35 protein-coding genes (1 of these 35 only partly in view) are annotated in these 48264 nt (G+C 52.0%); 21 read left to right on the forward strand and 14 right to left on the reverse strand.

Features of this window, described 5'->3' with window-relative positions; all coding sequences use genetic code 11:
* A protein-coding gene (locus CSR04_RS15885; RefSeq protein WP_102797282.1) for an MFS transporter crosses the window boundary here: on the reverse strand, positions 1-592 show its 5' portion. Its footprint begins 680 nt before the window's first position; 592 of the gene's 1272 nt are visible here — the first part of the coding sequence; it begins with the start codon at positions 590-592; its stop codon lies off the left edge, out of view.
* A 138-nt stretch (positions 593-730) separates the two neighbouring features.
* On the opposite strand from CSR04_RS15885, the gene CSR04_RS15890 reads away from it, so the two are divergent.
* From CSR04_RS15890 to CSR04_RS15900, 3 genes are all read left to right on the forward strand, one after another.
* Positions 731-3067: a glycoside hydrolase family 65 protein gene (locus tag CSR04_RS15890; RefSeq protein ID WP_102797283.1), complete on the forward strand. Its 2337-nt coding sequence runs from the start codon at positions 731-733 to the stop codon at positions 3065-3067.
* Positions 3064-3735, forward strand: a complete 672-nt coding sequence (pgmB, locus tag CSR04_RS15895) for a beta-phosphoglucomutase (protein ID WP_102797284.1) — start codon at positions 3064-3066, stop codon at positions 3733-3735. Before CSR04_RS15890 ends, pgmB begins: the two co-directional genes overlap by 4 nt.
* A gap of 105 nt (positions 3736-3840) precedes the next feature.
* Positions 3841-4707, forward strand: coding sequence for a hypothetical protein (locus CSR04_RS15900; RefSeq protein WP_102797285.1), 867 nt, complete (start codon positions 3841-3843; stop codon positions 4705-4707).
* Between the two features lie 56 nt (positions 4708-4763).
* Here the strand turns inward: CSR04_RS15900 and CSR04_RS15905 are convergent, their stop codons facing one another.
* The 3 genes from CSR04_RS15905 to arcB all read right to left on the reverse strand — a co-directional run bounded on the left by CSR04_RS15905 (position 4764) and on the right by arcB (position 10886).
* Positions 4764-5783 (reverse strand): LacI family DNA-binding transcriptional regulator, encoded by a 1020-nt coding sequence (locus tag CSR04_RS15905; RefSeq protein ID WP_102797286.1) that lies wholly within the window; start codon positions 5781-5783, stop codon positions 4764-4766.
* Positions 5784-5893: 110 nt separating this feature from the next.
* A complete protein-coding gene (locus CSR04_RS15910; protein WP_102797287.1) occupies positions 5894-8152 on the reverse strand; it encodes a TonB-dependent receptor in 2259 nt (752 codons plus the stop codon).
* A gap of 391 nt (positions 8153-8543) precedes the next feature.
* The gene (gene arcB, locus CSR04_RS15915; protein WP_102797288.1) at positions 8544-10886 is read right to left on the reverse strand and encodes an aerobic respiration two-component sensor histidine kinase ArcB; all 2343 of its coding nucleotides are present in this window, start codon (positions 10884-10886) and stop codon (positions 8544-8546) included.
* Between the two features lie 694 nt (positions 10887-11580).
* On the opposite strand from arcB, the gene gltB reads away from it, so the two are divergent.
* On the forward strand, positions 11581-16047 hold the full coding sequence (gene gltB, locus CSR04_RS15920) for a glutamate synthase large subunit (RefSeq protein WP_102797289.1): 4467 nt from the start codon (positions 11581-11583) through the stop codon (positions 16045-16047).
* 15 nt (positions 16048-16062) lie between these two features.
* Positions 16063-17478 (forward strand): FAD-dependent oxidoreductase, encoded by a 1416-nt coding sequence (locus CSR04_RS15925; RefSeq protein ID WP_102797290.1) that lies wholly within the window; start codon positions 16063-16065, stop codon positions 17476-17478.
* 406 nt (positions 17479-17884) lie between these two features.
* On the opposite strand, the gene CSR04_RS15930 is transcribed toward CSR04_RS15925, so the two are convergent.
* Positions 17885-20830, reverse strand: a complete 2946-nt coding sequence (locus tag CSR04_RS15930) for a TonB-dependent receptor domain-containing protein (RefSeq protein WP_102797291.1) — start codon at positions 20828-20830, stop codon at positions 17885-17887.
* Positions 20831-21310: 480 nt separating this feature from the next.
* Positions 21311-21754: a CBS domain-containing protein gene (locus CSR04_RS15935; RefSeq protein WP_216362579.1), complete on the reverse strand. Its 444-nt coding sequence runs from the start codon at positions 21752-21754 to the stop codon at positions 21311-21313.
* Between the two features lie 148 nt (positions 21755-21902).
* Between CSR04_RS15935 and CSR04_RS15940 the strand changes: the two genes are divergently transcribed.
* Positions 21903-22208, forward strand: a complete 306-nt coding sequence (locus CSR04_RS15940) for a hypothetical protein (protein ID WP_146027186.1) — start codon at positions 21903-21905, stop codon at positions 22206-22208.
* Between the two features lie 105 nt (positions 22209-22313).
* On the forward strand, positions 22314-22883 hold the full coding sequence (locus CSR04_RS15945) for a DUF2726 domain-containing protein (RefSeq protein WP_102797294.1): 570 nt from the start codon (positions 22314-22316) through the stop codon (positions 22881-22883).
* Positions 22884-22991: 108 nt separating this feature from the next.
* On the opposite strand, the gene CSR04_RS15950 is transcribed toward CSR04_RS15945, so the two are convergent.
* Positions 22992-23357, reverse strand: coding sequence for a VOC family protein (locus CSR04_RS15950; RefSeq protein WP_102797295.1), 366 nt, complete (start codon positions 23355-23357; stop codon positions 22992-22994).
* A gap of 210 nt (positions 23358-23567) precedes the next feature.
* Between CSR04_RS15950 and CSR04_RS15955 the strand changes: the two genes are divergently transcribed.
* Positions 23568-24005, forward strand: a complete 438-nt coding sequence (locus CSR04_RS15955) for a nucleoside deaminase (protein ID WP_102797296.1) — start codon at positions 23568-23570, stop codon at positions 24003-24005.
* A gap of 81 nt (positions 24006-24086) precedes the next feature.
* The gene (locus CSR04_RS15960; protein WP_102797297.1) at positions 24087-24818 is read left to right on the forward strand and encodes a substrate-binding periplasmic protein; all 732 of its coding nucleotides are present in this window, start codon (positions 24087-24089) and stop codon (positions 24816-24818) included.
* Here CSR04_RS15960 and CSR04_RS15965 read toward each other — a convergent pair.
* The 3 genes from CSR04_RS15965 to CSR04_RS15975 are packed head-to-tail and all read right to left on the reverse strand — an operon-like array spanning position 24815 to position 28801.
* Positions 24815-26143, reverse strand: a complete 1329-nt coding sequence (locus tag CSR04_RS15965; protein ID WP_342751406.1) for an aminopeptidase P N-terminal domain-containing protein — start codon at positions 26141-26143, stop codon at positions 24815-24817. The two genes, CSR04_RS15960 and CSR04_RS15965, sit on opposite strands and share 4 nt — an antisense overlap.
* The gene (gene lhpI / locus CSR04_RS15970; RefSeq protein ID WP_102797299.1) at positions 26130-27086 is read right to left on the reverse strand and encodes a bifunctional Delta(1)-pyrroline-2-carboxylate/Delta(1)-piperideine-2-carboxylate reductase; all 957 of its coding nucleotides are present in this window, start codon (positions 27084-27086) and stop codon (positions 26130-26132) included. Before lhpI ends, CSR04_RS15965 begins: the two co-directional genes overlap by 14 nt.
* Entirely contained in the window at positions 27083-28801 is a 1719-nt protein-coding gene (locus tag CSR04_RS15975) for an MFS transporter (protein ID WP_102797300.1), read from the reverse strand. The genes lhpI and CSR04_RS15975 overlap by 4 nt, the downstream gene beginning before the upstream one ends.
* Before the next feature lie 74 nt (positions 28802-28875).
* On the opposite strand from CSR04_RS15975, the gene CSR04_RS15980 reads away from it, so the two are divergent.
* Entirely contained in the window at positions 28876-31335 is a 2460-nt protein-coding gene (locus CSR04_RS15980) for a hypothetical protein (protein ID WP_102797301.1), read from the forward strand.
* Positions 31336-31556: 221 nt separating this feature from the next.
* Positions 31557-34748, forward strand: coding sequence for a DEAD/DEAH box helicase (locus tag CSR04_RS15985; protein ID WP_102797302.1), 3192 nt, complete (start codon positions 31557-31559; stop codon positions 34746-34748).
* Between the two features lie 784 nt (positions 34749-35532).
* On the opposite strand, the gene CSR04_RS15990 is transcribed toward CSR04_RS15985, so the two are convergent.
* On the reverse strand, positions 35533-36501 hold the full coding sequence (locus CSR04_RS15990; protein ID WP_102797303.1) for a nucleoside recognition domain-containing protein: 969 nt from the start codon (positions 36499-36501) through the stop codon (positions 35533-35535).
* A gap of 115 nt (positions 36502-36616) precedes the next feature.
* Between CSR04_RS15990 and CSR04_RS15995 the strand changes: the two genes are divergently transcribed.
* Both CSR04_RS15995 and CSR04_RS16000 read left to right on the forward strand, forming a co-directional pair.
* A complete protein-coding gene (locus CSR04_RS15995; RefSeq protein WP_102797333.1) occupies positions 36617-37081 on the forward strand; it encodes an Lrp/AsnC family transcriptional regulator in 465 nt (154 codons plus the stop codon).
* A gap of 277 nt (positions 37082-37358) precedes the next feature.
* The gene (locus CSR04_RS16000; protein WP_102797304.1) at positions 37359-39698 is read left to right on the forward strand and encodes a TonB-dependent receptor; all 2340 of its coding nucleotides are present in this window, start codon (positions 37359-37361) and stop codon (positions 39696-39698) included.
* 103 nt (positions 39699-39801) lie between these two features.
* On the opposite strand, the gene CSR04_RS16005 is transcribed toward CSR04_RS16000, so the two are convergent.
* The 3 genes from CSR04_RS16005 to CSR04_RS16015 all read right to left on the reverse strand — a co-directional run bounded on the left by CSR04_RS16005 (position 39802) and on the right by CSR04_RS16015 (position 42140).
* On the reverse strand, positions 39802-41007 hold the full coding sequence (locus CSR04_RS16005; RefSeq protein WP_102797305.1) for a serine hydrolase domain-containing protein: 1206 nt from the start codon (positions 41005-41007) through the stop codon (positions 39802-39804).
* A gap of 252 nt (positions 41008-41259) precedes the next feature.
* Positions 41260-41583: a hypothetical protein gene (locus CSR04_RS16010; protein WP_102797306.1), complete on the reverse strand. Its 324-nt coding sequence runs from the start codon at positions 41581-41583 to the stop codon at positions 41260-41262.
* A gap of 140 nt (positions 41584-41723) precedes the next feature.
* Entirely contained in the window at positions 41724-42140 is a 417-nt protein-coding gene (locus tag CSR04_RS16015; protein ID WP_342751407.1) for a GNAT family N-acetyltransferase, read from the reverse strand.
* Positions 42141-42335: 195 nt separating this feature from the next.
* Between CSR04_RS16015 and CSR04_RS16020 the strand changes: the two genes are divergently transcribed.
* The 8 genes from CSR04_RS16020 (at position 42336) to CSR04_RS16055 (ending at position 48226) form a co-directional block, all read left to right on the forward strand.
* The gene (locus CSR04_RS16020; RefSeq protein WP_102797308.1) at positions 42336-43040 is read left to right on the forward strand and encodes a 5'-methylthioadenosine/adenosylhomocysteine nucleosidase; all 705 of its coding nucleotides are present in this window, start codon (positions 42336-42338) and stop codon (positions 43038-43040) included.
* 6 nt (positions 43041-43046) lie between these two features.
* Positions 43047-43997: a cobalamin biosynthesis protein CobD/CbiB gene (locus CSR04_RS16025; protein ID WP_102797309.1), complete on the forward strand. Its 951-nt coding sequence runs from the start codon at positions 43047-43049 to the stop codon at positions 43995-43997.
* Entirely contained in the window at positions 43994-44803 is an 810-nt protein-coding gene (locus tag CSR04_RS16030) for a cobalamin-binding protein (RefSeq protein WP_102797310.1), read from the forward strand. Before CSR04_RS16025 ends, CSR04_RS16030 begins: the two co-directional genes overlap by 4 nt.
* Before the next feature lie 83 nt (positions 44804-44886).
* Entirely contained in the window at positions 44887-46272 is a 1386-nt protein-coding gene (gene ahcY / locus CSR04_RS16035; protein WP_172449389.1) for an adenosylhomocysteinase, read from the forward strand.
* A 186-nt stretch (positions 46273-46458) separates the two neighbouring features.
* On the forward strand, positions 46459-46830 hold the full coding sequence (locus CSR04_RS16040) for a rhodanese-like domain-containing protein (RefSeq protein ID WP_102797311.1): 372 nt from the start codon (positions 46459-46461) through the stop codon (positions 46828-46830).
* Entirely contained in the window at positions 46827-47249 is a 423-nt protein-coding gene (locus tag CSR04_RS16045) for a hypothetical protein (protein ID WP_102797312.1), read from the forward strand. The genes CSR04_RS16040 and CSR04_RS16045 overlap by 4 nt, the downstream gene beginning before the upstream one ends.
* A gap of 12 nt (positions 47250-47261) precedes the next feature.
* On the forward strand, positions 47262-47654 hold the full coding sequence (locus CSR04_RS16050; RefSeq protein ID WP_102797313.1) for a DUF2721 domain-containing protein: 393 nt from the start codon (positions 47262-47264) through the stop codon (positions 47652-47654).
* Positions 47651-48226 carry a GNAT family N-acetyltransferase gene (locus tag CSR04_RS16055; protein ID WP_102797314.1) on the forward strand — a complete coding sequence of 192 codons (576 nt, stop codon included), beginning with the start codon at positions 47651-47653 and terminating at the stop codon, positions 48224-48226. The genes CSR04_RS16050 and CSR04_RS16055 overlap by 4 nt, the downstream gene beginning before the upstream one ends.
* The last annotated feature ends 38 nt before the right edge of the window (positions 48227-48264 follow it).

Below are 48264 nucleotides of genomic sequence, written 5' to 3' on the forward strand. Positions count from 1 at the left end.
TGCTCTGCTGAGGGACAGGGTTGGCAAATGGTGTGCGCCACAGCAACAGGAAATTCAGCCCGCCCAACAAGGCCAGACACCAGTAAACGTTCAGCCAGTTGCTTGAAGCAGGATCATCACCATCGATAAAGGCACCAAACAACCAGTAACCAGACAACACCCCCACCATAAAAATCCCTTCAATGGTATTCATAATGGATGCGTGCTGCTGCTTATCGTCACTGATAAGCCCCACAGTGGAATACAACGACACTTTGACCAACCCAAAGGCACTGCCGACACAGAAAAACAGCACTTTGGTCATCCAGAATACCGGCAGCAGAGGCATTAACAGGCTAACCCCGGTGACCAGCAGGGTCCCCAGCATCATGGCGTTACGATAGCCAAACCTGGGCAAGTAAGCCGCCAGCATAAAAGACACCAGTGCAATTGGCAGATCCTTAAAGCCTTCCAGCACACTGGCAGCCTCTTTACTGACCCCATAACCGTTGATCACCTGCAATATCACAGTGCCCACACTGTTGAGCAAAATAGCAAACAGGAAGTAGGTCAGCATGAGGGAATATTTTACTCTGACACTGTTGCTAATCATCTGTATCTCCGTGCTGATAAAGACAGGCAGTATTGCCCCGACCTATTTGAGTTTACCTAAATTTAACACAATTGCAATCGATTGCAAAAACAGCTAACCTTGTCACTATTGCTCCTCATTCCAAGGTTTATCGCTGCTATGAACGTTTCACCCAAACACCTGCTTTTCACCCCTCAGCCCTGGCAACTTGAAACTGACCGGTTGATACCTGAACAAGCAATGTTGGAAGAAACCTTGTTTGCATTGGCCAATGGTTATCTGGGTACCCGGGGTACTATGGAAGAAGGGCCACAACCAGGCCAGCAAAGCTGCGAAGGCTCCTATTTAAACGGCGTCTACCATAGCGAGAAAATCACCTATGGTGAGGTGGCCTATGGCTATGCCAGCCACAACCAGAAAATGCAGCAGGTCCCCAATGGCAAGATAATGCAGTTAAGGTTGGACAATCAGCTGGTCAATCTGTCTGATGCCACAGCAGGTAAACGCTGGCTGGATTTTAGCTCCGCCAGTTTACACCGGCAAATGCATTGGCAAAGTCCAACAGGCAAGCAAATTCTGCTGACCACCAGCCGTTTCGCGTCACTCAGTCAGCCGAATTTAATCTGTCAGCGCATGGAAATTGTGGCGCAGAATTTCAGTGGTGACGTTGATCTCAGCAGCCTGCTGGATGCCGCTTATCAGTTCAGCCCCAATAAGGATGATCCCAGAGTAGGCGTGCTCAGTCTGGATGACAGTCTGATGCTACACCAGCAACAGAGCACCGATGAACAAGCCTGGATGCTGCATCAGGTAAAAGACGGCCCCTTCCGTATTGCTTCAGCCACCACTGTCAGTGCGTCACAGCCGGTCGACAATATCTCGCACATCAACAGCGATAAACAAGTTGGCCAGCAGTGGCGGTTTAAGCTGGAGCAAGGCGTTAAGCTGATCGTGGATAAATTTATCTGCTACCAACATGACCAGCAAATGGCGTTCGGTGAGCTACTCCTTTCTTGCCAGAATAAGTTGCAACAGGCCAGAACCATGGGCTGGGACCAGATGCTGGCCGAGCATCAGCATCAGGTAGCCGAGTTCTGGCAAAATAGCGATGTGCAGATCAATGGTGACCCGGCATTGCAGCAAGGCATGCGTTTTAATCTACTGCATTTATTTATGTCCATTGGCAAGAACGGCCACTGCAATATGGGGGCAAAAGGGCTGACCGGACACGGTTATGATGGTCATTATTTCTGGGACACCGAAATTTATATTCTGTCGGTGATGACCGCCACTAACCCGGAGCTAACCAAACAGTGCCTGACATTCCGCTATCGCACTTTGGATGCAGCCCGTCAGCGTGCCCGGCAAATGTCCCATTCCCTTGGTGCGCTTTACCCCTGGCGCACCATTGGCGGCGACGAATGTTCGGCCTTTTTCCCGGCAGGCACCGCGCAGTATCACATTAACGCCGCCATTGCCCATGCCATTCGCAGCTATTTTACCGCCACGGCAGACTGGGCCTTTATGCAGGATATGGGCGCAGAAATGTTGTTTGAAACCGCCAGGCTGTGGCTTAGTCTGGGGCATTTTAACCGGCAAAAACAAGGTCGCTTCTGTATCGACGGAGTGACCGGGCCGGATGAATATACCGCCATTGTCAGCAACAACTTCTACACCAATGCTATGGCCCAGGCACATCTGCGCTTTGCGGTACAAATTGCCGCTAAGTTCCAGGACAAAAATCGTCCTGCTTACCAATTGTTATGCAAAAGTATTGGCTTGAATGACGCCGAGATCTCAAGCTGGGCAAAAGCGGCAGACAATATGTATCTGCCTTATGATGCAGAGCTCGGCATCCATGCCCAGGATGACAGCTTTCTGGATAAAAAGCCCTGGGACTTTGCCAACACTCCCGCAGACAAATACCCTTTGCTGCTGCATTACCATCCCCTGGTGATTTATCGCCACCAGGTGTTAAAACAAGCCGATGTGGTGCTGGCCATGTTTTTACTGGATGACGCCTTTGACCAGCAGCAAAAGGCCAGGAATCTGTCGTACTATGAGCCGCTCACTACCCATGATTCCACCTTGTCCAGTTGCATTCATAGCATTGAGTTTGCTGAAACCGGTCAGTATCAGCGCGCCTATGAATTTTTTCATGACAGCGTGCGTATGGACATAGATAACCGTCATGGGAACACTGAGTACGGTATCCATACTGCGTGTATGGCAGGCTCCTGGATGAGCATTGTGCAGGGCTTTGCCGGGCTGAGGATACGCCCGGATGAGCTGGCCTTCACACCGCATTTACCTGCCCACTGGGACAGTTACAGCTTCAATCTGCAATACCAGGGGCGGCACTTACAGGTTTCTGTAGCCAAAGACGGCGTGCGCTATCTTCTCAAGCAAGGTGCAGCGCTCAGCATCCGCCATCACCAGCAGGAACTCACCCTAAGCAGCAACCAAACCCTGCATGTCGCAAAGGTGCAGTTATGAGTATCCAAGCCGTAATTTTTGACCTGGACGGGGTGTTAACCGATACCGCTGAGTACCACTTCCTTGCTTGGTCAGCCCTGGCACACAAGCTTGGTGTGCCCTTTGACCGGCAAGACAACGAACAACTCAAAGGCGTCGACCGTATGGGATCATTACAGTTTATTCTGGATAAAGGTGGCCTGCAGCTCCCCGGCGATGAAAAGGACATGCTGGCAAAAGCAAAGAACACACATTACCAGCAACTGATTGAAAATATCAGCCAAGCCGATTTATTTGACGGTGTTCACCCGCTGTTCAACCGCTTGAAACAGGCGGGAATCGCCATAGGCCTGGCGTCAGCCAGTAAGAATGCTGCCATGGTGCTGAATAAGCTGGGAATCAGCGCAGCATTTGACTACGTAGCCGACGCCGCCGCCATAAGGCAAGGCAAACCCCATCCGGAAATCTTTCTGACCGTGGCTAAGGCGCTTGGTATACCAGCGCAACATTGTGTCGGGGTGGAAGATTCGCTGGCTGGCCTGCAAAGCATTCTCGACGCCGGTATGTACGCTGTGGGCATAGGTGAAAAACAGCTGCTTAAAGACGCCAATCTGGTCTATGCACAGATAGGCCAACTGGATCTCGATGAGGTGTTGATGCTTGGGCGTAAAGCTCCGACTACAGGCTAAGGATAATTGGTCAGGGTCAATTTCAGCACTATATCTGCACAAATATTGTTCTACCAGACTACATAACGTAGAATCCGCGGCCATTTGTTAACCGGGAATAACGCGTTGAAGTTGTGGTGGCTATTTCTGTTGGTGTCTTTTTCGGGCTGGGGGCAAAGCATTACCTGGTTGGCGGATGCCGCACCGGGTTTTGACAAGCAAGTACGACTGGATGAGCAAACCCGCGATCTGATTTTACAGGACTTGCCGGATTTGCAAGTGCGCATCGAAATCAGCAATCCACAGCGGGCCATAAAGCTTCTGGCGCAACGCGATGATATTTGTGTGGGTGACAGAATTTACACGCCAGCCCGCCAGGAATTCAGCGTGGCAACCCAGCTTCCTCAGGTGGTGGTGCTGGGGCTGCGCTTATATGTGCGCGATACTGCCGCACGATTTCCCCAAATTCTGCACAAAGCCACAACTCAAGGGCTATCCATTGTTGATCTGCTGACAGAACAAGGAGCCGCTTTTAAACTGGGTATTGTGGAAGGTCGTTCCTATGGTGGAGCGGTAGACCAGGCACTGCGGCCGTTTCTGACATCTGATTTACTCTATCGGCGGGCGGGCACAGACATGGGCGCCGGTGTCATTGCCATGCTTAGGTCAGAGCGTATTGATGCTTTACTGGAATTCCCCAATATATATCAACTCTATGCCGGGCAATCAGGCCAGACAACAAGCCAAAGTTTCAGCCTGAAGGAAACGCCGGCTTATAATATTGGTTTTATCTTGTGCTCCAACAGTGAAACCGGGCGCTATGCTGCGGGCGTCCTGTCCAAGCGTATTGCCGTTTTGTCTCAGACTTCTGCGTATCTGCAAAGTCATCTGAATTGGTTTGATGTTTCCTTGCATGCAGAGCTTACCCGCTATTACGACAAAGTGTATGGCACAACCTTTTCAAGCCAGCCCTCTGTAAGCTATGCCCGATGAAAGAGCAAGATTCGCAACGGTAAGCATAACTCCAACTGGTTTTGCGCCAATACAGATCAAAGTGCTTTGCGGCTGGATTCACGCACCACAAGCTGCACATCCATGACTTGTGAACGCACGGTTTTACCGGCCAGTTTGTCTAACAATTTACGCACCAGCAATTTGCCCCCTTCCAGCGTCTGCTGCCGGATAGTGGTGAGTGAAGGATGGCAGAACATCGACAAGGCCACATCGTCAAACCCAACCATGGCGATATCTGCAGGGATGTGTCTGCCCGCTTCAATCAGCTTTTTCATTGCACCCAGCGCAATCACATCGCTAACCGCAAAAATACCGTCCACGTCCCCTGCGCCATTTTCCAACAGGCGGGTTGCACTGCGATAACCCGCTTCGCTGGTGAAATCGGTTTCCAGTCTGAGCGATTCATCCACCTGGATACCGGCTTGCTGCAGGGCCAGACAATAGCCCTGCCAGCGCTGCTCCATTTCGCTGTGACTGGTGTCGCCCAGAAAGGCAATACGCCGGCAGCCCTGGTTAAGTAAATGGTTAACGGCCAGAAAGGCGCCCATCTTATTGTCGCTACCAACGGTACAATACTGACTGTCCGGTAACATTGCCCCCCACACCACAAAAGGACAATCCTGTTCGGCCAAACGATCAATGCGCGCATCATGCTCCCCCTGCCCGATGACAATCAGGCCGTCGGCACGTTTGGAATCGAAGTAGTAGTCGCGCCAATCGTCTGAGGCGGTGCGGGTATTAGACAGCAACATGTCGTAACCATGACGAGTCAGTTCATCGGCAATGGCACCCAGCATATCCAACAGCCAGGGATCAGAAATACCCTGTTCGGTGCGCTCTTTGAACAACACCACCACGGCAATCACCATGGTTTTCTGGGTACGCAATGCCCGGGCTTTAGCATTGATCTTAAAATTATGTTCACGGGCCACTTGCTGAATCTTATGCCGGGTTTTTTCGGCAATCAGCGGGTTGTCATTCAGCGCGCGGGAAACGGTGGACTCGGAAACGCCAAGGAGTTTGGCAATATCGGCAATGCTTTTGGCGCGCGTCATGGATCAGCTTATTCAGATGGGTGTTGGGGCAAGGTTATCAAATTGCCCCACCGGTGGAAAAGCGAAAGGTGGCTGCGAGCTGCCACCTTTTGTTATTTCTATCAACGACTTCAGAAGTTGTAGCCGATGCTCAGGTTCATTGACCTTGGCATAATGTAACGGCCATTAGGTGCCGTGGGGTTGCGGGGATCCCCCTCGGTCAGCCCGTCTTTATCGGTCAGGTTGTCCACCGACAGGCGCACATTCAATTGGTCTGTCACCTCCCAGTATGCGCCCAGATCAATCTTGGTATAACCGTCCAACTCGCCTAGATTCTCGTTACTGATCCAGCGGTCATCTACTGACGTCAGAGTACCATACAGCGTCACAAAATTGCCGCCAGCCAGTTCAACATCGTAGCTTGGGGTCAGACGGAACTGCCAGCCAGGCTGACGCTGCGACTCGTTACCCACCAAATCCACATCAGCGCTTTTGGTAATTTCCGTGCTTTGAATCGTGGCGTTTAGATTCAGGTTCAGGCCAAAATCAAAGGTGTAATTACCGTCCAGCTCAATCCCTTTTGCTTCGTTTACCGACAAGGTGGCCGGTTCACCCGGACGGGTTACCGTGCTGCTTTCCACTTCGTTAAAGAAAGCCGTGGCATACAGGCTGTAATTATCAGCGGCCAGCTTATAACCCAGCTCATACTGGGTGACATCGAAGATCAGGTCATTGCCGATTTCATACTGCCCATAGTTGTCACGAAAATCATCGAAGTAAGGCATTTTACTGCCGTCATTGACGCGGGCAAAAATACCGGAATTGTCAGTGAGCATGTAATTGGCCCCAGCCGTCCAGGACGTGGTGTCCTCATCGTATTGCACTGGCTTGTTGATAGTGCCGTCCAGATCTTCATCCACCGAATAGTCAATCTTGTGATTTTCACGGCGAATACCCAAATCCAGGGTCAGATCATCAGTGGCCTTATATTCAAAGGCGGTATAAAACGCTCGGGTGGAGCCGTCACCCGTGGCATTAATATCGTAGTTCCAAGTGCAGCTGTCATCATTATCGTTACAATCTATGCCGGTCAGATTCTCGCCGCCCGGCGCCACCACATGATATGACTGATTACCAATTGACCACCAGTCTTTGGCTTCAAAGTTGGAGGTATACAGGCCGAATGTCACCTTCAGGGCGTCGATTTGTTTGGTCAGCGACAAGTCGTTGGTAAAAGACTCAATCTCTTTCAACACCACCCAGCGGCCAATCTGTTGCACCAAGGTGTTGCCTGCATAGGTTTTGCCGGTCACCGCACCGGTAGCACTTTCACCGTTATCCGCTACCGCAGCCAAAGTAGTGGGTGCACCTTCAGGTACTAAACCATAAGTATTCGCATCGCCCTTGGTAAAATTAAAGCGGTCCGAGAACTGCCAGCCATCGGCAAATTCCAGTTGGATTTTACCGCCGGACACCGAACCGTCCCAGCCCCGACCATTACCAAAGTCAAAGGCCTGGGTGCTACTGCCTTCAGGGCCATATTGAATGCTGGCCTGCCGGTTAAGGGTACCAATTTGGGTATATTGGTTGTCTACCCCATCCACCAGCGGGGTGGGCAAATACCAGACACCATGGTCATCTGTGACCCGGGTGTAGAAGTTCATTTTGCCGTTATCCAGTTCTTTAGTGATATTGATAGTGAACTGATGGCCCTTCTCGGAATTGAATCCGGCATCGCGAATACCCGGCGAACTGGAAACATAACCACCCACCATATAATAAAGACCGTCCGAGATGGCGCCGCTGACCATGGCATCCACACGTTGCAGGTCATAATCTGAGGTGCTGTATTTAAATACCCCTTCGGTAATATCCGAACCTTCTTTCAGCAGGAAGTTGGTGGTCAGGCCGGGCTGGCCGTTTGAGATCACCGGGTTAGTACCACCACGCAGGCCTTCCATATAAGCCACAGTTTCATCCATACGAAACAGCGTGGAGTTTTCCAGGAATGACAGGGTTGGCGGCTGATACAAGGGCGCCCCTTCCATTTGCACGGTCAGAAACGGGGCATCTCCGGTACCAGGGAAACCGCGCACAAACACATTGGCCCCGGATACCCCGCCGGAACTCTCAGACCAGACGCCGGGCACAGCCTTAAATAAGTCTGCGGTACTCTTAGGGGCCAGCTTCTTAATGGCTTCGGCCGACAGGTTGGTTATGGCAAAGCCGGCATCTACTTTACGCACAGCGGTGCCGGTGGGTGTACCTGTTACCACGATTTGCTCAAAATCCTTGGCCTGTTCTTTATTATCAGGTGTTTCCTGCCCCCAGGCATGACCGCTCAGGGCGGTGGAAACGGCTAAAGCCAGGATGAGTTTATTGCTTTTCATTGCTGGTCCCCAGTTATCTTTTTGACTTAGTTAGCTTTTATCTGGTCTGACAGGGAGTTTGTAGCCACCTTGTCAGCCACTGTGTGAGCTGAGATAGCTTAAAAGTAGATCGAATTGCAATCGATTGCAATAATCAAGGCTGAATTTTGTGTAAAAAATGTTAATTTAAGGTTTTCACTGCTGTTTCAGTTACAAATTAGTTACAATAATTGGCAAAATTATCGTCGAACAGGCCGTTTTAGCAGCAAGAATTGCTCCATCAGAATGGAAACGATTGCATTTGGCGTGATCAGCTTAGGAGTAAACAGATTCAATGGCTGCAAAGTGTTGCTTTGGCAACCTTCGTGGTGCAAGAGTTTTCAACCACGAAGGCTAATCGGGATGCTGCAGGCTAGTCGTCAATGGTCTGATCAGACAACCAGTTATGCAGAGATTGCATATCCAGTTTCAGGGCTTCCTGCAGCTCTTCTACCCAGTCATACACATTCTGCCACCAGGCGGGGTGATCGCCCTGCTGAATCTGATTGGCAATTTTCTGCACTCTGGAAAGCCCCACCGAGCCTGCCGCGCCTTTGATCTTATGGGCCTGGGCACAGACCTCATCCTTGTCTTTGGCGCTTAGATTGGTAAGCAGAATTTCCATGTACTGAGGAATACTCTGGTTAAACACATTAACGCTGGTGCTGAGCATTTCCGCGCCGATAGTGTCCACCAGCATCTGCAGCATCTCCAGATCCAGCACGGATTCGCTCTTGGTCTGGCTACTTTCAGGTAAACGAGGCAACTCAGAGGCATCACAGAACAATTGATTAAATACCTCGACCACCCGGCTCTTCTTGATTGGTTTGGAAATAACGTCATCCATGCCCTGGTCCAGATACTCCTGGCGGGTCTTAATCACATTGGCGGTCAAGGCCACGACCGGCGTGCCGGTGACCAGTTCTTCCTCGTGCATTTTGCCCACCACGTCAAAACCTGTCATGTCAGGTAATTGAATATCCAGCAAAATCAGGTCATATTCATTGGCCCGCGCCATATCCAGCGCCTGTCGGCCGGTCATGGCCACTTCCACTGTCTGACCGAGTTTCTCCAGCAGCGCTTTGGCCACCATCACGTTCAGTTCAATATCCTCCACCAGCAGGATTTTAAGACCCGTCACCCTGATTTCGGCCAACTGGGCTGGACGGGTGCTGATAGCCAGAGGTAACTCAACGGTAAAGCAAGTGCCCTTGCCGACTTCACTGCTGACCCGGATATCGCCGTGCATCAGTTCAACCATCTTTTTGCAGATTGCCAGGCCAATCCCGGTGCCAGTTGCGCTTTGGTGATCAGGGTGTTTGACCTGATAATACATGGCGAAGATTTTATGCAGCTCTTCCTCAGGGATCCCCACCCCGGTGTCTGCCACCTTGAACAGCACGTTACAAATACCGTTTTTAGGCGTTTCTGCCGACAACGTAAAACTGACCGAGCCCTGCTGGGTAAACTTCACTGCATTAAACAGCAGATTCCACAGCACCTGGCGTAACCTGGTGCCGTCTGCTTCGACAAAATCTGGCAACGGCTCAAGCATCTGGGTCTGGAAATTCAGATTCTTATCGGCCACCAACAGTTGGATAATACTGGACAATTCACCGAAGAAATCTTTCAGGCTGACAGTTTTCAATGCCAGTTCCAGCTTGTCCCGGCCCAGCTTGTCCAAATCAATAATGTCGTTAAAGATATTCCCCAGGGTGATGGCACTGGCGTAGATGGTACTGACCCAACTGTACTGCTCATCGGTCAGCTTTGTATCGCGCAGCATACGGCTTAAGCCGACAATGCCATTTAAAGGGGTACGCAGTTCGTGGCTAATTGTGGCAATAAAGGCGGTCTTATCCCGGCTGGCTTTTTCCAATGCCACCTGCGAATGTTTACGCTCGGTAATATCCCGGCCAAAGGCCAGCAAACCGAGGCGATTGGCCTCTTTGTCAAAAAACGGCACCTTACGCATTTCGTAGTACCGCTTGCTGCCATCAGCAAAGCGCAGCCATAGCTCTTCGGTGATGCCCATATTGTTTTCCAGCACTTCATGGTCACTTTCCACCACCTGCCGGGCCAGATCTTCGTCATACACTTCATGAGGAGTCAGGCCAATTAGCTCGGCTTCGGTCTTACCCGTCATTTGCTCTGCTACGGTATTGCAACCAGCAAAGCGTCCTTCTTCATTGCGGTAGTAAATTAAATCCGGACTGGCATCAATAATAGAGCGCAATAAGGTGGATAATCGCAGAGCCTGTTGCTCTTTTTCTGACTTTTCATGAATTTCCTGCTCCAGCTCAGCGAAGACCTTCTCTCTGTCTTCCTGCGCCTTACGGCGCTCTTCAATCTCGATATTGAGCTGGCGGATATTATTCTGCAGTTCACGATTCAGCAGCACATCCTCTTCGCGCAGACTTTCTAACTGCGCCACCACATCTTTGAGGTTGTGCCGACTGGTTTCCAGTTGCCTGACCAGTTCACTGAAAAAATACAGCACCCAGGGCGCACTCAGTAGGGTCAGCATAATCGCAGAAATAAAGTCTTCCAGATGCACTTCACCAGTCATATACAAACGGATAAAGTAAGAGCCGGCGATGGTAAACATCAAGGTCAGCAACACAAACAGGATACTGATTCGCAAGGTGCCAAAGCGCCCGACAAACTGGGCAAAACGAATGGCCCAGGACTCATTTTGATTGGAAGCTTGCTGCATGAAGAGAATTTCCGCTGACAATAGTTGTCGGCATCCTAGCAAGAGCATGGCCGATTCCCCAAGCTGAATTTATACCCGTTCTATCAGCCGCAGCTAAATCACCAAGCGCGCAGATTGGAATTTTTATTCACATTTAACGTATATAAATTCAACCAAAGTATTCTTAAAAAAGCCCCTTCTTCAGCCTTCTTGGTCAGCCTATACCACTAGGATTTTTAGTTATATGCTAAAAACCAAAACATCAAATTGGTCAGATGGCGACCGTTTTGGGATTTTTATCCTAACTTTACCTCAAAATAGCTATTCGCATTCCAACCTTATTACTAAGGGGGAATTGATTTGTCGAAGCATTGTGGTATTTTCATTAGCCGCACTTTATGAGTGCATAAAGATTCGTTATTGGTGCAGACAGGCTTGAGGTCGGCCAATATACAAATAGGAATGCGGAACCGGCCTTAGGGCCAAGAGGCGTCGATACTGGATACGTCCGGTGCGATAAGAATAGCGGCGGTAGGGAAAAAACCGCTCTGTTCAGAAAGAAAGACTGGTAACCCCAAATAAAAATAGAACCTGTAACAGGTCATCCTAACGACACAGGCGCATGAGAAAACGGACCAAAAAGAGTCCAGCACATGCCATCCCTGAATAAAAAACATCACCCTGCCCAGTCGAACGGTTGAAGGAGTCATGAGTAATGAGACTATATAACCCGAACGATTCTCGGGATAACTGTGGTTTCGGCCTGATCGCCCATACACAAGGGCAGGCCAGCCACAGTCTGGTAAAGACCGCTATCCATGCGCTGGATCGTATGCAGCACAGGGGCGGCATAGCCGCTGACGGCAAAACGGGTGACGGCTGTGGTTTACTGCTGCAAAAGCCCGATGCATTCTTCCGCGCCATTGGCGAGGAGAATGGCTGGAAGCTGGCCAAGAAATACGGCGTCGGCATGGTATTTCTCAGCCAGGATCCGGTACTGGCCCAGCAGGCTCGCGATATCCTTAATGAAGAGTTGCAAAAAGAAACTCTGGATGTACAGGGCTGGCGCGTGGTGCCGACTAATCCGGCGCTGTTGGGTGAACTGGCATTAACCGGTCTGCCCCAGATTGAGCAGGTGTTTGTCAATGCCCCGCCAGGCTGGCGTAAAAAAGATGTGGAACGCCGTTTGTTTATGGCGCGTCGCCGTGCTGAAAAACGCATGAGCCACGATCCGGACTTTTACATTGCCTGTCTGTCGAATCTGGTCACCATCTATAAAGGCCTGGTGATGCCCAAAGATCTGCCTAATTTCTATCAGGATCTGGCAGACGAACGCATGCAATCGGCTATCTGTGTTTTCCACCAGCGTTTTTCTACTAATACGCTGCCCAGATGGCCGCTGGCCCAGCCATTCAGATTCCTGGCTCACAATGGCGAAATCAACACTATTCGCGGTAACCGCGAGTGGGCTGAAGCTCGTACCTATAAGTTCCGCACGCCGCTGTTGCCCGATTTACATGACGCGGCCCCTTTTGTGAATTTCGAGGGCTCTGATTCCTCGTCACTGGACAATATGCTGGAGCTGTTCCTGGCCGGTGGTATGGATTTATTTCGTGCCATGCGCTTACTGGTGCCACCTGCCTACCAGAATAACCACACTATGGATCCGGATCTTAAGGCGTTCTATGAGTTCAACTCCATGCATATGGAGCCCTGGGACGGCCCGGCCGGCATCGTGATGACCAATGGTCGTCATGTAGCCTGTAACCTGGACAGGAATGGCCTGCGCCCGGCCCGTTATGTGATTACCAAAGATGGCCTGATTACCCTGGCCTCAGAAATTGGTATCTGGGATTACCAGCCAGAAGACGTATTGGAAAAAGGCCGGGTCGGTCCCGGTGAAATGCTGGCGGTGGACACATACACCGGCAAAGTACTGCGCTCCAGTGAAATAGATGAAGATCTGAAAAACCGCCATCCTTACCGGGAATGGCTGGACAAGCATATCAGTCGCTTGCTGCCCATTCAGAAATGCGATGCCAGCCTGATTGGTGTGCGGCTGTTTGACGACGACATGATGAATACCTACTACAAGCAGTTTAATTACAGCTACGAAGAGATTCAGCAAGTCATTAAGGTGCTGGCCAAAGACGGCCAGGAAGCAGTAGGCTCAATGGGTGACGACACCCCCATGGCTGTGTTGTCGAGCAAGCATCGTACCTTGTACGACTACTTCCGCCAGCAGTTTGCCCAGGTCACCAACCCGCCCATTGATCCGCTGCGGGAAAACCATGTGATGTCGCTGGCCACCTGTATTGGCCGCGAACAGAATGTATTCAGCGAAACCTCGGGTTACGCCAATCGCGTGCTGTTTGAATCGCCGATTATGCTCTACACCGACCTGAAACAGTTGCGTGAATTTGACTCCGAGCACTATTACTCGGAAGTCATTGATCTGAACTATCAGCCGGAAGAAGGCTTGAAAGCCGCCATTAAGCGGGTTTGTGATGAGGCCGAATATCTGGTCAGACAAAAAAAGGCCGCCTTTGTGATCCTGTCGGACCGCAAAATCAAGGCTAACCGTCTGCCGATTCCGGCCCCTATGGCTGTCGGCGCCGTACAGCGTCGTCTGGTGGAAAAAGCCTTGCGCTGTGACGCCAATATCGTCATCGAAACCGCCTCAGCCCGCGATCCACACCACTTTGCCGTGCTGCTAGGTCTGGGTGCCACTGCGGTATACCCGTTCCTGGCCTACGAAGTGATTGAGCAAATGGCCGACAAGGGTGAACTGGATATTCCGGTAATGGACGCCGTGCTGAATTACCGTAAGGGCATTAATAAGGGCCTGTTTAAGATTATGTCGAAAATGGGCATCAGCACCGTGGCCAGCTATCGCTGCGCCAAGCTGTTTGAAGCCATAGGTATACACCAGGACGTGATGAAGCTGTGCTTCCAGGGTGTGCCCAGTCGTATCCAGGGTGCCAACTTCGATGATTTTGAGCAGGACATTCAAAACCTTAACCGCATTGCCTGGATCAAGCGCAAAACCATCAGCCATGGCGGCCTGCTTAAATATGTGCACGACGGTGAATACCACGCCTACAACCCCGACGTGGTCAGCACCTTGCAAAAAGCCGTAGTCAGTGGCAACTATGCCGACTACCAGGCCTTTGCCGAGTTAGTTAACCAGCGTCCTGCCGCCCATATCCGCGATCTGTTCAAGCTGAAATTCAGCGACCAGGCCATTGATATCAATGAAGTGGAAGCAGCAGAAACGCTGTACCCACGTTTCGATACGGCAGCCATGAGTATCGGTGCATTAAGCCCTGAGGCACATGAGGCTTTGGCCATTGCCATGAACCGACTGGGCGGTCAATCCAACTCCGGCGAAGGCGGGGAAGATCCGGCCCGCTTCGGTACCGAGAAAAATTCCCGTATCAAACAGGTGGCCTCTGGTCGTTTTGGCGTCACCCCGCACTATCTGGTCAATGCCGACGTGCTGCAGATTAAAGTCGCACAGGGCGCCAAGCCCGGTGAAGGCGGACAGCTACCCGGCGATAAGGTCAACAAATACATTGCTGAGCTGCGCTATTCGGTACCCGGTGTCACCCTGATTTCACCGCCGCCACACCATGATATTTATTCTATCGAGGATTTGGCGCAGTTGATTTTTGATCTTAAGCAGGTCAATCCCAACGCCCTGATCTCGGTCAAACTGGTATCTGAACCTGGTGTCGGCACTGTTGCCACTGGTGTGGCCAAAGCCTATGCCGACCTGATTACCATCTCAGGTTATGACGGCGGTACAGGGGCCAGCCCGCTGACCTCGGTAAAATATGCCGGCAGCCCTTGGGAACTGGGGCTGGCAGAAAGCCAGCAAGCCCTGGTGGAAAACGGCCTGCGTCATAAAGTACGGGTACAAACCGACGGCGGTCTGAAAACCGGCCTGGATGTGATAAAAGCCGCCATCCTGGGGGCGGAAAGCTTTGGCTTTGGCACCGGCCCGATGGTGGCACTGGGTTGTAAATACCTGCGTATCTGCCATTTGAATAATTGCGCCACGGGGGTGGCCACACAGGATAAGAACCTGCGTGACAACTATTTTATCGGTCTGCCAGAAATGGTCATGAACTACTTTAAGTTTATTGCCCAGGAAGTGCGTGAACTGATGGCTGCCCTTGGCGTACGTAAACTGGAAGAGCTGATTGGCCGTACCGAATTGCTGGAAGTGATTGACGGTATCAATGCCCGCCAGCAGCGTTTGGATCTATCGCCGATTCTGGCCAAACCCCAGGCCGGTGAACATACCAGACTGTTCTGTTCTGAGGTGACCAATGCACCAATGGACAAGGGCGAACTGAATCTGCGCATTCTCGACGATGTTAAAACTGCCGTAGAGAACAAGTCAGGCGGTAACTGGCGCTACAGTATCCGCAATACCGACCGTTCGGTGGGCGCGCGCATCTCTGGCTTTATCGCCCAAAAACATGGCAACCAGGGGATGGCGGATTATCCGCTGCGTATCACCTTAACTGGCACAGCTGGTCAAAGCTTTGGCGTATGGAATGCAGGCGGTCTGGAGCTGCATTTGATTGGTGATGCCAACGACTATGTGGGTAAAGGCATGACCGGTGGCAAGATTACCATCCACCCACCGGTTGGTGTGCACTACGCGACCCGCGACAGCGCGATTATGGGTAATACCTGTTTGTACGGCGCAACAGGCGGCAAACTTTTTGCTGCTGGCCGAGCCGGTGAACGTTTTGCGGTTCGCAATTCGGGTGCCATTGCCGTAGTGGAAGGCACCGGTGATAACGCCTGTGAATATATGACCGGCGGCATCGTCGCCATTTTGGGGCAAACCGGGGTTAACTTCGGGGCCGGTATGACCGGCGGCTTTGCCTATGTACTGGATCAGGCCAATGACTTTGACCGTCGCGTGAATGGCGATTTAGTAGAAGTGATGGGGGTTGAAGATAAGCCCATCCTGGTCGAGCACCTGCGTGGTCTGATCAACCAACATTACGAAGAAACCGGCAGCGAGCACTCACTTGAGATCCTCAGCCAGTTTAGCAAATACCTGAAGCAGTTCCGTCTGGTTAAGCCAAAGACCAGCGACGTTAAGAATCTGCTGGGACATATCAGCCGCTCCAGCGCCGAGTTGCGCGTGCAGGCCCAGTAAGGAGGAACAAGCAGTATGGCAAAGAACGTATATCAGTTTGTCGATGTTGAACGTATCGATCCTCCGAAAAAGCCCGCCGCTATTCGTCGCAGCGAGTTTGCCGAGATTTATCAACCTATGAGTGACAGTCAGGCTGCCGGTCAGGCCGATCGCTGCCTGGACTGCGGTAACCCTTACTGTGAATGGAAGTGCCCGGTGCACAACTATATTCCGCAGTGGCTAAAACTGGCTAATGAAGGGCGGATTCTGGAAGCTGCCGAGCTGTCACACAAAACCAACAGCCTGCCGGAAGTCTGTGGCCGGGTGTGCCCACAAGACCGTTTATGTGAAGGGGCCTGCACCCTGAATGACGATTTTGGCGCGGTGACCATTGGCTCTATCGAGAAATTTATTACCGACACCGCCTTTAAAATGGGATGGCGGCCGGACATGTCCGGGGTAGTCAAAACCGATAAACGGGTAGCCATTGTTGGTGCCGGCCCAGCAGGTCTGGCCTGTGCCGATATTCTGGTTCGTAATGGCGTGACCCCGGTGGTATTCGACAAGTACCCCGAGATTGGCGGGCTGCTGACCTTTGGGATCCCGGCCTTTAAGCTGGAAAAAGAAGTGGTGCAACTGCGCCGCGAAATCTTTACCGAAATGGGTGTGGAGTTCGTACTGAATACCGAAATCGGTAAGGATATTCAGTTCCAGCAACTACTGGACGAATACGATGCGGTATTTCTGGGGATGGGCACCTACAAATATATGCAGGGCGGTTTTGCCAACGAATCCGCGCCCGGCGTGTATGAAGCCCTGCCCTATCTGATTGCCAATACCAATAAGTTAATGGGTCTGGAGCAATCCGCCTGTGACTACGTCGATATGCAAGGCAAGAAGGTCGTGGTACTGGGCGGTGGTGATACCGCCATGGACTGTGTGCGCACGGCGGTGCGTCAGGGTGCTGAAAAGGTCATCTGTGCCTATCGTCGCGACGAGGAAAACATGCCTGGGTCGCGCCGTGAAGTACAAAACGCCCGCGAGGAAGGCGTGGATTTTCAGTTTAACCTACAACCGCTGGATATCGCCGTTGATGAAGCCGGCCACGCCTGTGGCGTCAAACTGGTGAAAACCCAATTGGGTGCACCGGATGCAGCGGGTCGTCGCAGTCCGGAAGCCGTGCCCGGCTCTGAGCATATCCTGGAAGCCGATGCAGTTATTGTCGCCTTTGGCTTCCAGCCCAGTCCGGCCAGTTGGTTTGCTGACTTCGGTATTATTCTGGATGAAAAAGGTCGGGTCAGGGCACCAGCCAAAGGTAAATATGCGTTCCAGACCAGTAACCCCAAGGTATTCTCCGGTGGCGATATGGTCAGAGGCTCGGACTTGGTAGTCACCGCCATCTTCGAAGGCCGTCAGGCCGCAGAAGGCATGCTGGATTATCTGAACGTCTGAAAAATGGCTGACAAAAGTACCCAGTGATTTCTGTACTACCACCAGGGAGAATGGCTGTACAGAAAACACCAGGGCATCATAGCCTATGCAAGGCTATGGAACAGCTTTAGCTGACCTGCTTTGAGCTACAAAGACGTAGATCATGATTGTCGACCCACTGCATTGATATAGCCGATGAATGCTCACTACTACATCGGCATACGAACGCCATGGACATCGCCGATGAGTGCTCCCTGCAACATCGGCATACGACCACCATGGAGGGTGGAAGTGCAGAAAACGCAGGAGCGGTTTTCTGCCCGTCCTTCCATGGACATCGCCGATGAATGCTCCCTGCAACATCGGCATACCGTCCTTCCATGGACATACCCCATCCAGGGTTTCCCTGTTGTGTTATGTGCCGAATTTACATCCTGACATTAATCCCCGCCGTGTAATAACGACCCAGACCATCATATAAGGTACCGCCGCTATTAATGTTAGGCAGGAAGGCCGGTTGCTTGTCGGTTAGATTGTTAATATCCAGATACAGGTTGATGTTTTCGGTCAGGCCATAGCCCAGATGCAGATTGTGCTTAAAGTAGGACGGTACTTTATTGTCAAACCAATCTGGGTATTCCTCAGGCTGAGCGGTTTTGTTAAAGGTGGACTCACCGACGTAGTTAACTCCCCATGCCAAGGTTAGGCTGCCGGTACTGTATACCGTATTCACCTGGGCACGGACCCTGGGGAAGTCCCAGCGTCCGGCCAGGCTGCTGATGTCCTCGGGATCATTAGGGTTCTGGCGAAACTCACGCTTGTCCAGGTAAGTACCTTTAAAGGTCAAACCCAGTTCACCGTCTCCAAGAGCATAACGATAGGAGATATCCAGGTCAGTTCCCCTGGCGGCAAACTTTGACGCATTAATATTCTGCACCGAGATATTGTTTATCTGGCCTTCACCATCACGTTTAATCAGGCTGCAGAATTCTTCATTCAGGCCAGCGCCGTCAACGCAATTAGCCAGTACGTCAGAGGCATCGAAGCTGGTGATGGCATCCGTTATCTCAATATCCCAAAAATCAATGGCCATGTTCAGATCTTGAGTCGGCGTCACCACTAATCCCAGAGTCAGCGTATCGGCTTCTTCCGGTTTTAACGCCAGATTACCGCGCGTGATAACCTGACGGGTACCAAATGAAGCTTCAGAGACAAAATTCTCGTCAATACCCAGCGCCTGACAATTGGCACGCCGATTTTGCGGATCACGGCCGTTGTCCAGTTCGGTATTGTGACAAGGGTCAGTGACCCGCGCGCCGACAATAGAATTCGGCGCAAACAGCTCTTGAATGTTGGGTGCTCGTACCGCCTTGGAATAGGTGCCTCGCAACCTGAACATATCGTTAAAGGTCCAGTTCAAGGCGGATTTATAGGTCACATCCGAGCCTGTTTCACTATGATTAGCCAGACGGGCGGCCAGTTCCAGCTCCACTCTTTCTGCTACCGGCGTGTCTTCCAACAACGGCACTATGGCTTCGCCGAATATTTCTTTAACATCAAAGCTGCCTTTTACCGGATTCAGATAGCTATTTTCCTCACGGCTTGGCCCCGTGCGACTTCCCACCAAGCCGGAACCCACGCCATCGGCGTCCACGGCCTGAGCCAGAGGATCTGGAATGCTGGATGAACTCTCCTTGCGATACTCCAGGCCTGCAGCAAAGGCCACCATACCGGCAGGCAACTCGAACAGATCACCATTTAAGGAAAAGGATGCCAGCGTCTGCTTAATCTCATCTTCCTGACGTAGCGTTACCGCCACATAATCAATGGCAGCCTGGCTGGCCTGGTTATTGATTGGATTGAACGGTACACAGGCACTATTACCGCTGCGACAGACCGGATTACCCTGCGCATCAGTGGTGGCATCCAGCGCTTCATAGTAGCGCTCATTCAGCACGTCCTGAGAGGTTGAACTGGACTCCACTTTGCCGTGCTGAACATAGAAGTTATAACCGTAGTCGCGCCAGAACCCTTCACCACCAAAGGTGAATTGCAGGGTTTCCCGCTTGTTAACATTGCGGCTGTTCAGGCCCACTACCGCTAGCGCCACTACATCCAGATTGCGGGCGGTCATCACGTCCACCAGCTCTTGCGGCCTGAACGGATTGTCGCTGCGAATAGCGATTAGCGGGCCAAAGTTGTCATCATGGAAGACACTGGCCTGGCCCGAGGCCGCCGACTCCACCTTGCCGTATTTCAGATTGCTGAACAGTGACAGGTTGTCACTGACGTCGTAGTTACCACTGATATTGGCCAGATAACGTTCAGTAGGCTGACGAAGGGTATTGGTTTCTGCGGTACGAAAGCCGTCTCCGCCGTCACAAGGCACCACCGCACAATTTTTGCCCGGGATAAAATCACGAAACTGACCGCTGTCCCGGTCAATGATAAAGGTGTCGTAACCCAGGCCAAACGGATCATCAGCGAAAGTCGGGGGCAGCGGATTATTGATAATATCGAAGGGCGTACCAGCCAGTACCCAATTGTCGTTGGGTACGTAAAACACGCCTTCTTCACTCAGGGCCTGGAAACGAATATCCGGGGTAAACACCGTATTCGGAATGCCATCGTCCGGACCGGTATTCTCAGGGTTGGCCAGAAAGCTGGGACGCTGATTGGCATAGTCCCTTGCAGTCATCGGTACTTCGTCTTGTTTGGAGTAGTTCAGATGGAAAGTCAGATTAGCCCGGTTGTCGGCAAAGTTCTGTCCGAAGGATAACGACACATCCCGGTTGTCGGCATCACTGCGGGATGAACGGCCCACCGACGCATCCAGCGCCAGTCCGTCATAATTTTTACGCATGATAAAGTTAACCACACCGGTAACCGCATCGGCCCCATAGATTGCCGAGGCTCCACCAGTGATGATCTCGACCCGCTCCACCAGCTCAACCGGGATCATGCTTAGATCAACCGACGCTTCCCCCGCGGCTCCGGGTACATGGCGTCGGCCATCCACCAGCACCAAAGTGCGCATTTGCCCCAACCCTCTCAGGTTTGCCAGTTGCAAACCAGCCTTACCCAAATCATTGTCATCGTTGTCATTAATATTGGTGCTGCCGATGCCATCCACCAGGGCTGGCATCTGGTGCAACAATTCACCGATATTCTTTACCCCGGACACCTTGATGGTCTGGGCATCGATGACGGTGGTCGGTGTGGTCATCTGCGCACTGGTACGCATAATACGCGACCCTGTGACCGAGATATTCTCAACAGTATCTTGTGTATCTGAAATTGTATCCTGAGCAAAAGAAGGTAAGGAAACCGCCATTGAGACGGCCATCGCGGTCTTTGTAAGCACTTTATGCATCGCATAACCCCATCTGTTATTAGACTTATTGGCACATGTATCTGAACACGCCAGCAGACTATCTAATAACGTATCTCAATGGGCAATATGGGTTAATGATCTGTTAAATCAACACAATCAGAATGCTTATCCAGACAACGGAATAAAAGTTTTAATTCTTATAATTCAATACATTAACTTGACACACTGATACTTCCAGGTTAATCAGAACGCACCAAATAGCAACATTATATTTACAACGCAGTAAAGTAATAATTACACAAATAGAGAAGCCAAGCACAGCCAGGATAAGACCCAGAAGGTCCCAACATATCGGTACAGGCCATATGGAATGGCGGAAATCCAGATAACACAGCCTGCATTTTGATGTGCGCGGATAGCGGTTCATAAGCATGGATGGAGGTACAGGAGCGAAAAGTATCTGAGATACCACCTCTTAGAACATAATTTTTGATTTATTGCATTTTTGAAATAAGCAGGTTAACTGTCTTTATTATAAGAAAGTGGCGGATTAACAGCGCGGGATTGTCTTTTTACCTTACCTTCTGATAACAAGCGTAAAATATCCCGCCAGCTTAGAATACCAATGGGGTGACGGTTTTCATCAATAACCGGCAGGCAGGAAATCTTTTGCTGATTAATCAAATTAATGGCATCGTAGATATCATTGTCCAGCGTCAACACCCAAAGGTGTCGCGCCATTATCTGGTACACTTTTTTATTCAGAGTTGCGGTATCACGGCGGGTCTCGGCCGCGGTGCCCAGGTTAGGACTCAGGGCCTTAAATAAATCACGGTCGGATACAATGCCCACCAATTGGTGATTTTCCACCACCAGTAAGTGGTGAAATAATTTAGCGTCAAATATACGTTGCACTTCCGCCAGGCTGGCATCTGGTTCTACCGTCACCAGACGCCTGGTCATGACTTTTTCCAGACTCATACCATACCTTTGTATCACAGCAGCTATTTGTCGGCCCAAGGCCGGGGCTCTATAGTAATAGCTATTCTATATGACATAGCAAACTCTGCGAGAGATGATGGCAAAATCCATTTTGGCCTTAACCGTCCTTGTGAGCATAAGCTTATCAGGGACAACACTGGCGACAACAGATTGTCCGGCACAGTTTCATAACCTGCCGCTGGCCGCTAACGCCCGCTATTGCCAGCAGTTCAATGACAAGATGCCCGCCACTCTGAGCTACTTTGCGCCGCAGTCGCCGCAACAGGTATTGGCGTTTTACCGTGCCCAGTTCAGTGACGCACAATTTAGTCAAAGCAAAGACCAGCAGATCCTGGAGGATCCGGCCAGGCACTGGGTGCTGGTGATTTCCAACGACGGCCAGGGTAGCCAGGTGGATATTTTGGTTAAGCAATAAATCGAGGAACATGCTCCCCTCCCTGGTTATTGGCACCTAAATTGCAGCATCTCCCACAACGTCGCCGGGCGTCAAAAGCCCGGCATTTTTTCAGTGGAGACTGCCATGGAACTAACCCTCGTTTTATTAATGATCCTGATTGTGGTGGCCATTGGTGCCATTAAACTGACAGGAGAAAAGCTGGCCTTTCCTTTTAAAAAACGCAGTAACCTGTTTACCCCGGTAGAACGCACCTTTCTGGAGCTGCTGGAGAGCGCGGTGGGTCATCAGTACCGTATTATCTGCCGGGTACGACTGAGCGATATTCTCAGCCTGCGTCAGGGCACCGACAAAAAAACCGCCCGAGGCGCCATGCAAAAAGCCGCTACCCGTCATCTGGACTTTGTGCTGTGTGATAAGACAGATATGAGCCCGGTGGTTGCGGTGGATTTAGTGCATAACGGTGGTAAAGACGGATATAAAAGCCAGCGTGACTGGTATGTCAGCAGCAGTCTGGATGCGGCCCGAATTCCCCACTTGCGTATCAAAGTTAAGTCAGGCTATTCCGCCCAGGAAATCCGCGACTGTATTGAGGCCAAGCTCGCTCCCATGCGTTACAAGGAACCCAAAAAACCACTGGTTCAGGGCACTATTAAAGACGATAAGGCCGGGCTGGGCCGCCCCGTCACTGCATAAGTTTTCGTGACTGGCCAGGGATGGCTGCACTTTCAGGTTGGCCGCTTTCAGACCTCAGTTGTCAGTAAACAAGCCAGACATGCTGCTATGCGTTGCTGACCAATTCTTTCAGTAAGGGGAGCAGATATCTATCAGGCATCCATCAGGATCTTTTAGCAAAAACCTGCGTTGCCCGTAAAACTCGTTTTTAGGTGCCTGAATAATTGGCAAGCCCAATGCAACCGCTTTGTGAAATACGCTATCGACATCAGAGACAACAAAAGTCACATACATCCCTTGTGGCGGGTGCTGGTACTCTTTAGGTACCAATTCGTGTTGCCGTTGAATAAGCCCATATTCTATTTGCGGATTATCCGGCACACAAAGTTGTACATACCAATCACTGTCGTATTTCACCTCAAGTCCAAGAAGATCAATATAGAACTGTTTACTCTGTGACAAATTGTCCGAGCAGATGTTGGTTAGTATTCTCACCGTACACTCCTATACAGAAAATAAGATGATATGCCCCATGCAGGGTGCTTCACAGACTTAACTGGCAAACCGACCAGGGACTGTTGAGTAGTTGGTAATTTAATCAACCTCAGTATTCATAGCCAACGTGACAATGGCAAGACACAAGCAATAAATCCAAAACTGTCTTATGCTGGCATAACAGCGACGGTATTAATTTAAGGTGAAAATATGGATGCATTTTTACAGGCCGCTATCGAGCAGGCCAGACTGGGGCAGGCAGAAGGCGGTATTCCCATTGGCTCGGTGTTAGTGCACAAGGGCAAGATCCTCGGTGCCGGACATAACCGCCGGGTTCAGCAGGGCAGTGCCATTTTACACGGTGAGATGGATGCGCTGGAGCGGGCGGGCAGGCATCCGGCCAGTGTTTACCGCGAATCGGTGCTCTACACCACCTTATCACCCTGTTCCATGTGCAGCGGCGCGATTCTGCTGTATGGCATTCCCAAAGTGATTATTGGTGAAAACAAAACCTTTATGGGGGAAGAAACATTGCTGCGCGAGCGCGGAGTGGAGCTAACGGTTCTGCAGGATCATGATTGTATCGCCATGATGGAAGACTTTATTACTCAGCATCCTGAGCTGTGGAATGAAGATATTGGCGAATAATCCAGGCACTGAATTTATCCGGAGCTGGCATTGCATATAACTAAGCTATGGGTTGTTTTTCTGCTTGGGTTGGTGATTCCGATGGCCACGCAAGCCCGGCAAACGCTGGCAGTCGGCGTGTATGATTACCCCCCTTTTTATCAGACCAATATGGGGGAAGCCGATGGCGTGATCCCTGATGTGCTGCATCTGCTGAATCAGGCACAGAGCGAGGTGGAATTTGTTTTATATGCCACCACGGCCAGACGCCGATACAAGGATTTCCAGGATGGCAAATTTGATTTATTGCTTTTCGAAAACCGTCAATGGGGCTGGCAGGACTACCCAGTGCATGCATCAGTGACCTTGTTCAGCGGCGGTGAAGTGTGGGTGACAATGGCCGCGTCAGACCGAGATCAAAGCTACTTCAAGCAGTTGCAAGGTAAAACTCTGGTTGGCGTGCTGGGCTACCACTATGGTTTTGCAGATCTGGATGCCGATCCGCACAGATTACATCAGCACTTTGGCATGCAACTGGTAGACAGCCAGGACAAGGTGATGGAACTGCTGTTGCAGGAACGCGCCGATATGGGTCTGGTCGCCTATTCCTTTATCAATCGCTACCTGCATCAACATCCCGAACTTAAAGCCAGACTGCTGATATCAGATACCTTTGACCAGCAGTATCAACATGGCGCGTTACTACGCGAGGACGCCGCCATTACAATTGAATGGCTTAACAGCCTGTTCAGCCGCCTGAAAGACGACGGACAGTTGCGCGCCCTCTGGCATCAGCATCATCTGCTGCAAGCACCTGAAAGCAAAAGCCCCTAAACACCGTTCTGCATCAGACTTTCAATTTGCTCAACCGTGCGCGGCGCACCGGCCGACAAATTCTCACAGCCTTGCGGTGTAACCAGAATATCATCTTCCACCCGCACCCCCATGCCACGCCACTGCGGCGCTACCGCGCGGCAATCTTTGGGGAAATACAAGCCCGGTTCAATGGTAAACAGCATATTGCTCTGCAAGGTCCGCCAGTTGCCAGCATCGTCATGGTAGGGACCCACATCATGCACATCCAGCCCCAACCAGTGACCGGTTTTATGCAAGGTGAATGGGGCATAGAGCTGCTGCTCCAGCACCTCATCCAGACTGCCGGTTAAAATGCCCAAATCCAGCATGCCCTCAGCCAACACCCGCATGGCGGTGGGGTAAATATGCTGCCAGCCAAGACCGGGCCTGACAATAGCAATGGCCGCATCCAGCGACGCCAGCACCAATTGGTACAAATCGCGCTGCGGGCCGCTAAACTTGCCATTTACCGGGATCGTGCGGGTAATATCGGCGGTGTAATACTGATAATCCCCGCCGGCATCCAGCAATAACAGTTCTCCGTCCTGTAAGGTCGAACGATAGGCTTCATAGTGCAGGCAGCAGGCGTTATTGCCAGTGGCGATAATATTGCCGTAGCCCACATCATTGCAGCCGTGGCGGGCAATTTCAGCCAGAAATTCGCCATGCAGTTGCAATTCGGTTACACCAGGCGCGGCAACTTGCATCAGGCGTTTATGTCCGGATACCGAGGCGTGCACGGCCTGGCGTAACAACGCCAGTTCATGGCTGTCTTTGATGACCCGGCTGGCATGAATATAGGGCAGCACCGAGTGCAAATGGCGGAAGATCTTAGGCTGGTCAAATTTAACGCTGCGACGCTGCTGCGCCAGCCAATCCACCAGCCGATGGGAAAAACGTCCCAGCTCATCGGCCAGATACAGATGCGCACGTTGGCCCATCAGCTCAGGCAGGCGCTGTTCCAGCTCGGCAATATCATAAGCAAGATTGGCCCCATAACCTTCAACCGCCCCAACCTGCCCGGTGCGCTGGGCAAACCACACTTCCTGATGGGCATCTTTGGGCTGATTAAATAACACAAAAGGTGCATCGCATTCGGGGCGTAAAATCGCCACAGCATCCGGCTCGGCGTAGCCGGTCAGATAGTAAAAGTCGTGATCCTGGCGAAACGCATAATGAATGTTTTTATTGCGAACCTGCTGACGGTTACCCACCAGGATCACCACCGCATCTGGCTCCAGCTGAGCCAATAGCTGCTCCCTACGTAATCGATACAGGGCCTGTTTTTCACTACTTAACATCATGCACTCCTAACCTTTGATAGACCAATTGCGCGGCCACCAGGTCCTCCAGTGCATGGCCAACGGATTTAAACAGGGTGATATCCTGTGCCTGGCGCTGAAACACCTTTGCACCGCCACAAAGTTCAAACAGATCCGCTGCCAAGGCTGAAGGATTCAGCAGGCCGTTTTGTATCGGGATCAGCAGGTCACCGGTTTCCTTGCAGGCGCCCTGGTAGTTGTCCACCACAATACGGCTGCGGCGAATACAGTTATCATCGGCTTCGCGCATATCCGGCCGGTAGGCACCCACCAGATCCAGATGTTGCCCCGGTTGCAGCCAGGCGCCCTGAATCAGCGACGTGCGGCTTAAGGTAGCGCAGGAGATAATATCCGCCTGAGATACAGCGGCCTGCAATTCAGTGGCCACATCCAGTTGCACCGGCAAGCCCCGGAGCTTATCTGCCACGATCTCGGCTTTATGTCTGTCGCGCCCCCAGATGGTCACCCGCTTTATCGGTCGAACCGCCATATGTGCCTGAATCAGTTGCGGCGCCAGGGTGCCGGTGCCCACCATCAATAGATGCGTGCTGTCAGGGCGGGAAACAAAGCGGCTGGCCAGTGCCGAGGCCGCAGCCGTGCGTTTGGCGGTTAAGGCCGGGGCATCCATGGTCGCCAGCACCGAGCCGGTAACGGCATCCATCAGTAAGTAAATGCCCTGAATAGACGGCAAATCACGTTCGGCATTATCCGGGGCCACAGTAACCAGTTTGACACCAATCTGTTTTCCGGCCTGCCAGGCCGGCATCATCAAAAGGGTGGTTTCCCGCCCCCCATGTGGATTGGCAATATCATAGTGCTGGCGCAGCGGCACGGTGCCGGGCTTGGCAAAGCCCGTCGCCAGCGCTTCAATAAGCAACGAAAAGGGCAAGGCATCGGCCACCTGCCCGGCATCAATAAACTTCATGTTTCTCCTGCTTTTGATAAGGTGTCTACGCTTAGGTCAGCTCTGTCTTGTCGGGCGCGAGATTGCCAGCGGTTAAATATCCATAACGCCATGGCACTCACCAGCGCAATCAGGGCAAACAGGCCCCACATCCACTCTGGGCGGCCCTGCTGTTTAGCCAGATTTTCATAGCCCCAGCCGGATAACAGCCCGGCAAACAGAAAACCCAGCGCCATCGACACAAAGTAATAGCCCATATACATCGCGCTTTGCTGCTTAGGCGCGATACTGGCCACATATTCCTGGCTTTTGGGTGAGGTCAGCATTTCGCCCATGGCAATAGATAAGATCACCACCACCATCAGACTACCGCCCAGCACAAATTGCCCATTCAAGGCGGCCAGCCAGATACCGCCGCCCATTATCACTATCCCCGCCACCAGCACCTTAAAGGTGTGCAGTCGGCGACAGACATAGCTGACCAGAATTTGCAGCAATACAATGGCGGCAAAATCCAGATTAATCAGATACTCAGGATTGATCTGGCGATAGCGCCCGGCCCAGTCCTGGGCTATCTGCGCAGCCAGTTCGGCCGGGGAAGCGCTCTGACCTAACTGGCTTAACGCCCCGGCCAGAACCTCATGGGGCACATTAACCTTAAGGTGTACCAGTTGCAGGCGCAGGGCTTCCAGCGGCAGCGCCGCATCCAGGGTTTGCAGCTTGTCGGCAAGGGCGCCGACATCCACATGGGCCAGAAACGCCAGGGTGTCTTCCCCCAACCAGGCCAGTAAACTGAGTAGATCGCCGGTATCTACATAGTCGCGAATAAACAGCGGCAAGGTATAAAACAGCTGATTGTAGACGGTCCAGAACCCGGTCAGAATCAGCAGATACAAGGCGAAAGGCAGGTTACTGATGCGAATAGGCTGCGCAAGCCAGTGGCGGGCATTGGGTACACACAGCCGATTCCACAACAAGTTAATCACTAGCCAGACAGCAATAGCAATAAAAGCGGGCTGATAGCCCAGCCAGCCTACTCCGGCAGCCATCAGCAGCATAATGGCGGGAAACAGCAACAAGGCAAAGCGGCCATTACCCAGCACCTGCTGGGCCTCGCTTAGCACCTGGCTTAACTTGTTAGTCGAGCGCACTTGCTGCGGCTCCCGGTATAAAAACAGCGCTGGCAGAAAGTTCAGGCAGATCCACAGGCTGGACATCAGAAACACCGCATCCCAGCTGATAGCGCGCATATAGCCGGCCACCAGCGGGCCGAGAAAACCGCCAATGTTCACCATGGTATAAAAGATACCAAACCCCAGTCCGCGATTGGCTGCTACCGTAGTGCGGGCAATAGTGCCCACCACAATAGGTTTAAAACAGGCCGCGCCACAGGCCACCGCCAGCATGGCTAAAAAGAAACTGCCAAAGCCTTCGGCCTGCCCCATCAGGTAATAACCAGGTGCCATAATGGCAAACGACAGCAGAAACATGCGCCGATAGCCGTAGCGATCCCCCAGCGCGCCGGTGACCACGGGTAGCAGATACAGAAAAAACGGAATAATGCCCTGCAGTGCGCCTCGCTGCGCCTCAGAAAACCCCGCGCCGCCCTGCTCGGCGGGTGTGGTCATATACACCGACGACAGTGCAAAGAAACCATACCAGGCCAGGCGCTCGAAGATCTCCATACCATTGGCCACATAAAATGCCAGGGGAAAGCCTTTAGGTTGATGTGTCATATCAATGCTTGGCCTCTGTTAACAATTATTTTATATTGTATGCAATATACAACTTAGTCAACCGATTAAAAACCATGCAAAGAAACACCACCTTACTTCTGTTATTGCTGTGCCTGTCGGGCTGTGGCGCATCTCTGCCCCAAACTGCCCCCCCAGCCCACAGCCAGTTGGCACAGATACCGGCACCCAGTCAGCAACAAGTGGATATTCAGGTGGCAGGTCGCACCTCCAGATTGCTGGCTATGGATATCGCCTTTGTCGGTAAGCAAATCCCTTACACCTATAGCGCCGGTAAAATCGCCAACAGTCCGGGCTACAACTGGTGGGTCAGCAAACACTTCGCCATTCAAAGCGACTTGCCAGAAGCCAAGGTCCGGTTGTATCTGGAATTGTTGGAATTGTCTTATCCGCAGTACGTGGAGTTGTTTGGTGCCGAGCCGCCCAATATTGAACGCCAGCGTATTGCGGTGGTGTACGGCTCAAGTCGCGAGCGCGTGCGCGAAGCCATGCTGGACGACGGCTTTGGTCGCGGTGTACATGCCACTGCCGGCGGCGAAACCATGTATTACAACCGTGCCGGATACAGCTTTCCCAGTCATCGCCAGCAGCACCAGCGCTATATTGTGATTCACGAAACCATGCATGCTTTTCATATGGCCTTGTCAGGGCATTCTAATTGGGCGCCCAACTGGATCACTGAAGGTCTGGCCGATGCCATCGCTTCCCATGTTTACGATCCAAAGCGCCGTGAGCTGACGGTGATGGTGTTTGACCGGGCGCCAATGAATTATCTGCAATTGGGCCTGGAACAATATTATGCCGGCGGCATGCCCAGTATTGAGCAAATCAACGATGACCCGGCCCTGAAACGCGGTCTGAACTTCTTTATTATTCATTTTTTGCTGTCGGATCCGCTACGCGCCCAGTATTTTGCCCTGTTCCGTGACCGCCTGATGGCCGCCAACCCGCACTCCGATGCCACCCTGCCCACCGCCAACCGTTTGTTAAAGGAAAGCTTTCCCGACTGGCCAGCGCTGGAAGCCGGGTTTGCCCGGTTTGTGCGTGAGCTAAGCCCCAGCTTTTATATTGCCTATGGCCCCTGGGAGCAGGATGGCAGCAGCTATTTTATTCGTAGCGGTGAGGCCGAGCAGTTACCCAGACTGGATATTCGCCTGCCCAGTGGCGCTAACAGCCAACAGGTGATGGACTTTCCAGCGCCGCAGCCAAGTCCACTGATTCAACTGACCAGCGCGTCGCCCCATCTGGCCAGTGGCCTGCTGATTGATTTTGTACCGGAGCAGCTGCAACGTGGTCAGGTCGGACTAGCGTTGGGATTACAATTGGCCGGCCATAACCAGGCATTCAGACAGCAGTTTGATGGCGACGCCGACAATAGCCTGGACAGCTATCTGAGCCTGCAACTGGTTGATGGTCGTTACCTGAAAATTCAGGGCCACAATCTGATGGCCGACTACGCCGCTTTTGCCCTTACCCCAGCGGTATATGCTGCCTTACAGGCCTCTAATCAATTGGGCATCAGTCTGACAACCGAGCCAGACCATCTGCAAATCGTGCTGCGCAGTCAAACGCAGGTGCAGCGGCTCCGCTACCCTCTCAACCCAGCGTTGTATCAACAGCTAAGCCAGGGGGATATCAGCCTGCTGGCCAAAGATGTCAGTCATAAGCTGACCCCCTATTTAAATGACGGCCGTTCCACCGTCAGCTACCAAGCGCAAAATCTGAGCAATCCCTGGCAGTTTGCCCAGATGCCAAACCTGCGCCGGGCCTTTGTTAGCTGTCAGAACCTGAAAGCCTTGGTAACAGACTGCCAACCGCGGTTGGAGTCCATGTTGCGCCAGTTACCCAATCCAGCCAGCCACCCGGCTCTGGCAGCACAGCTGGACGCATTGCAAGCACAGTTACTGGCAAGCAAGGATAATAATCTGATTGCCGACCTTGGCGGTATTCAGGCCAGCATTGCTTATCATCAGGGGCAGCCGTTTTTGCGCGTGGTGAATCCGTCCGCCTACCCGGTAACCCTTAACGGCGAAATCGCCTGGCAAGGGCAATCACAGCAGCCCGCACTGACACAAACTCTAAAGCAATCTCTGCCCACCGGCGTGCATAACCTTAGCCTTAACAGCCCTGCCGATGCCCGTCAGTTAAGTGCAGGAGTGAAACTGCAATGGCAAAACCTGACCAATACACTGACCATCAATGCTCCGGTACAACCCTTTGATGGTGTTTACCTAAGCGCGCAAAAACAGCAAAGCCAGCAACAATTGCATATTCGCGCCAGCTTAAGCGGCCCCTACTCCGGGCAGAGCCAGGGTAAATTGGTTTATGAGGTATTTCCCAGTCATGCCGTAGACCAAAGCCGGGTCGAACAGCCCATCAGCTTTGCTCCATATGAGCAATTGGAAACAAATTATAGCTTTACTCTGTCACCGGAGTATCAGGGCGAGATTCAAGTGCAGGTTGTGGCTGAGGTGGAAGTGGACGGTGAGGCACTTAGGCTGCAGAAGCATCTTTAATCACTAAGTTCAAACAGAGACACCGCATTCGAAAATATTCACCGCAGAGGCGCAGAGGCGCAGAGTGAACGTAGAAATGCAGGAGCCATGCAAATGTGCAATTAAAAATTCTGCGCTCCCGGCGTCTCAGCGCTGATATGTGGCTTTTTGTGGCAATCAGCAGCCAGGCTGTGACATCATAACGGCCCTGACTAGGGCCCTGGCGGAGCACAGCCTGTTTTATGCGTTCGATTAAAGAGCTGGAAAAGCTTTTTTCTACTCGCGACTGGGAAAAAGGTCGCTATCTTTACCAGCAAGGTCATATCGACAGCCTCAATTACGACCCGGAAGAAAAAATGCTGAGCGGCGACGTCACCAGCGAACGGGGCCGTGGTAGTTATGATGCATTTATCGATTGGGGCCTGAAAAAAGTTATCTGTGATTGCAGTTGCCCGGTGGGGCGTTTCTGCAAACACGCCGCGGCACTGGTGCATGCCGTATTGGATAACAACAACCCCATGCTGGATACGCCGGATCAGGTGGTGGCCGACTGGCTGGAAAGCCTGAAATCGTCGAGCCCACGCCCATCTTCCGCCAAGCAGGATGTTCCTGTGTATTTGCTGTCACCCGCGCGAGTCCGCGACAGCAGCGGTATCCGGGTTGAAGTGCGACTGTCCAGGCTACTGAAAAGCGGCAATCTGAGTAAAAGCCTGCGCAATACCTATGTGTCAGAGCAGTTGCTGCGCCAGGTGCAGGAGCCGGACCGCGAGTTACTGGCCAGCCTGCTGGCTCATCGCGACCCCTGGGGAATCGTCAGCGAGTTAGATGCGCTACGCCCGATACTGGCAAGCGGCCGCAGCTACTGGCAGCATATGGGTGACTTGCCCTTGTCTTTGGCCGAGCCACTTGCTGGCGAGCTGAAGTGGCTACAACAAGGTAACAGTCACAGTCTGCATCCCATTGTAGCGGGCGCCCCTGCCGGCGCAGTTGAGCTGGTGCCGACCAATCCCCTTTGTTATCTGGATGAGGTTCATCAGCAACTGGTGCCGGTGGATTTTGGCCTGGATGCCAAACAGGCCCTAGCACTTATCGACAGCCCGCCAATGCAGGAACAGCAACTGGCCTGGGCCTGGCCGATGATGCAGCAGTTACTGGGTGAACAAACCAACAAAGTCCCGGCCCCACCTGTGGCGCAAAGCCTGGCGATTCAGCCGCCGGTGCCGCACCTGCTGCTTAAAAAACTCAGCCGCCACCCTGAAAGCTGCGTAGCACGGCTAAGTTTTGATTATCAGGGCCAGCGCATCAGCCCTTATGCCGCCGATACCCTATTGTACAACCCGGATGGCAAGGCCATTCCCCGTGATAAGCAGTTTGAACAGCAGGCCATCGATAAGCTCCGTGCAAACGGCCTGACACTGGCCCAGGCCAACTTTAACTATTGGTCGGCCCCCCAGTTTGACTTAAAAGGTGACAATCAGACCTGGTTTGCCCTGCTGCATAATCTGCTGCCCGACCTTAAGCAAGCCGGATGGGCGGTTGAAATAGAAGACGGCTTCCCATACCAGGTGGCTGCCACCGAGGCCAATATTGAAACTCAGATCGACTATCAGGAAGGGGATTATTTTTCCCTGGCCATGATGATTGATGTGGGCGGGCATAAACTGCCGCTGTTCCCGATATTGCGCAGCGCCTTGCAACAACTGCCTAAGGCCAGCCTGCAGGACAGCAGTCAGGATGAGCACAGCCATCTGTTTATTGAGCTTAGCGACACGCAGGCCTTGCCGTTGCCACTAAGCCTGATCCGCCCGCTGTTAAACCAGTTTGTTGAGCTATTTATGCCGGGCAATCTGAATCCGGACGGCAGCCTTAAACTGTCCCGCTTTCAGAGCCATCAGACACTGGCCATGCTGGACAATCATCAGGCCATCGGCAAGGGCCTGGACCTGCTGCGCCAGACCGCAGAAAAGCTGCGCCATTTTGACGGTATCAAACAGGTAGAGGTGCCGGATACCCTGCAGGCACAACTGCGCCCATACCAGCATCAGGGCCTGAACTGGATGCAATTTCTGCGTGAATACGGCCTGGCCGGTATTCTGGCCGACGATATGGGCCTGGGTAAGACATTGCAGAGCATTGCTAACCTGTGTGTGGAAAAACAGGCCGGCAGACTCACCCAGCCCGCCCTGATCCTGGCCCCCACCAGTGTGATTTTTAACTGGCAGGCAGAGCTTTCCCGCTTTGCTCCGCATCTGCACAGCATACTGTTGTACGGGCCGAACCGACACCAGCACCTGGCCGAGATGGCCGCTGCCGATGTAGTGATCACCAGCTATCCGTTGGTACAACGCGACAGCCAGATTCTGGCCGAACAGCATTGGCATTATCTGGTGATGGACGAAGCCCAGACCCTGAAAAACCCCGGCACCAAGTTATATGAAGCCGTTTCAGGTCTTAAAGCCAGCCACAAGCTGTGCCTGACCGGCACGCCGATGGAAAACCACCTGGGCGAGCTGTGGGCCCAGTTTAATTTATTGCTGCCGGGCCTGCTGGGTAGCCATAGTCACTTCAGCAAGTTGTTCCGTACCCCTATTGAAAAACAGCAGGATGGCGCACGTCGGCAATTGCTCAGCGAACGTATCCGCCCCTTTGTCCTGCGGCGCAGCAAAGACAAAATCGCCCAGGAGTTACCGGCCAAAACCGAGATTATCAGCAAGGTCAGAATTGAAGGCAAACAGGCTGAACTTTATGAGTCGGTGCGACTGACAGTAGATGACACCCTGCGCGAAGTGATTGCCAATAAGGGCCTGGCCCGCAGTCAGATTGAAATTCTTGATGCCATGCTGAAACTGCGTCAGGTGTGTTGTCATCCGCAGTTGCTGTCGCTTGCCTCAGCACAGAAGGTCAAGCAATCGGCCAAGCTGGAACTGCTGATGGAGATGCTGCCGGAACTGGTCAGTGAAGGGCGGCGCATTTTGCTGTTTTCCCAGTTCACCTCAATGCTGGAAATTATTGAGCAGCAGTTGCAAAAACAAGGCATAGGCTATGTGAAGCTAACCGGTGCTACCCGCCAGCGCCAGCAGGTTATCGACCAGTTTAAGCAAGGCGATGCGCCGCTGTTTCTGATCAGCCTTAAAGCCGGTGGTACAGGCCTCAATCTGACCGAAGCCGATACTGTGATCCATTACGATCCCTGGTGGAATCCGGCGGTGGAAAATCAGGCCACCGATCGCGTCCATCGTATCGGCCAGGACAAGCCCGTATTTGTGTATAAGCTGATTGTGGAAGGCTCCATTGAAGAACGTATTCAGTCATTACAGGAACAGAAAAGCCGCCTGGCCAGGGCCATTCTGGCCGACGAACTGGCCGATAATAGCAGCGGCCTGAACGCCGAAAGCCTGCAGGCCCTGCTGCAACCTTTGCAGGGTGTTGGCTAGGGCCAGATAGTTTTCACCATCAAACCACAGACGGAACGGAAAAATACAAGAGGTTACTTGATAGATGTTCTTAAAAACTCTGTGATCTCTGTGCCTCTGTGGTTATTTGTATTTTGACTTAATACTCTCACCGCAGAGCCGCAGAGGGCACAGAGAAAAGCAAGAGATCTTTCAATTAATGTTATTGAAAACTCTGCGTTCTCTGCGTCTCGGCGGTGAATAATAGAAGCCTTCTCACCAAGACACTAAGCACGCAAAGAAAGCCAGCAGAACCACCATTCCCTTGAACCACTCTGTGATCTCTGTGCCTCTGTGGTTATCTTTAATTTAGTGAAATACGTTTTCACCGCAGAACCGCGGAGGGCACAGAGAAAAGCAAGAGGTCACTTGATCCAGGCCCTTGAAATCTCGGCGTTCTCTGCGTCTCGGCGGTGAATAATAGAAGGCATCTCACCAAGACGCTAAGCACGCAAAGAAAGCCAGCAGCGTGACCACACTTTCAACCACTCTGTGATCTCTGTGCCTCTGTGGTTATCTTTAAATTAGTGAGATACGTTTTCACCGCAGAGCCGCGGAGGGCACAGAGAAAAGCAAGAAGTCATTTGATCCAGGCCCTTGAAAACTCAGCGCTCTCTGCGCCTCGGCGGTGAATAATAGAAGGCATCTCACCAAGACGCTAAGCACGCAAAGAAAGCCAGCAGCGTGACCACACTTTCAACCACTCTGTGATCTCTGTGCCTCTGTGGTTTTACTTTTATACCGTCTAAAAAATGTAGGTAACAAGCTAACTATCAGGATTAGGCAGGGGGTCAGGGCAGTGGCGGGATTTAAGCCAAATACGGCCCATGGCGGTAATAAGGGCAATGGCGAAAATCACCCGCCCCCACAGAATGGTGCTTAAGTCTGCGCCCAGCAGCAGAATTAACAAGGTATCTTCAATCAGGCTGTGGCATAAGCCTAAAAAGCACACCACCAGCAAGGTATCGCGTTTGGAAATATGCCCACTGCGCACTTCGTTTATCAGTAATCCCGCCCCGTAAGACAGCCCTAACAACATACCAATAATGGTAATATTGGATGCTTCCTTACCTATGGTCAGACAGCGCATCAGTGGCGACAACAATTGCTGCAGCACCCGTTCAACCCCCAGCCAGCGTAAAACACGCATCATCACCACCAGGCTGGATAAAATCACAAAAATCCACGCTAACAACTTAAGCTGTGCCAAGCCCCAGCCCAGCCAGCCAGGCTCACTAACCTGCGGTTGCCACATTAACTGAGCCGGTTGTTGCAGCAGGCCAAAATGACTGAAGATCTGGCTAAACAGCACCGCCAGTATTAAACCACTGCCAATCCGCACCGCCAGGGTCAGTCGCCATCTTACCCCGGTCGCTTTGGCCACTGCTCCTTCGATGACCAGGGAGTGGGCCACCAGCATCAGTAAACCCAGAATACTGATCTGCGCCACCGTATATTCCTGCCCAACTGACAAGGTATAAAACGCCGCCATACCCGTGTAAATATTGGTCAGCATAGTCACCGCCCAGACCAGCCCGAGCTCGCTGGGCAATCCCAACAGCTCCATCACCGGTCCAAGCGCCACACCCAGCCATTGGGTAAAACCCAGACTGTCCAGCAGCTTCACCGCAATAGTGGCGGGCAACATAATCTTAATCAGGGTCCAGTAGGCCCGGCCTATATCCTGGGCAATACCAGCCAGGGTTGGTTGTAGATGGGGAAAACGGGAAAACATGTGCACTCCTTTACTGCAGGGGAGCGCTTATTCTAAAGCGTCTGTCGAACAGATATTTCCAAAATACCAATATAGATTTAATCTTTATTTCTTTTTACTAAACAAAAAATTAAATATGTTTCTCGACCGGATGGACAAAGCCATATTACGCCAATTGCAGCAGGATGCCGCCATTACCAATCTGCACCTGGCCGAGCGGGTCGGTCTGTCGGCCCCGGCCTGCCTGAAGCGAGTGAAACGCCTGCAAAAAGAAGGGGTGATCAGCCGCCAGGTAGCGCTGCTCGACCCGGACAGCTTTGGCCCCTGCCTGCATATTCTGGTAGAAGTGACGATGCAAAGTGACAGACGGGAACTGAATGCCGCGTTTATTCAAAAACTCAGACTGATGCCGCAGGTAAAGCAATGCTACGAAGTCACCGGCGAAGTGGACTTTATTCTGCTGGTACAGGTGCCGGATATGCCCTCTTACCAAATATTCTGTGAGGAACTGCTGTACAGCAACCCTAATATGAAAGCCTTTACCACCCTGATTTCCATGAACCGGATTAAATACGACACCAGTCTGACTATTCCCGACTAAGCGCCCCTGTTGCAGTCTGATAGCGATAATAAAAGCCGCCCCTTTCGCGCAACATTATACAAACCTAACACTTTAGCCGATTCATTACTGTGCTAACCGGGCCAATCTTCATAGGCGTGGCCAGATCAAGTCCAAATTCTTACCCTTGTCGCTCATAAAACCAGCAGTCGAATCCGCCAGTTCATTGGTCGTTCCGACCAAGCCCACAACTGTAATAATTAATTCCTACAATGCCGCGGCATATTGAAACCTTTAATACACAAAAGCAGGAACCATCATGAAGAACGAAGCTCCCACCAGCCACTTTGGTAAAAAAGCCTTAGCTTTAGCCGTGGCCAGTGCCTTTGTTGCAGCCTCAGGTTTAACCAGTGTTGCCGCGCAGGCTCAAGAGCAAGCCGCTGCTGATATTGAGACAGTTACCGTGACGGCCCGTAAAAAGGTCGAGACCATTCAGGACATTCCTGGTGTGGTAAATGTACTGAGCAGAAAGCAGCTCAGAGCCAATGGTACCGGCGATGCCGAGTCTCTGGCCCTGAATACCCCAGGGGTGGTGTACAGCGAAACCTACGCTGGCGCGTCCTCTCCCCGTATAACCATTCGTGGCGTCGGTGATGACGACTTTAACCCTAATGGTTCTGCCTCCGCCGCCATTCACGTTAACGGCGTATACCAGGGTACCAACGGCCTGCTAAACGGCCAGTATTTTGATATCGAACGCGTAGAAGTGTTAAAAGGCCCGCAGGGCACCCTATACGGCCGTAATGCCACTGCCGGAGCAGTCAACATCCTCAGCAAGCGCCCCGGTATTGAGTTTGGCGGTTATCTCGACCTGGATATGGGTAACTACGGTACTTATCGTGGCGAAGGCGCAGTGGATCTGCCGGTATCTGAAACGTTTCTGGTCCGCGTCGCCGGTATGTATGAAAGCTCAGACGGTTTTTACCAGCATCTAGGTACTGGCCCTACCACCGGCTTTAGTTACGCTCCCGGCGTGATTGCTCCACAACAAGAAGTGACAGCACAAGGTGACTGGGGCGGGGCAGACAGGCAATCGGCACGTATCACCGCTGAGTGGGAAGCCTCGGCCGACACGCTGGTAAGCGCACGTTTGACCCTGGGTAAAGACGACAGCGAGCTGGCCATTCCCGATGTCAGTGCTGACAACTGGGCAGAATATGCCAAGTCTAAAGCCTTTTTCCTCAACCCGCAGGACCCGGCTCTGATCGAATTTGCCAAGGCCTTGGATAACGATCCTTTTACTGTGTATTCCAATATGCTGCCTAAGCTGGATTCAGACCAACAAGCGCTGAACCTGCAGGTGGAACATGACTTCGAGTCCGGTATGACAGGTACGCTGTTGGTGGGTTATGAAGCCCTTGATCGCCAGTACGAAACCTCAGACAACCTGCCATTCTCAGTAGCCGACTATGGTTTTGAGAATGACTTCTCTCAATTTACCCTTGAAGCCCGCCTGGCTGGTGATCTGGCCGACAATATCGGCTGGTTACTGGGTGCCTTTATGCTTAAAGACGATATCGACTTTGCCACTAACCTGCGTTTCTTAAACTCCGGTTTATGGCAAACCGATGTACGTACCGACTATCAGCAGGAGCGTGATTCTTTTGGTTTGTTCGCCTCTTCTGACTGGACGCCGGTAGACTGGTTTACCCTGGAAACCGGCATCCGCTACTCAAGCGACGAAGTCACTTTCAAAGGCCAAACCAACAACCTCGACCCTTATGGTGTATACGGTAAGCCCCCCAAGTTCTTCCCAATTGGTGAGGTTTGTATCGGTGTGCCTATCGCCCCTGACGCGCCGCTGCGGTTTGATGAGTCGTTGGATGACAGCGAATTCACCTGGAAAGTCAGCAGCATCTTTACTCCGGCCAGGCAGTGGCGCCTATACGCCACCGTTAGTACCGGCTATAAGGCTGGGGGCTTCGATGGTTCGACAATTCTGACTCCGCAGGAAGCGCTGCCCATCGACTCAGAAACTCTGGTGGCCTATGAGTTAGGTGCCAAATACCGCTCAGATAACGGTTTGCTGAGCGCAGAAATCAACCTGTTTAACTACGACTTTGAGGACTATCAGTCCACTGCCAAGCTGATGGTCGCGGGTGCCAACACGAACGTGCGCGCTAACGTTGCCGATGCCACTATTAAAGGTGCTGAACTGGCCTTTACCTTAAGCCCGCTTGAAGGTTTGGAAATTCGTGGTGGTGGTGCATTAATCTCATCTGAGATTGATAACTTCCAGGGTGAAGACGCCACCATTGAAGGCAATGATCTGCCCTTCTCGCCGGATCTGTCCTGGAACCTGGCAGTGGTTTATGCCACCCCTGTCAGCGAGCAGTTCACCCTGCGTACGCAGCTAGATGCCAGCAATACCGGTGAGCACTACCAGACCATAGATAACAATGACCTGGTTGACGGCTACACAGTGACCAATGCGCGTATTGCACTGGAAGCCGAAGACTGGGAAGTGGCATTGTGGGTGAGAAACCTGGCTGACAAAGACTACAACGTCGGCTTTTTCCCTACCACAGGCTTAACACCTGACACCTTCTTAAAAGGCGCGCCGCGCACTTTTGGGGTTAACTTTATGATGAACTTCTAAGGTCTGAGAGACTTTAAACTTTAAGATAGCTAAAAAGGCGGCAGGCATGCGCACCGCCTTTTGCATTTCTGCCAAGTCCCAGGGCTTAAATAAGCCGACCTTTTTAATCAATAAAAGCCGGTAAAATTCGCTCAGCGGTGACCTGCAAGTAACTGGCATCATTGTCATGGGCGGTGTGCACTATCATTAGGTCCAGCGCCTCAATCAGTGTAATAAACTGGCCATGCCCGCCCTGGGCACTCACCGCATGATAGCTGTTGTTCCCCACTTTTAAATCAGCACCCCACCAGAAATAGCCATAGCCCTGATTGGACGTATCTTTACCACCATAGTGAAAGTCCTCATCCCCGGTTAACAGGATGCGACTGGTGGCTTTGGCCAGATAAGCTGGCGGAATCAACTGTTCCCCCTGCCACTTGCCTTTATTTATGGCTAACGTCCCCCACTTGGCCATATCCCTTGATGTCATGCGTACGCGCCAGCCGGCTTCCGGCAAGCCGCTTGGGTGCGTTTGCCAGTGATAATTAGTAATGCCCAGCTTGTCGAGCAGCTGCGCTTTAATAAAGGCTTCGGCACTGCCCGGTACCACGGCTTCAATCACCTGCATCACCAGATCCGGACCTGTACCATATAAAAACTGCTGTGAGGCTTCGGTAATCGGCGCACTATGCTCAAACATGGTCTGAATGTACCCCTGACCTTTTAGTTGACCGGGATTTTTCTCAAGTTCTTGCCACTGCTCTCTGGATATGCGAATGCCGGTCGTCATGGTCAGCGCGTTATTCAGGGTGATTCGCTCGACGCCTTCAACAAATTTTGTCGGGTCCAGATCAGATAAAAAACTCATCACAGGTTTGTCCAGGTCGGCCATACTCAGATAGCCAAGCTGGATAGCCCGCCCCAACGCCAGACTGGTGTAAGTTTTGGTGGCTGACGCCTGAAAATGAGGCAAGTTTACCCGGCCACGCAGATAATAGGACTCAAATAACAACTTGCCTTGGTGAGCAATCAACAGGCTGTCATACTTGCCATGCTTCCCTGCGGCAATTTCCTCTGCAAGTTTGACAATCATTTCTTGGTTGCCGCCATCAACACCCAACTCGCCGACCATTAAGCCATCATTTCGATTCGCGGGGGTGGTATCAATAAAAGCGGTTTCCAGCAGCGGCATCTCCCGGAATGACAGCTTGGCTTCGGTTGCACTTGCCTCTGGCGCCAGCTGCGTATGTTGCCCGATGTCTGCGACAGCGATACTGCCCACTGCGCCTGACAAAGCGATAGTTAGTAAACACTTAAGAGTAAAAGCCATAGCAATCCTTAAACTGATAACAGCATTTGAGTACAAGCTGTTTAGCCAAACAAACTGACCATCAATGTAAGGTAAGTGAAATTAAAATAGCTGACGTCTTAATGACTTTTCGGTGACGTTGTTCTGACTGCCAAATCCTATGCACCGCCGAGGCGCAGAGATTCTATACCTTATCTTTGATTGTCGGTGTTCTCTGCGACTTTATGATGAGATTTACTGTTTTATCGTTCTTCTTGGAGACAATGGTGCATACTAATTTGCATCCACTTTAAGCAGCGCTTTAAACTTTTCCAGCTCAATCGGGCATTGCTGATTCACCAACTTATACAACCGGTCATAGTCAATCCCCAGGTCATTTCCTATTTCACCAGAATCCGTTATCTTTTTAAGCACAGTCACTAGCAGCGCCTGTTGTGAACTAACCCCATCATTCCCGTCCATAACCACCTGTATGGTTTCAATACAAGAGAGTAACGCATTAAAGCTTTTCTCGACTTCCGCCGCCTCATCAGCCTTTACAACTGCCGAAACTAAGATGATGGACACAGATAAACATAGGGAGTACTTGTTTAACATTCGAAGTCCTATTTCTTGCTTGGAAAATTCAAACCCATTGCCAGCCTAGCGGGCGCATTTTACCAAAACATGTCACGCTGAATTAGCCGATACCATTTTTTGTCGTGCTGCACTTCAGCGAAATCATTACCCCACGCTCATTACCGAACAAATCGGCACATTCCCAATCCCAGCGCCTCACCATTTCGCTCAAGATAACCATAACGCTGGTAAAATCCCTCTTTTCCCCTGGCTGCCAGCAAGCCCACCGTAGCCCCAGGCCCGGCTGCATCGCGTAAATAGGCTTCCACCTTATCCATTAACAAGGCCCCTATTCCCTGTCCCTGATAGCTTGGGTCGACCACCACATCCTGAATATAGAAATACATATAGCCATCTCCCACTACCCGGGCCATACCCAATAATTGGCCATCCTGTCTTACCGTACAATGAAACAGTGACGCGGCCAGGCTGGCTGTCACGACCTGTTCAGGTAGGCTGTCCCAACCAATCAGTTGGCGTAAATGCAAAAACTCGGCAACTGTGGGTGGTGTTGCTGAGATGTCTAATGGTTGCAAATTTGTTTCCTTCATTAAGCATAGTTTTGCCACAGCGACAGATCTGTGGCTTCTGGTCAGCTGTGACAGACAGTGAGTCGGAGTTGTCCGTCCGGCATCTGCCAACTGACATCTACATACTAAACACTTTTAATCCTTGGACACACCGGCCCAAGTTATTACACTAGCGACCATTGATTATTTAGATGTACAGCCATGAAAATAGCCATTCTGGGCGCAATGGATCAGGAAGTTGCGCTTTTAAAAGATTCCCTGAAAAACATTAACCACACCCGCCATGCCCATCTGGACTTCTATGACGGTACCATGCATGACGTGGAAGTGATCCTGGTTAAATGCGGTATTGGTAAAGTGGCGGCGTCGGTGGCCACCACCCTGATGATCGACCAGTTTGCACCGAACTTTGTGATTAACACCGGCTCTGCCGGCGGTTTTGACAGCGATCTGGTGGTGGGCGATGTTGTGATTGGCAGTGAAGTGCTGCACCATGATGCCGACCTGACGCACTTTGGTTACCAGCCAGGTCAGGTGGCCGGTATGCCTGCCCGTTTTGCCTGTGATCCACGACTGATCGCCGCCGCCGAGCATGCCACTGGCGATGTGCTGCATGTTAATTTTCGCACCGGTCTGATTTGTACCGGCGATGCCTTTATCGGTTGCGATGATGCCGCCGCCCAGCTTCGTGCTAAATTCCCGGATATGAAAGCCGTGGAAATGGAAGGGGCGGCCATTGCCCAGACCGCCCATATGCTGGATACGCCTTTTCTGGTGATTCGCTCTTTGTCAGATATAGCCGGCACTACTTCTAAAGTATCCTTTGATCAGTATCTGGAAAAAGCCGCCAAAAACTCGGCCAATCTGGTGATGGATATGATCAAAACCCTGGCGGAATCAAAGTAACTCACTATGCGCACAGAGCTTTTCCTGCATCCCTTAGTGCAACCCATCTGGCTGTTGCTACTGGTCGTGATACTGGAAAAGCTGTGGATATGGCCAGTGCGATATCATCCGCTGAGTTTTTTCCGCCTGCTGGCCAGCCGCATGGCCAAAAAGGTGAATCCCCGAGGTCATAGCAAAGGCCAGCAAATGCTCTCCGGCACGCTCGCACCTTTAGTGTTGCTGGCCCCCATCCTGGTCTGTATCGGCTTGTTTATTTATCTGGCCGAGTTTCCGGCTTTCTTTGATGCGTTTTTGTTGCTTATCGCCCTGAGTTATCAGCCAGTACTGAACAAGCTGGATAAGATTCAGCTAGCGCTGATGGCCAATAAAAAATCCCTGGCGCGCAACCTGGCCCAGCCGCTGTTATTGCGGGAGACCGAACAATTGACCCTGATGGGTCTGAGCAAAGCGGTCATTGAAGCAGCCCTGCTCAGATTTTATCACCAGTACGCCGCGGTGCTGTTCTGGTATTTGCTGTTAGGGGGCTTAGGCGCCTTCAGTTACAGGTTACTGTACGAATTCAGCCAGGTCTGGAATGTACGTGTGGCGGACTTTCGCTATTTTGGTGCGCCCATTGCCAGGTTATGCCATTGGATGCAGTGGTTGCCGGTCAGATTTGCCATGTTAATACTGTTGATGCTGCAAAAACCAGGGAAAGCCAGTATTCAGCGCGACAGCATACGCACCAGCCGCACCACATTGCTGGTGTATTCAGGGGCAGCGCTGGGCATACAGTTGGGGGGGCCGGCCTTTTATCAGGGGCAGAAAATCCGCCTGCCTAAATGTGGCGGTGAACGCGAAGCCGCCCCGCAGGATATTAACCGCACCAAAGCGGCCATTGTAAAAACCCAGGCTGTGCTGGTGCTAATGTGCCTGTTCATTCTAACCGGCCAGTGGTTGCTAAGGAAAAGCCTATGACCTTGTTTTGCCGAACCCTTTGCCTGTTATTGCTGGCACATTCAGTGGCAGCGGCAGAACGCATTGTCAGTTTGGCCCCACATACCACCGAGCTGGTATACGCGCTGCAGTCTGAGCATAAGCTGCTGGCCGCCAGTGATTTCAGTGACTACCCACAAGCCGCCAAGGCCTTGCCGCGGGTGGCCAATTATCAGGGCGTGGATTTTGAGGCCCTGATGCGCCTCAAGCCGGATCTGGTTTTGGTCTGGCAGGGGGGCAACAAACCACAGGATATTCAGCGTTTACAAACCCTTGGTTTGAATCTGTTTTTTTCCGGCCCACAACAACCAGAGGATATCGCCAGTGAATTACAGGCACTGGGCAAGCTGTTAGATAAACAGGAATTGGCACAGTCACTGGCGCAGAACTATCTAAACCAGCTGGCGGCCACCAGAGCCCGCTACACTGATGCTGAGCCGGTGAGGGTGTTTTATTATATGTGGGCCAAGCCCATGATGAGTGTTGGCCCCAATGCCTGGGCCAGCCGTATGCTGGAAATATGCAATGGCCAATCCATCTTTGCCGATGCCCCTTCCGATTACCCAGAAGTGACCATGGAAGGGGTACTGGCACGTAAACCCCAGTTGATTGTCGCCGCTTTCGAGCAGCCCCGTGCGCAGTTTGTTAGCCACTGGCAACCCTGGCTAAACACCTTAAGCTTGCAGGAAGCCGATCTTGTCAGCGTCGACCCGGATAAACTGCATCGCTTTTCACTGCGCCTGGCCGACGGCATTGCACAGCTTTGCCAGACGATTCAGAGAAAATAAGCCCGTTATTTGAAAGCTGCCAGATTCCATACCATGCTAACAGACACGCCACTTTTACCTTATCAATCAAAGGGGAACCAAAGATGGGAAGCAGTCTGTCAGCACAGGGAGATTTCAAGGTAGCCAATCTGGCTCTGGCCGAATGGGGCCGTAAGGAACTGGCCATTGCCGAATCGGAAATGCCGGCCCTGATGGCCATTCGCGACAAGTATCAAGCCGAGCAGCCGCTGGCAGGTGCCAGAATTCTGGGCTGCATTCATATGACGATTCAAACCGGGGTGCTGATAGAAACCCTGATGGCACTAGGCGCAGAAGTGCGCTGGTCATCCTGCAATATATTTTCCACTCAGGATCATGCGGCAGCGGCAATGGCTGCGGCTGGCGTGCCGGTGTTTGCCTGGAAAGGGGAAACCGAGGTGGAATATGACTGGTGTCTGGAACAAACCATTATTAAGGACGGCGCTCCCTGGACGGCCAATATGGTGCTGGATGACGGCGGCGATCTAACCGCCATGTTGCACGACAAATACCCACAAGTGCTGGATGGCGTGCATGGGATTACCGAAGAAACCACCACAGGCGTACACCGCCTGCAACAGATGCTGAAACAGGGCAAGCTCAGGGTGCCAGCCATTAATGTCAATGATGCGGTAACCAAGTCTAAAAATGACAACAAATATGGCTGCCGTCATAGTCTGAATGACGCCATCAAACGGGCGACCGACCACCTGCTGGCCGGTAAAAAAGCCCTGGTGATTGGTTATGGTGATGTGGGTAAGGGCTCTGCCCAGTCTCTGCGCCAGGAGGGGATGATTGTCAGGATCTGTGAAATCGATCCAATCTGCGCCATGCAGGCCTGCATGGATGGCTATGAAGTGGTCTCGCCCTACCGCATGGGGCAGAACACCGGGCAACTGGAGGATGTCGACCAGGTTCTGATGCAAAGTATTGACCTGATAGTTACCTGCACCGGCAACCTGGATGTGTGTGACGCCAATATGCTCAAAAGCCTCAAGGCCGGCGCCGTGGTATGCAATATCGGCCACTTTGACCACGAAATTGACACCGCCTTTATGCGCAGCAACTGGCGCTGGGAAGAAATCAAACCTCAGGTGCATAAAATTTACCGCAGCAATAACAGCCGTGACCATCTGCTGCTGCTTTCCGAAGGCAGGCTGGTGAATCTGGGCAATGCCACCGGCCATCCGTCCAGAGTGATGGATGGTTCATTTGCTAATCAGGTGCTGGCTCAGATCCATTTATTCAGGCAGGGCTATGCCAATTTAAAGGATGCTGATAAAGCCAGGTTATTACGGGTTGAAGTGCTGCCCCGACAATTGGACGAGGAAGTCGCCAGATATATGGTAGAAGGCTTTGGCGGTGTGATGACGAAGCTCACTGCCAGGCAGGCCGACTATATTCAGGTGGATCCGCAGGGCCCCTTTAAGGAAGAAAGCTACAGATATTAAAGCGTGTTGCCGGGCTTTGCCTTAGGTCCACAGGCCTGCAGCCCGGCGTCGTGACCAGAAGGGGCTGAATTTGAACATAATCTATACTTGCAAGATAAACAGCCCCTAGAGCCTGCATAAAAACTGAAGCCTCTGTACTCAACCCCGGCATTGGGTTTAAACTGCAGGCAAATTGGAGGTTCAGCTATGCGCCTTATCCCCCTGTTACTGTTATTGTTTTGCACCCTGGCCGGCGCTGACGAAGCCCGCTTTGACAAGCTGACAGCTCAGCAAGTGTATGCATCCTTGTCACAATTGGTGCTAGTGGATGTGCGCAGCCCTGAGGAGTTTGCCGAGGGACATGTACCGGGTGCCGTTAATCTGCCCCATGATGCCGTGACAGACTATCTGCATTTATTGCAGGGGCAACAACAACGTCATTTGGTACTTTATTGCCGCTCCGGACGCAGAGCAGGTTTGGCCGCCGCACAGTTGCAGCAACAGGGGTTTCAGCAGATTTCGCTGCTTGAAGGGGATATGCCTGGCTGGCAGGAACAAGGCTTTCAGGTACAAAAATGAGCCAGGTTTTTAGTAAGAGCGACAAATACGGCAGCTTTCAGTTACAGACCGAAGGGCCTTTGTTGCTGGCTAAAGTGTCAGGGGTGATTGGCACAGGCTTAAGCAAGAATTATCTGAGCCAGCTACTGGTGCTGGCCAAACAACTGCAAGGCAGCCCCTGGATTTATATAGCCGATTGTACGGATTACCAGGCCGCCATTCCTGATGCCGCCAGTAATTTGCAAAAAGCCTACGAGGAATGCCTGAAACTTGGCTGTGTAGGCGATGCGTATTGTATTCAATCGCCGGTCGGCATTAATCAACTGGCGCAGGTCCGCAGACAAAGCAACATTCAGTCCGATATTCAGGACAGGATTTTCGCCGATATGGACAAGGCCAAGGCGGCCATGTTGAAATTCCTGCAGGACGCCGTCTTCTGAGCCTGACATCACATGAATATTACCCTTACCACCCCAGCTATGCTGTTTCCGGCTATTTCCTTGTTGTTACTGGCTTACACCAACAGGTTTGTGACCCTGGCCAGCATCATCCGCAACTTTGAAGACAGCAGCGACAGCACCCATAAGCAGATTGCCAACCTACGTAAGCGCATTCAACTGATTAAGCGCATGCAGGAGTCGGGCGTGGCCAGTTTTTTCCTTTGCGTATTGTCCATGCTGGCCATTTACCTTAACTATCAACTGGCTGGAAGCTGGATCTTTGGCGTCAGTCTGATTCTGTTGCTGTGGTCCTTATGGCTGTCCGTGGCCGAGATCCGTATTTCTGTGGAAGCACTGGATGTGCATTTACAGAGTTTGAACATTCAGACCAATAAGAAAAAATGAGCACAATCGAATATCTCCCCCTACATCAGGATCATTTTGCCCGTTTGCTGACCCTGGCCAACAGCGTGCATGGTGATAATTACATGGATCTGCCCGCTCTGCAGGCTTATCACCAGGCTGGCCTGGTAAACAATATCAATGCCAGTTGGGTGGCATTGGATGGTGAAAGGCTGGTTGGCTTTCGTATTACCTGGGCAGCAGGCAACTGGCAGACCGACAAATGGTGTAGTCCGACCTTATGGGGTTTGCCTGAAAACCAGGTGTGCTACTTCAAGTGCAATACCGTAGACAGCCAATACCGCGCCGCGGGCATAGGCTCACAAATGCTTAAGCTATCTGTTCGTGAAGCGGCTAAACAGGGTGCCAGGGCTGGTCTTGCTCATATCTGGATGCAAAGCCCAGGCAACAGCGCGTTTAAATACTTTACTAAGTGCGGTGGCAAACTGGTTAAGGAGCATCCTGGCAAGTGGCAGGAAAACTGCGACAACGAAGGCTATGTTTGCCCTATTTGTGGCACGCAGTGTGACTGTGTGGCGGCGGAAATGTTACTTAAGTTTGGGCGTGAGGCGTGAGGCGTGAGGCGTGAGGCGTGAGGCGTGAGGCGTGAGGC

This window comes from Bowmanella denitrificans (genome assembly GCF_002887595.1).
Taxonomy (GTDB): domain Bacteria; phylum Pseudomonadota; class Gammaproteobacteria; order Enterobacterales; family Alteromonadaceae; genus Bowmanella; species Bowmanella denitrificans.

Excerpts from the sequence above, each read along its gene's own strand:
- CSR04_RS15890 (WP_102797283.1), top strand. The coding sequence starts at position 731 with ATGAACGTTTCACCCAAACACCTGCTTTTCACCCCTCAGCCCTGGCAA.
- pgmB (WP_102797284.1), top strand. The coding sequence starts at position 3,064 with ATGAGTATCCAAGCCGTAATTTTTGACCTGGACGGGGTGTTAACCGAT.
- CSR04_RS15905 (WP_102797286.1), bottom strand. The coding sequence starts at position 5,783 with ATGACGCGCGCCAAAAGCATTGCCGATATTGCCAAACTCCTTGGCGTT.
- CSR04_RS15910 (WP_102797287.1), bottom strand. The coding sequence starts at position 8,152 with ATGAAAAGCAATAAACTCATCCTGGCTTTAGCCGTTTCCACCGCCCTG.
- arcB (WP_102797288.1), bottom strand. The coding sequence starts at position 10,886 with ATGCAGCAAGCTTCCAATCAAAATGAGTCCTGGGCCATTCGTTTTGCC.
- gltB (WP_102797289.1), top strand. The coding sequence starts at position 11,581 with ATGAGACTATATAACCCGAACGATTCTCGGGATAACTGTGGTTTCGGC.
- CSR04_RS15925 (WP_102797290.1), top strand. The coding sequence starts at position 16,063 with ATGGCAAAGAACGTATATCAGTTTGTCGATGTTGAACGTATCGATCCT.
- CSR04_RS15930 (WP_102797291.1), bottom strand. The coding sequence starts at position 20,830 with ATGCATAAAGTGCTTACAAAGACCGCGATGGCCGTCTCAATGGCGGTT.
- CSR04_RS15935 (WP_216362579.1), bottom strand. The coding sequence starts at position 21,754 with ATGACCAGGCGTCTGGTGACGGTAGAACCAGATGCCAGCCTGGCGGAA.
- CSR04_RS15945 (WP_102797294.1), top strand. The coding sequence starts at position 22,314 with ATGGAACTAACCCTCGTTTTATTAATGATCCTGATTGTGGTGGCCATT.
- CSR04_RS15955 (WP_102797296.1), top strand. The coding sequence starts at position 23,568 with ATGGATGCATTTTTACAGGCCGCTATCGAGCAGGCCAGACTGGGGCAG.
- CSR04_RS15960 (WP_102797297.1), top strand. The coding sequence starts at position 24,087 with ATGGCCACGCAAGCCCGGCAAACGCTGGCAGTCGGCGTGTATGATTAC.
- CSR04_RS15965 (WP_342751406.1), bottom strand. The coding sequence starts at position 26,143 with ATGATGTTAAGTAGTGAAAAACAGGCCCTGTATCGATTACGTAGGGAG.
- lhpI (WP_102797299.1), bottom strand. The coding sequence starts at position 27,086 with ATGAAGTTTATTGATGCCGGGCAGGTGGCCGATGCCTTGCCCTTTTCG.
- CSR04_RS15975 (WP_102797300.1), bottom strand. The coding sequence starts at position 28,801 with ATGACACATCAACCTAAAGGCTTTCCCCTGGCATTTTATGTGGCCAAT.
- CSR04_RS15980 (WP_102797301.1), top strand. The coding sequence starts at position 28,876 with ATGCAAAGAAACACCACCTTACTTCTGTTATTGCTGTGCCTGTCGGGC.
- CSR04_RS15985 (WP_102797302.1), top strand. The coding sequence starts at position 31,557 with ATGCGTTCGATTAAAGAGCTGGAAAAGCTTTTTTCTACTCGCGACTGG.
- CSR04_RS15990 (WP_102797303.1), bottom strand. The coding sequence starts at position 36,501 with ATGTTTTCCCGTTTTCCCCATCTACAACCAACCCTGGCTGGTATTGCC.
- CSR04_RS15995 (WP_102797333.1), top strand. The coding sequence starts at position 36,617 with ATGTTTCTCGACCGGATGGACAAAGCCATATTACGCCAATTGCAGCAG.
- CSR04_RS16000 (WP_102797304.1), top strand. The coding sequence starts at position 37,359 with ATGAAGAACGAAGCTCCCACCAGCCACTTTGGTAAAAAAGCCTTAGCT.
- CSR04_RS16005 (WP_102797305.1), bottom strand. The coding sequence starts at position 41,007 with ATGGCTTTTACTCTTAAGTGTTTACTAACTATCGCTTTGTCAGGCGCA.
- CSR04_RS16010 (WP_102797306.1), bottom strand. The coding sequence starts at position 41,583 with ATGTTAAACAAGTACTCCCTATGTTTATCTGTGTCCATCATCTTAGTT.
- CSR04_RS16020 (WP_102797308.1), top strand. The coding sequence starts at position 42,336 with ATGAAAATAGCCATTCTGGGCGCAATGGATCAGGAAGTTGCGCTTTTA.
- CSR04_RS16025 (WP_102797309.1), top strand. The coding sequence starts at position 43,047 with ATGCGCACAGAGCTTTTCCTGCATCCCTTAGTGCAACCCATCTGGCTG.
- CSR04_RS16030 (WP_102797310.1), top strand. The coding sequence starts at position 43,994 with ATGACCTTGTTTTGCCGAACCCTTTGCCTGTTATTGCTGGCACATTCA.
- ahcY (WP_172449389.1), top strand. The coding sequence starts at position 44,887 with ATGGGAAGCAGTCTGTCAGCACAGGGAGATTTCAAGGTAGCCAATCTG.
- CSR04_RS16040 (WP_102797311.1), top strand. The coding sequence starts at position 46,459 with ATGCGCCTTATCCCCCTGTTACTGTTATTGTTTTGCACCCTGGCCGGC.
- CSR04_RS16045 (WP_102797312.1), top strand. The coding sequence starts at position 46,827 with ATGAGCCAGGTTTTTAGTAAGAGCGACAAATACGGCAGCTTTCAGTTA.
- CSR04_RS16050 (WP_102797313.1), top strand. The coding sequence starts at position 47,262 with ATGAATATTACCCTTACCACCCCAGCTATGCTGTTTCCGGCTATTTCC.
- CSR04_RS16055 (WP_102797314.1), top strand. The coding sequence starts at position 47,651 with ATGAGCACAATCGAATATCTCCCCCTACATCAGGATCATTTTGCCCGT.